55 protein-coding genes (1 of these 55 running past the window's edge) are annotated in these 57,671 nt (G+C 28.4%); 6 read left to right on the top strand and 49 right to left on the bottom strand.

Annotated features, from left to right (window positions below; genetic code table 11):
• The 14 genes from J2Z25_RS05415 to J2Z25_RS19015 form a co-directional block, all read right to left on the bottom strand.
• On the bottom strand, positions 1-2,178 hold the 5' portion of the coding sequence (locus J2Z25_RS05415; RefSeq protein WP_209738984.1) for a hypothetical protein. It extends 981 nt beyond the left edge of the window; only the first 2,178 of its 3,159 coding nucleotides appear in the window; it begins with the start codon at positions 2,176-2,178; the stop codon falls past the left edge of the window.
• Positions 2,179-2,210: 32 nt separating this feature from the next.
• Entirely contained in the window at positions 2,211-3,038 is an 828-nt protein-coding gene (locus J2Z25_RS05410) for a carbohydrate ABC transporter permease (RefSeq protein WP_008676760.1), read from the bottom strand.
• Positions 3,038-4,000 carry a carbohydrate ABC transporter permease gene (locus J2Z25_RS05405; protein ID WP_209738982.1) on the bottom strand — a complete coding sequence of 321 codons (963 nt, stop codon included), beginning with the start codon at positions 3,998-4,000 and terminating at the stop codon, positions 3,038-3,040. The genes J2Z25_RS05410 and J2Z25_RS05405 overlap by 1 nt, the downstream gene beginning before the upstream one ends.
• Positions 4,001-4,069: 69 nt before the next feature.
• Positions 4,070-5,422, bottom strand: a complete 1,353-nt coding sequence (locus J2Z25_RS05400; RefSeq protein WP_209738980.1) for an ABC transporter substrate-binding protein — start codon at positions 5,420-5,422, stop codon at positions 4,070-4,072.
• Between the two features lie 434 nt (positions 5,423-5,856).
• Complete coding sequence (locus J2Z25_RS05395) at positions 5,857-6,561, bottom strand: glycosyl hydrolase family 18 protein (RefSeq protein WP_342451341.1); 705 nt, start codon at positions 6,559-6,561, stop codon at positions 5,857-5,859.
• Entirely contained in the window at positions 6,545-7,297 is a 753-nt protein-coding gene (locus J2Z25_RS05390) for a glycosyl hydrolase family 18 protein (protein ID WP_245173110.1), read from the bottom strand. The genes J2Z25_RS05395 and J2Z25_RS05390 overlap by 17 nt, the downstream gene beginning before the upstream one ends.
• A 13-nt stretch (positions 7,298-7,310) precedes the next feature.
• On the bottom strand, positions 7,311-8,996 hold the full coding sequence (locus tag J2Z25_RS05385) for a polysaccharide deacetylase family protein (protein ID WP_209738975.1): 1,686 nt from the start codon (positions 8,994-8,996) through the stop codon (positions 7,311-7,313).
• Positions 8,986-10,869: a glycosyltransferase gene (locus J2Z25_RS05380; protein ID WP_242959544.1), complete on the bottom strand. Its 1,884-nt coding sequence runs from the start codon at positions 10,867-10,869 to the stop codon at positions 8,986-8,988. The genes J2Z25_RS05385 and J2Z25_RS05380 overlap by 11 nt, the downstream gene beginning before the upstream one ends.
• A 24-nt stretch (positions 10,870-10,893) precedes the next feature.
• The gene (locus tag J2Z25_RS05375; protein ID WP_209738973.1) at positions 10,894-13,488 is read right to left on the bottom strand and encodes a polysaccharide deacetylase family protein; all 2,595 of its coding nucleotides are present in this window, start codon (positions 13,486-13,488) and stop codon (positions 10,894-10,896) included.
• A 331-nt stretch (positions 13,489-13,819) separates the two neighbouring features.
• Positions 13,820-14,467 carry a YczE/YyaS/YitT family protein gene (locus J2Z25_RS05370; RefSeq protein ID WP_245173126.1) on the bottom strand — a complete coding sequence of 216 codons (648 nt, stop codon included), beginning with the start codon at positions 14,465-14,467 and terminating at the stop codon, positions 13,820-13,822.
• Positions 14,468-14,631: 164 nt separating this feature from the next.
• Entirely contained in the window at positions 14,632-16,416 is a 1,785-nt protein-coding gene (gene ade, locus J2Z25_RS05365) for an adenine deaminase (RefSeq protein ID WP_209738968.1), read from the bottom strand.
• Between the two features lie 10 nt (positions 16,417-16,426).
• Entirely contained in the window at positions 16,427-17,713 is a 1,287-nt protein-coding gene (locus J2Z25_RS05360; protein WP_008676750.1) for an NCS2 family permease, read from the bottom strand.
• Positions 17,714-17,984: 271 nt separating this feature from the next.
• On the bottom strand, positions 17,985-18,491 hold the full coding sequence (locus tag J2Z25_RS19020; protein ID WP_460267293.1) for a WYL domain-containing protein: 507 nt from the start codon (positions 18,489-18,491) through the stop codon (positions 17,985-17,987).
• 303 nt (positions 18,492-18,794) lie between these two features.
• A complete protein-coding gene (locus J2Z25_RS19015) occupies positions 18,795-18,902 on the bottom strand; it encodes an HTH domain-containing protein (RefSeq protein WP_456151845.1) in 108 nt (35 codons plus the stop codon).
• Positions 18,903-19,048: 146 nt separating this feature from the next.
• Here J2Z25_RS19015 and J2Z25_RS05350 point away from each other — a divergent pair, with 146 nt between their 5' ends.
• Positions 19,049-19,477, top strand: coding sequence for a pyridoxamine 5'-phosphate oxidase family protein (locus J2Z25_RS05350; RefSeq protein ID WP_099346010.1), 429 nt, complete (start codon positions 19,049-19,051; stop codon positions 19,475-19,477).
• Positions 19,478-19,584: 107 nt separating this feature from the next.
• Here J2Z25_RS05350 and J2Z25_RS05345 read toward each other — a convergent pair whose 3' ends face one another.
• The 8 genes from J2Z25_RS05345 to J2Z25_RS05310 all read right to left on the bottom strand — a co-directional run bounded on the left by J2Z25_RS05345 (position 19,585) and on the right by J2Z25_RS05310 (position 25,733).
• Positions 19,585-19,977 (bottom strand): iron chaperone, encoded by a 393-nt coding sequence (locus tag J2Z25_RS05345; RefSeq protein ID WP_142418590.1) that lies wholly within the window; start codon positions 19,975-19,977, stop codon positions 19,585-19,587.
• A gap of 149 nt (positions 19,978-20,126) precedes the next feature.
• Positions 20,127-20,594 (bottom strand): flavodoxin domain-containing protein, encoded by a 468-nt coding sequence (locus J2Z25_RS05340; RefSeq protein ID WP_008676747.1) that lies wholly within the window; start codon positions 20,592-20,594, stop codon positions 20,127-20,129.
• Between the two features lie 427 nt (positions 20,595-21,021).
• Positions 21,022-21,798: a class I SAM-dependent methyltransferase gene (locus J2Z25_RS05335; RefSeq protein WP_008676746.1), complete on the bottom strand. Its 777-nt coding sequence runs from the start codon at positions 21,796-21,798 to the stop codon at positions 21,022-21,024.
• Between the two features lie 308 nt (positions 21,799-22,106).
• A complete protein-coding gene (rlmD, locus tag J2Z25_RS05330) occupies positions 22,107-23,468 on the bottom strand; it encodes a 23S rRNA (uracil(1939)-C(5))-methyltransferase RlmD (RefSeq protein WP_008676744.1) in 1,362 nt (453 codons plus the stop codon).
• A gap of 19 nt (positions 23,469-23,487) precedes the next feature.
• The gene (locus J2Z25_RS05325; RefSeq protein ID WP_008676743.1) at positions 23,488-23,883 is read right to left on the bottom strand and encodes an RDD family protein; all 396 of its coding nucleotides are present in this window, start codon (positions 23,881-23,883) and stop codon (positions 23,488-23,490) included.
• A 36-nt stretch (positions 23,884-23,919) separates the two neighbouring features.
• Positions 23,920-24,591 carry a hypothetical protein gene (locus tag J2Z25_RS05320; protein WP_008676742.1) on the bottom strand — a complete coding sequence of 224 codons (672 nt, stop codon included), beginning with the start codon at positions 24,589-24,591 and terminating at the stop codon, positions 23,920-23,922.
• Between the two features lie 160 nt (positions 24,592-24,751).
• A complete protein-coding gene (locus J2Z25_RS05315; RefSeq protein WP_008676741.1) occupies positions 24,752-24,967 on the bottom strand; it encodes a DUF350 domain-containing protein in 216 nt (71 codons plus the stop codon).
• A 91-nt stretch (positions 24,968-25,058) separates the two neighbouring features.
• A complete protein-coding gene (locus J2Z25_RS05310; protein ID WP_097033926.1) occupies positions 25,059-25,733 on the bottom strand; it encodes a helix-hairpin-helix domain-containing protein in 675 nt (224 codons plus the stop codon).
• Positions 25,734-25,890: 157 nt separating this feature from the next.
• Here J2Z25_RS05310 and J2Z25_RS05305 point away from each other — a divergent pair, with 157 nt between their 5' ends.
• Entirely contained in the window at positions 25,891-27,159 is a 1,269-nt protein-coding gene (locus tag J2Z25_RS05305) for a D-alanyl-D-alanine carboxypeptidase family protein (protein WP_209738966.1), read from the top strand.
• Between the two features lie 195 nt (positions 27,160-27,354).
• Here J2Z25_RS05305 and J2Z25_RS05300 read toward each other — a convergent pair whose 3' ends face one another.
• The 26 genes from J2Z25_RS05300 to J2Z25_RS05175 all read right to left on the bottom strand — a co-directional run bounded on the left by J2Z25_RS05300 (position 27,355) and on the right by J2Z25_RS05175 (position 52,170).
• Positions 27,355-28,251, bottom strand: coding sequence for an RluA family pseudouridine synthase (locus J2Z25_RS05300; protein WP_209738959.1), 897 nt, complete (start codon positions 28,249-28,251; stop codon positions 27,355-27,357).
• A gap of 74 nt (positions 28,252-28,325) precedes the next feature.
• Positions 28,326-29,669, bottom strand: coding sequence for an LCP family protein (locus tag J2Z25_RS05295; protein WP_209738956.1), 1,344 nt, complete (start codon positions 29,667-29,669; stop codon positions 28,326-28,328).
• A gap of 48 nt (positions 29,670-29,717) precedes the next feature.
• Complete coding sequence (gene yqeK, locus J2Z25_RS05290; RefSeq protein WP_209738954.1) at positions 29,718-30,284, bottom strand: bis(5'-nucleosyl)-tetraphosphatase (symmetrical) YqeK; 567 nt, start codon at positions 30,282-30,284, stop codon at positions 29,718-29,720.
• Positions 30,285-30,316: 32 nt separating this feature from the next.
• Complete coding sequence (gene nadD, locus J2Z25_RS05285) at positions 30,317-30,934, bottom strand: nicotinate-nucleotide adenylyltransferase (protein ID WP_209738952.1); 618 nt, start codon at positions 30,932-30,934, stop codon at positions 30,317-30,319.
• Between the two features lie 9 nt (positions 30,935-30,943).
• On the bottom strand, positions 30,944-31,240 hold the full coding sequence (gene yhbY, locus J2Z25_RS05280) for a ribosome assembly RNA-binding protein YhbY (RefSeq protein WP_008676733.1): 297 nt from the start codon (positions 31,238-31,240) through the stop codon (positions 30,944-30,946).
• A gap of 11 nt (positions 31,241-31,251) precedes the next feature.
• Positions 31,252-32,541, bottom strand: a complete 1,290-nt coding sequence (obgE, locus tag J2Z25_RS05275) for a GTPase ObgE (protein WP_035284928.1) — start codon at positions 32,539-32,541, stop codon at positions 31,252-31,254.
• Between the two features lie 233 nt (positions 32,542-32,774).
• Positions 32,775-33,074 (bottom strand): 50S ribosomal protein L27, encoded by a 300-nt coding sequence (rpmA, locus tag J2Z25_RS05270; RefSeq protein ID WP_008676729.1) that lies wholly within the window; start codon positions 33,072-33,074, stop codon positions 32,775-32,777.
• Position 33,075: 1 nt separating this feature from the next.
• Positions 33,076-33,450 carry a ribosomal-processing cysteine protease Prp gene (locus J2Z25_RS05265; RefSeq protein ID WP_008676726.1) on the bottom strand — a complete coding sequence of 125 codons (375 nt, stop codon included), beginning with the start codon at positions 33,448-33,450 and terminating at the stop codon, positions 33,076-33,078.
• 5 nt (positions 33,451-33,455) lie between these two features.
• Entirely contained in the window at positions 33,456-33,767 is a 312-nt protein-coding gene (gene rplU, locus J2Z25_RS05260) for a 50S ribosomal protein L21 (protein WP_008676723.1), read from the bottom strand.
• 132 nt (positions 33,768-33,899) lie between these two features.
• Complete coding sequence (locus J2Z25_RS05255) at positions 33,900-35,348, bottom strand: ribonuclease E/G (RefSeq protein WP_097033604.1); 1,449 nt, start codon at positions 35,346-35,348, stop codon at positions 33,900-33,902.
• Positions 35,349-35,361: 13 nt separating this feature from the next.
• Positions 35,362-36,063 carry a TIGR03936 family radical SAM-associated protein gene (locus J2Z25_RS05250; RefSeq protein WP_035285581.1) on the bottom strand — a complete coding sequence of 234 codons (702 nt, stop codon included), beginning with the start codon at positions 36,061-36,063 and terminating at the stop codon, positions 35,362-35,364.
• The gene (locus tag J2Z25_RS05245; protein WP_008676717.1) at positions 36,047-37,900 is read right to left on the bottom strand and encodes a TIGR03960 family B12-binding radical SAM protein; all 1,854 of its coding nucleotides are present in this window, start codon (positions 37,898-37,900) and stop codon (positions 36,047-36,049) included. Before J2Z25_RS05245 ends, J2Z25_RS05250 begins: the two co-directional genes overlap by 17 nt.
• Positions 37,901-38,043: 143 nt before the next feature.
• Positions 38,044-38,904, bottom strand: a complete 861-nt coding sequence (locus J2Z25_RS05240) for a site-2 protease family protein (protein WP_209738950.1) — start codon at positions 38,902-38,904, stop codon at positions 38,044-38,046.
• 85 nt (positions 38,905-38,989) lie between these two features.
• A complete protein-coding gene (locus tag J2Z25_RS05235) occupies positions 38,990-39,595 on the bottom strand; it encodes a peptidase M23 (RefSeq protein WP_209738947.1) in 606 nt (201 codons plus the stop codon).
• Positions 39,596-39,729: 134 nt separating this feature from the next.
• Positions 39,730-40,857 (bottom strand): rod shape-determining protein RodA, encoded by a 1,128-nt coding sequence (gene rodA, locus J2Z25_RS05230; RefSeq protein ID WP_209738945.1) that lies wholly within the window; start codon positions 40,855-40,857, stop codon positions 39,730-39,732.
• Between the two features lie 149 nt (positions 40,858-41,006).
• Positions 41,007-41,267, bottom strand: coding sequence for a cell division topological specificity factor MinE (gene minE, locus J2Z25_RS05225; RefSeq protein WP_008676710.1), 261 nt, complete (start codon positions 41,265-41,267; stop codon positions 41,007-41,009).
• Positions 41,268-41,282: 15 nt separating this feature from the next.
• Positions 41,283-42,077: a septum site-determining protein MinD gene (gene minD / locus J2Z25_RS05220; RefSeq protein WP_008676707.1), complete on the bottom strand. Its 795-nt coding sequence runs from the start codon at positions 42,075-42,077 to the stop codon at positions 41,283-41,285.
• A gap of 18 nt (positions 42,078-42,095) precedes the next feature.
• Complete coding sequence (gene minC, locus J2Z25_RS05215) at positions 42,096-42,737, bottom strand: septum site-determining protein MinC (RefSeq protein ID WP_008676705.1); 642 nt, start codon at positions 42,735-42,737, stop codon at positions 42,096-42,098.
• 151 nt (positions 42,738-42,888) lie between these two features.
• Entirely contained in the window at positions 42,889-45,870 is a 2,982-nt protein-coding gene (locus J2Z25_RS05210; protein WP_209738943.1) for a penicillin-binding transpeptidase domain-containing protein, read from the bottom strand.
• Entirely contained in the window at positions 45,867-46,358 is a 492-nt protein-coding gene (mreD, locus tag J2Z25_RS05205; RefSeq protein ID WP_209738941.1) for a rod shape-determining protein MreD, read from the bottom strand. Before mreD ends, J2Z25_RS05210 begins: the two co-directional genes overlap by 4 nt.
• A 10-nt stretch (positions 46,359-46,368) precedes the next feature.
• Positions 46,369-47,220, bottom strand: a complete 852-nt coding sequence (mreC, locus tag J2Z25_RS05200) for a rod shape-determining protein MreC (protein WP_008676699.1) — start codon at positions 47,218-47,220, stop codon at positions 46,369-46,371.
• Entirely contained in the window at positions 47,220-48,239 is a 1,020-nt protein-coding gene (locus J2Z25_RS05195) for a rod shape-determining protein (RefSeq protein WP_008676697.1), read from the bottom strand. Before J2Z25_RS05195 ends, mreC begins: the two co-directional genes overlap by 1 nt.
• Positions 48,240-48,256: 17 nt before the next feature.
• Positions 48,257-48,946 (bottom strand): RadC family protein, encoded by a 690-nt coding sequence (gene radC / locus J2Z25_RS05190; protein WP_142691466.1) that lies wholly within the window; start codon positions 48,944-48,946, stop codon positions 48,257-48,259.
• 56 nt (positions 48,947-49,002) lie between these two features.
• A complete protein-coding gene (locus J2Z25_RS05185; RefSeq protein ID WP_142691465.1) occupies positions 49,003-49,569 on the bottom strand; it encodes a Maf-like protein in 567 nt (188 codons plus the stop codon).
• Positions 49,570-49,811: 242 nt separating this feature from the next.
• Positions 49,812-50,531 (bottom strand): SPOR domain-containing protein, encoded by a 720-nt coding sequence (locus tag J2Z25_RS05180; protein WP_209738939.1) that lies wholly within the window; start codon positions 50,529-50,531, stop codon positions 49,812-49,814.
• Positions 50,532-50,718: 187 nt separating this feature from the next.
• Positions 50,719-52,170 (bottom strand): aminoacyl-histidine dipeptidase, encoded by a 1,452-nt coding sequence (locus tag J2Z25_RS05175; protein ID WP_209738937.1) that lies wholly within the window; start codon positions 52,168-52,170, stop codon positions 50,719-50,721.
• A 154-nt stretch (positions 52,171-52,324) separates the two neighbouring features.
• Here J2Z25_RS05175 and pyk point away from each other — a divergent pair, with 154 nt between their 5' ends.
• Positions 52,325-53,743 (top strand): pyruvate kinase, encoded by a 1,419-nt coding sequence (pyk, locus tag J2Z25_RS05170; protein ID WP_209738935.1) that lies wholly within the window; start codon positions 52,325-52,327, stop codon positions 53,741-53,743.
• Between the two features lie 67 nt (positions 53,744-53,810).
• Here pyk and rpsA read toward each other — a convergent pair whose 3' ends face one another.
• Positions 53,811-54,959, bottom strand: coding sequence for a 30S ribosomal protein S1 (gene rpsA / locus J2Z25_RS05165; RefSeq protein WP_209738933.1), 1,149 nt, complete (start codon positions 54,957-54,959; stop codon positions 53,811-53,813).
• A gap of 482 nt (positions 54,960-55,441) precedes the next feature.
• On the opposite strand from rpsA, the gene J2Z25_RS05160 reads away from it, so the two are divergent.
• Genes J2Z25_RS05160 through J2Z25_RS05150 form a run of 3 tightly spaced genes read left to right on the top strand, consistent with a single transcriptional unit; the run spans position 55,442 to position 57,500 of the window.
• On the top strand, positions 55,442-56,173 hold the full coding sequence (locus J2Z25_RS05160; RefSeq protein WP_209738931.1) for a hypothetical protein: 732 nt from the start codon (positions 55,442-55,444) through the stop codon (positions 56,171-56,173).
• A gap of 17 nt (positions 56,174-56,190) precedes the next feature.
• Positions 56,191-56,844, top strand: a complete 654-nt coding sequence (locus J2Z25_RS05155) for a PspA/IM30 family protein (RefSeq protein WP_142691460.1) — start codon at positions 56,191-56,193, stop codon at positions 56,842-56,844.
• Between the two features lie 8 nt (positions 56,845-56,852).
• Entirely contained in the window at positions 56,853-57,500 is a 648-nt protein-coding gene (locus J2Z25_RS05150) for a DUF1292 domain-containing protein (protein ID WP_209738928.1), read from the top strand.
• The last annotated feature ends 171 nt before the right edge of the window (positions 57,501-57,671 follow it).

The following is a 57,671-nucleotide window of genomic DNA, read 5'->3' as shown; positions in this document are numbered from 1 at the left end:
TCTGTACTGTTCTCTGATATAAGAAACTTTGTCCCAATAATCTATTTGAGATAAAGAATTATTTAAATTATCAGTAAGTATATGACTTAACTCTTCAATAATATTATAAAATTCTACTGGAACCTTTAAACTTCCTTTTATTAAATCTATATTTTCTTTTATAAAACAGGCTAATCTTTTTAATTCTGCTGTTTCTGCAAAGCTTGATCCTATAATCCCTGGAAGTCCATTCATTGCATCATTCCATCCTGGCTTCCCAGCTTCCATTTCAATCCCGAATCCCATAGCATCTAAACTCATAAACTTAATAGTTGCTAGCATAAATAACTTTGTCATTAAATTTGTTTTATATAAGTTTCCCTCTTTATCACACACCCATTGTTCTAAAGAATCCTTTTTCTTTAGAGCTAGGTACTGTCTCACCTTTCCATTCTCTACAACATATTTTTCACTTCTAGGTAAAACATACTCTGGGGAATTAAAAAATTTATAATCTCTATCGTCTATTAATAACTCCTTTATTTTATCAGGATAAATATCTAAAAACTCTTCTATTAAATCTAGATTATATGTCCAATGATCTATCCAAAAACCTTCTCCAAAATCTATTTCAAATTTTTCTTCACAAAGATTTATTATATCATCTATTAAATATTTTAATTTGTCCTTTGATAGAGGCACTACAGTTAATAAAGATGAATATAATTCTCCTAATGTAAATTCACTATTTTCAATAGTTCTAAAAAATTCTTCATTTTCTATACTATATTTATTTAATATGCCTCTTACCAAATCCTTTTTGTTATTATCAATAAAAAACTTTTTCCCCTTGATTACTAATGGATTATATCCGTCAAGTTGTATTAAATTATTAAATAACTTAATATTCTCCTTATTAATAAATGGATGTATATATATATCCATTCTTCTATTTTGGTTTATATCCCTGAAATTTCCGTTTCCTTGAGAATAAAAATTAGGCTCTATATTAAAGAAATTATAGTCTCTTTCTAAATCACCGTGTTTTCTAGAATATACATAATATACTTTATTTTTTCCTACTTGCAGCGGATATCCACCTCTTAGTACATTATCTACATAGCACTGCTTAATATATTCATCAAATAAAGGATAGTTAGTTTGAGTATTAACATGCTTAGATATATCATCAATTAGATTATTACCTTCAGTATTTTTTTCATTGAAATATTTCTTATCAACTACTTTATTTAAATATTTATTAATTTCATCAATACTCTTCATATATCCAATGTAACTATAAATTTCTGTATTTTCATTTTTATTTAATCTTATTGATTTTCCTGAAAAAGCACAAGGGACTTTATTAAAGCAAATATTTTCTTCATTACTAATTATTTTATTAATATCATTACTAAATTCTATTGGCTTTGCTAGTGTCGTATCGTATCCAAAAATATTTTCTGGGTCTACTATAGGTCTTAGTATTTCTTCCTTTTCATCAAATGAAATATAGAAATAAGCATTATTAACCTTTTCAACTTTAGTCGTATCTCCTGTAGAAGATCTTAAATTATATATAGCTACATTATTTTCTTTAATTTCACCTTGCATCCAGCTTCTTAATGTATTCCCTGTTTCTTTGTAAGCTCCATTATTAGATCCATAAGGTAAAATTGCTGATAATCCATCTAAAACTTCTATACTTATTATTCTATTTGACTTATTAACTATATTCAATTTTCTTCCAAGTGCTGCAAAGTTCTCATTTGGTATTGTAATATAAGTTACTTCAATTTCTAAATTTAAATTTTCATTTATCTCTATAACCTTTAACTCATTATTTTTTATTTTTAATATTCTTTTTATATTTTCATTTTGATTAATTGAAAAAGGTTCTATAATTGTATTTGAACTCTCTTCTCTAAATTTTATAAAAGTTCTAAATCCATTTGTAGAGACCATTTTATACGCCTCATTTGCTGGAAAAAACTCCATTATACAATTGTTTTTATCTCCTATTCCAATGCTACTAATAACTTGTCCTCTATTTACATAAAATGACCACATCGGTGTACCTTCGATACCCGCAACTCCTGATAAAAAGCTTGCAAAAGGTGGCTTAGTATCATAATTTTCTATAACATAAAAGCCTAATTCATCTATATAATCAGCTTTAATTCTACTATCTATATTCATCTTATCCTACCTTCTTTCTTCATATAATTTGCTTATTCTTTTACACTACCAGCAGATATACTGCTTATAATGTGCTTTGAGAAAAACATAAATGCTATCATTATAGGTAGTACAGATACTGCAACTGTTAAATATGTTGCTCCCATATTTGAACTTATATCCTTAGAGGCTTTCATTGATGCCATCATTACTGGTAAAGTAAATTTATCTGGACTAAGCAATAAAACTAATGGAACTAAGTAATTATTCCATGATCCAATAAATGTAGTTATTGATATAGTTGCTATACCTGGCATCATTATAGGCACTCCAATTTTATGGAATGTTCTTAATTCACTTGCACCATCTATTCTTGATGCTTCAATGATTGTCTTTGGTAATACCGATTGCACATATTGTTTTAAAAAGAATACTACAAATGGGTTTGCTATTGCTGGGATAATAAGCGGTATATAACTATCCATTAATCCCATTGCATTTACTAAATCATAGAAACCTAATAATCCTAATTGAGATGGAACCATCATTAACACTAAAATCACTGTAAATATTATATTAGATCCTTTAAATTTATAAATTGCAAAACCATAAGCTGTAAGAGCTGAAAAATATGCTGTCAACAATGTTACACATACTGATACAAATAAGCTATTTCCTAACCCCTGAAATATATTGAAATATTGGCTCATAGTGTTCCAGTTATCTTTTAAAGAGCTACCTGGAATTAAAGTAAATCCAGACATTATTTCCTGATTACTACGAGTTGCATTTACTAACATCATTGCAAAGGGAGCTAGACATGCTATACTTACGATAATTAAAAAGATATATAATAATGATTTTTTAAACTTAGTAAACATTATCTTACCTCCTTATTTTTATTTGAGCCATACATTGATTTAAATGTAAATGCTGAGCATATTGCTATTATAAAGAATAATCCATAAGCAATAGCAGCTGCATATCCTACATTGTTATACTTAAATGCCGTATTATATAAGTACATAACTGAAGTATTTAATGCTCCTGAAGGTGAACCTATTCCATCTGTAATTAAGAATGGTATATCAAATATTTGAAGACCACCTATTAATGATGTTATTGCAACATATAGTAAAATAGGCTTCAATAGTGGTAATGTTATTTTGCCAAATATAGTCCATCTCCCAGCTCCATCTATAGTCGCTGCTTCATAGTAATCCTTAGATATACCTTGAACTCCTGCCATTAATACTAAAAATGAATTACCAAACCACATCCATGCTCCAATTACAGCAACTACAAGTACTGCTGTCCCTGGTTGACCTAGCCAATTTATTCTAGTACTTATTAAACCTGAGTCTAATAAAATCTGATTTAGTGATCCAAATTGCCAATCTAATAAAGCTCCAAATAAAAATGCTACTGAAGTTGCAGCAATTAAATTCGGCAAATAAAATAATGCCCTAAATATGCTTAATCCCTTCATTTTATATTTCATATCACTAAATATAATTGTCAATAGAAAAGCTAAGCCCAATTGTAGTACTACATTTATTCCCCATATCTTCACTGTATTTAATAGAGAGTTCCAAAACATAGTATCTTTAATTAATCTGGTGTAATTATCCAATCCTATAAATGTTATATCTCTATATCCACTAAACTTTGTGAAACTTAAATATAATGTTCTAAGTATCGGATAGATATTAAATATAAGGAATACAACTAAAAATGGAAGTATAAATAAATAACCGTATCTATTTACATTACTTAAACTCTTAGCAGAAGTTTTTTCTTTAAAATTTACTATCGTATCAGATTGAGTTTTTGCTAGTTTCATTTCTTCACCCCTAATTTATTAAATTTTATTAAAGAGGTGAAATTTTCTCTCACCTCTTATGATTTTATACTAATTAGATGGTACTTCTATTTCAGGATAAACTGTCTTTACATTGTTATAGAACTCTTTTAAAGCATCCTCTTTAGATTTTTCACCTTTTTGCACTGCTTCTATAGCTTGTCCATAGAACTTACCTATTTGATCATCATATTTTGTTACTAATGAGTAATCTACTTGTTCTGCTTGCTCAGCCCAGAATTCATAAGATTTTTGTCCACCTAAAGCTGGATTTTCAAAGTCTTTATTTGATTCTAATACTGATTTTAAAGCAACAACATCTCCATTTGATTTTTCTATCCACCATTGTGCTACATCTTCATCTAGAGTACAGAACTTTACAAAATCCCAAGCTGCTTTCTTATTTTTACTATAACTACTAATACCTATAAATGTACCACCTGCAAAGTAAGCATTTGGTCCTGTTGTAACTCCAAACTTACCTGCTGTATCTTTAGCATTGTCTCTAAGTATTAAAGTACCCCAAGTTGGTAATGCATATGAAAATACTTCGGTCTTTTCTAAATTAGCATTAGCTTCCATTTCCTTCAACTTGTCTTCTTCTGTCCATTCTGCATCTACAGGTATAGGACCATTCATTGATGCATACCAAGCTGCTGACCACTCTGGAGCAAATGCAGTTAATTTTTGTTGATATAAATCTACTGCTGCATCTAAGTAATCTAATCTATCTTTTGTAACCATTAATTTATTATCTTTAACCCAAGGTTCAGGATCGTTACCATATACAAACCATCTTAAATTTCCTGTATCTGAAAATACTCTGTATCCTTTTTCTTTAAGTTCCTTACCGGTTTCGATAATTGTTTTTACGTCTTTAAATTTTTCTGCAATAAATGCTGGATCATCATTACCCCAAACTGCCTTAGCAATATCTCTACGGTAAGTAATTCCACCTGGAGTAACTTGATAACTTAATGCTCTAACTACTCCATCAGCATCTTTACCAGCTTCATATACATAATCTACAATTTTATCTTTATATTCTTCTACATTATACGGTGCTTTAGTTAAATCTTCAAAAAAACCTGCTTCAAAAAAGTTTGGTAGCATTTGCGGCTCTCCAACTATTACATCAGGAACTTCAGCTTTTCCTCTCAATGCAGTTGTAACTTTAGTTGGATAATCTGCTGGTGCAATAACAGTAACTTCAACTTTTTTATCTGGATTTTTTTCTTGATAATATTCAGCGAAAGTCTTTAAATCCTCTGCCAAACTCCAAACAACTATCTTATCGCTTCCCTCTGATTTTTTCCCTTCTGATCCATTTGACTTACCACATGCTGCAAAAGATGCTGCCATTACCCCTACCAATACTAATGACATTATTTTTTTTACCCTCATAATAAATCCTCCTAATTTTTATTTTTATATTTACTTAGTTAGTGTAATATAAACCCCATTCCGAAACTGGTTTCGAAAATGTTAAAAAAATTTTTCTGGTTTTTAAACTATGTTTAAGCACCTTTCGAAACCAGTTTCGAAAATTTAGAAAAATAAATTTCTTTGAAATTTATATTCTATGTTACTTAATAAATATAAATTTCAAAAAGAAATTGTTTACATTTTCATTATATCATTATTTTTATATTTGTAAATATCTTTCAAATAATTTTTAATTTATTTTATTAAATATACTATTTTTATTTTTGTAATTTATTAAAAAATAGAAATCCATACACTAGAACTGGTAGATACAAAGGAGCATTATTTTATTTTTCTTAACTAAATTTATTTAAAAAGAGAGTTATAAAAATTTAACTCTCTTTTTCTATATCTTATTTGTTAAATAAATTTCCCCCTAATCTCCACAAGCTAACATCATACCCTTCTTCTATGATAACTTTTGATAAATATTCTAATGTAACTTGATCTGCATACCATACTTCATGTTTGATATTTTCTTTATCCGTATAATCAAAATATAAATATTGGCTTTTATCATCTCTCTTAGCTTCTATTTTATTTTCTATCAATATTTGTTTAGCTTCAGCTTCTGATACTGATTTTGTACTGCCATTATCTTTCCACTCAAATCCACCAGTTGGAATTGCAAAACTTTTTTCTCCAGGAACTTCTTTCATCTTATCCATTAATTCTTTAATAAAATATTGATTTGACTTCTCTCCTGCTTCACTAAAACTTCCATGCAAATTATAACACATCATTACATATGTGGGACCTTCAGTAAAATTAAGCTTATCTATAGGTGTATTTACCTCTAAAACTACTCTTAATTTCAAATTATTAGTTAAAGCTTCACTATATAATTCATTTATAAATAATATATAATTTTCCCATAAAGCTAAATCATCTTTAATTTGCTCATAATCAATTTCTATTCCATCAAATCCATATTCTTTAGCTAAATAAATTATGTCATTAATATGCTTTTCTCTAGATAACTCATCACTAAGTAATATATTTAATATTTCCTTATCCTTCAATAAGGATGTTCCGTCATCATTAACTATGTCGTTCACTATCGTTATATATATTTGACTTCTCTCCTGCTTCACTAAAACTTCCATGCAAATTATAACACATCATTACATATGTGGGACCTTCAGTAAAATTAAGCTTATCTATAGGTGTATTTACCTCTAAAACTACTCTTAATTTCAAATTATTAGTTAAAGCTTCACTATATAATTCATTTATAAATAATATATAATTTTCCCATAAAGCTAAATCATCTTTAATTTGCTCATAATCAATTTCTATTCCATCAAATCCATATTCTTTAGCTAAATAAATTATGTCATTAATATGCTTTTCTCTAGATAACTCATCACTAAGTAATATATTTAATATTTCCTTATCCTTCAATAAGGATGTTCCGTCATCATTAACTATGTCGTTCACTATCGTTATATATTTTTCATAATTATATGACTTTGTCTTATTGTAATACATTTCTAATTTCTCAGGAACAATTAAATCATTATTTTCATTAAAATTAACAGCAAAATATGAAATACTACTCAACTTCTTATTTAGCATATTTATTTCGCTATCTACATTTAAGTCCCAATAAACTATCCACGAAGTTAAATTATCTATATCAGAGAAAATATCATTATTTTTCTTCTGAGAAATTTTATTTGGAATCTCAATGCTACCGTCTTTCTTCAATACATTTTTTAATACTACTGATCCAATTAATAATATAATAATTCCTATTAAAATAAATTTTCTTTTATATTTTTTAATACTCATTTTTACCTCTTGTTTATAAATGTTTTATAAACCAATTTATAACCTTATTAAAGTATATAATTACATTGTATTTTATAAAATCCAATCCCTTTAAAGATGAATCATATAATATTGTATCATTTATTTCAGATATCTTAAACTTTTTAAATACTCCGTCATATACATCATCAGCTATATTTCTTTGACTATATCCATATTCTCCCCATGCTGATTCCAAATAAACACCACCTTCATTGGTATTTCTAACTTCTAATCCATCTACTATAAGCTTTCCATCTAAATTCAAGTTAAGCTTATTATTAGTTATATTTATATCTATCTTTTTACTATCTTTCTCTTTTATATCAATATTATCAATACTCTTATCATCATTTAAGTCTAACGAATATAATATTTCTTCATTTCCATTTAAGGTTTCTATAACCTCAATATTATTATTAACAAGCTTAACGCACAAACTATCTTTCAAATCATCACTTGTCCTAAAATATATAGCTTGAGAACCTATAACATTTCCATTTAACTCTGATGAAATTTTAATATCTTTATATTTATCACTATCTAATAATTTAATAAGGCCATTCTCTTTTGGCAATGATGTTAATATTATAGTATCATCAATAAATTCTGCTTTTCCTTTTATTTCTTGAAAAGCTTTTGCTTTTTCTTCATCTCCAACGATAAAATCTATATTTTCTTTAGTATCATCCCATATTCTCATTAATAAATGATTAGTTGCCCAATATGCTTGAGGCTGTATTCTTGTTAAATCATAAATTGAGTTATCCCTTTTATTTAAAGAATAGCCTTCTCTGTTGAAATTCATATTAAATAACTCTTTAATCCATTTACCATTTATTAAACTCACTTTATCATTTGTTCCAAATCGTCCTGTATTTGAATGCATAAGAGAATATAAATTTGGTACATTTCCAAGCTCTTTAGTATAAATTTTTGATAACTCTTCATAATCGTTATTAATACGTTCTTCCATTTCACTATAGGTTTCCATTGGAATATTATATTCATCTCTTATAAAGTCCATTAAATAATGGTTATAGTTTTTATTAATTGTATCTGAAAGCTTCGAAAAATCTAATGAAGTTAATTGTCCTAAATATTCATTTTCTTTATCAAAAACATTTATATACTCCAATCTATAACCATTTGTTCCTAACTCCCAATAAGAACTATCAACTAGTTTTAATAAATCTTTAGGCATTAAAAATTTAGGATCATTTTTTTCAAATTTATCGGCATAAGTAAACATAGTAGCCTTATAATTGTATTTTTCCATAATCTTTTGTGAGAAAATAGCAGTATCTCTTCTACCATCTTCAAATAATAAGAATAATGCTTTATCTGGTAGAGCCTTGCCCTCCATATAATAATCTAAAATATCTTGCTGTGTTACTGTGACATATCCATTATCTTTTAAAGCTTTTATTTGTTTTTCTAAAGCTTCAGTGCCTATTAACGTATCACTTCCTGTTCTATCTACTCCAAAATATGATACAGCAATAAATCCATTATCCTCAGCACTTGCTACTTCATTATAATCATAAGTCTTATATTCTGAGAATGTAAAAACCGCCTTTATAATTACTATTAATAATACAAATAATATTATTCCTTGAAATGTTCCTCTTAAAATCTTTATCTTATCTTTTTTCTCAGGAGAAAATCTTTTATTTTTCATTTTTAATTCCTCCCTTTTTATTAAACTTCTTTGCAGCTTTTTTTTGCTCCTTTTTCTTTTTAGCCTCTATATCACTTGGAGTCATTCTTGTTCCCCATGTTGACTTCCAAAATGTTACCCAAGCTATAGGCATTTGCCAAAGTAATACAACTTCATAGTATAAACAAAATAATAACCCAAATATCCAAGTAGTACTTTTTCTAAAGAACATTTGCGCAAAGCTCATCATTAAAGCCATCATTAATACACCAACAAGAAAAGTTGTTGGAAATATATTATGAACTACTGGAACATAAATAAGGTTATATACTACTACTATTGGAGCTGCTAAAGGAACAAGTAACCCAATATAAAAGAATAAAGACATAAAAGGCTCCTTCTTCCACATAAACTTACCACCAATAATAGATTCCCTAAGCCAAGACCTTTTCCACCTCATCTGCTGTTTTAAAAATACTTTATATTTATTAGGTACTATAGTAGAACAAATAGCTGTATCTTGATAACTAGTTCTATGTTTACTTAATACAAAATTAGTCATTGCTCTATCATCACCAAATGTAGCTCTTTGGCCTAAGAACTTTTGATTTCTCCAAGCTTCCATATTATCTATAATTATTTGTTTCTTGTAGCATGAAAGTGGTCCTGATAAACATGTAACTGCATCAAAGTAAGCTTCAGCTGCCTTCATTATTCTAAAAGCAATATAATATCTAACTGATTGCATTTTAGTTAATGTATTAGTATATGTATTAGCAACATCTGTTCTACCTGATACCCCTCCCATTTTAGGGTCTTTAAAGGGCTGTACTAAATTAATAATTGCAAATGGATCTAAAAAGCTGTCTGAATCAACGAATACTACTAAGTCATGCTTTGCATTTAATACTCCTGTGCATAGCGCTTCTCTTTTTCCCATATTCTTTTCTTGTACAATGTACTTTAATCTTTTTTCAACATCAAATCTTTTTTCCTTTTTTAACTCTTCTACTATCTCTTTTATCTTTTCTACTGATCTATCATGTGAATAATCATCTACCACTATTACTTCTAACTTATCAATAGGATAATCTTGATTAATACAACTTAAAATTGTTCTTTGTATCCATTCTTCTTCATTAAAACAAGGAATTATTATCGTTACTCCTGGAGTATAACTAGTATCTATAGGTACTGGTTTATATAAAGCACCAAATAAATATCTACTTAATAAAAATACAGCAGCTATTATACTATATAAATAAAGCCATTTATTAAATTTAAAATAAATTATACTTTCAGCCCTCATTAAAATTATAAAAAGACTTATAAAAAATAATATTAAACTTGATGTGAGTAAAAAATATTTGTCTTTTTTTCTATTAGAGTATTCTGATAGTGTTTCTAAAAACTCCATTCCACAAAGTATTTTTCCACTCTCATCAATTGTATTTCTAACTTTTTTAGCATCTATATTTACCTTCATTTCATACCCTTCTGGCATAGATCCAGGTAATATTTTAAACTGCAATTTTACTTTATCTGCTTCATTAATTATATCTAATTGTTTTTTATCTTGTAGCTCTATTAACATTCCTGTAGTAGAAATATCTATAGACCTTGTTATAAATGTTAAATTTCCTTTTGAACTTTTGCATCTGATCTTAATATCAGTTTGCATTAGATATCTTATTCCTGCTTTATTTCCATTAATAAATGCATTTGAATCACTTACAGATTCATCTAATATCTTTTGTCCTCTACGATCAATTCCCTTTCTGATCCTTTCCTTATCTGGAACATTAGATAGCAACCTTCTATCCTTACGTGGTCTTAAAAGAATATCATTTATAATACCTGTATCATTCTTATTTTCCTTATAACTAAACCTCACTATTAAACTCCTCTTCTAATACTTTTACTGTTCTAAATAATCGCTTAACTTAGCAATTTTATACTTCCTTCCATAAACTCCATTTTCATTATTAGTAAGAAATTTATCTAGAGCTTCTGCAGTATAATAGCTTTGATTATTCATATGCATTACAATTATGTTACCTCTTCCTTCTACTAATCCTGGTTCAATTGCATCTAAAATTTCTTGTGAAGAGGTACTTTCATAATCATGAGTAGAAATATTTCCACTAATCGTATATTTATATCCACTTTCAAATACTGCTGCCAAACCTTCCTTTTTTAGTAATAATGTTGGTGGCCTAAAATATTGTCTTAATGAATCCAAATCCCCTATTACATTAGACATAACATCATAAGACTTAATTAATGATTTTTCTAGTTCTGCTTTATTAGTATCTAAGAGTTCATGATTATAGTTATGACTTCCTATATCATGTCCATTTAAAGCAATAGTTCTTAGTAAATTAGGATTAATATTAGATATACCACTATTTATATCTACATATTTTGAAATAGTAAAAAATCCTGCTTTAACATTATGTTTATTTAAAACATTTAATATTTCATTTACTATTGGATCCCCGCCCCAATCATCAAATGTAAAAAATATTACACTTTCACCATTAGTATCTATAGTCCCAGTCTTATCAATATTTAGCTTTTCATCATCACTAAAATCCTCTAAATTAACATCTTCATTTCCTATATAGTTGGTTTTAATCATTTTTAAAGCTTCATCATAAGATTTCATTTCCATAGATTTTATATTAGTTAAAATATTATACCTTCCAAAATTAGATTGACTTTCAAAATTACTTTGTATATCTTTCAACGGAACTATTGAATAATTCAAAGGCTTTGTAGATAAGTAATATGTCTGTAGTTCATTATTATATTTATGAACATAACCATTTTTTACATAGTTCTCTGTTAATATTTCAATTAAATTTGAAATTACAGTATTATCTTTAAACAAATCAGAATCTAATCTAAAATATACTATCTCACCTTTACTTAATGAAACATATGAATTTACGTTAAAATAATCTTTTATAATTTGATCTGCATTCATATCTTTATATTTACTTATAATCGGTGCCTTTGTATAAGTAATCAATTCATAATTTTCCAGTCCCTTAATCTTCTTTATTGTAGATATAGCTTCCTGAACTTTAGAATTTGAATATCCATATCCAGACATATATGAGTTAGTGTATATACCTTTTTCTTTTAATAGCTTATCCACTTCATATATTTCTTTACATATTTCTTCATTGGTTTTATTTAATAAATCAGAGCTAACTGTTATTCCGCCATTTCCAATTTCATGTCCCGCTCCTACAATTTTTTCTATTCTATCAGGATAATTTATTATTTCATTTTTAGTAACAAAAAATGTTCCTTTTGCATTATATTTATCAAGACTTGCTAATACATTATCCAACACACTCTCATTACTTAGCCCTCTAAATGTATATGATAAAGCTTCTTGAGTTGTATAAAACCTTGAAACTATAGGAGAAAGCTTACCGTTATTTTTATCTATTAACTCTTTAAAATTAATCTTGTCTACATTATTTTTATTACCTTCATACTTGCCACTACTACTATCATTGCTATTATTCATATTTTCTATTATTGTGCCACTTAACTTATCATTATTTAATGGTCCATCATTATAAATCCCCATATTATTTAACTCATTATATTTTTTAATACTTGGGAATTCCTTTAACTTAACTGCTACTTTTTCTTGTTCCTTAATAGCTTTTAGTACCCATTCTACTATTTCAGTAATAGTTTTTTCATCTTCTTTATCTACTTTATTTTCTTTTATACCTGCTTGTTTATCTATTGCTGGCTTTTCTTCTACGATTTCTTTATTGTATTCAAAATCGTTAAGCACCCCATCTAATTTTATCGATACAATAGTTCCATTTGATAAATTCTTTATATACCCATAAGCTTGTTCGTAATTTTTAAAGCTCTGATAACTCAAATAATGATCTGTACTAACAACATATTTATTCCCTGATGCAAAGGCTGATGCTAATACATTTTCATTGTACATTGTTGAATTACACTTTAATAACTCTACTTCTTTATCAGTAATTGACTTTAAAATTTTATTAGTAGTAGAAAAATCTAAAATCAAGTCTTCCTTTAACAAGTTTTCCATATTATTGTTTCCTGAAAGTGTTCCATTTCCTATATCATGTCCACCTTCTTTAATCATTTTAACTATACTAGAATCTTCAGCTGCTTTTATTCCTGGAATAAAAAAAGTAGCCTTAATATTATATTTATCTAATAAATCCACTACCATCTCCATAGTGTCTTTATTTTTAATTCCTTCAAATGATAAAGAAACTATATTTGATTGAGTATCTATATTCGTTATAACTTCTGATTTTTTTGTAATATCAAAACTTCTAAGCGCTTCATTAACTTCTTTTGATGCATCATATTTATTTTTTTTAATAACATTTGTCATTCCCTTGCTATGATCTATTTTGTTATTTACATATGTATAAGCTCCTATGGAAATGCTGATTATTAATGCTCCAATAATGATACTAAGATACTTTTTCCTCATTATTTTCTCCTTAATTTATTAGTTTGCTAACAATAATTATACTTATTTTAGATGTAAATTATCATATTAAAATTATTGAATTTCACCCATAACCTACCTTTTTTTATAATTACTTTTCAAACCTTTTATATTATATATTCCCTTTAATCACCTATTATTCCTACAGTTAAACTCTACCATATTTTCCCAACTAATACAACTTTTTTAATTTTTCCTTCTTAATTATACTAAATAAATTTAATATTTATATAAAAAAACACCAAATTAGGTGCTTTAAATAAATATAGGATATCTTCAAATCATAATTGTCTTTTTGAAGATATCCATATTATTACTTATTAAAAATATTAACTACCTCTAAACTTTCCATTATTGCTTTATGCCTAATATTTACTACATCAAATTTACACATCTTAAATATCACCTGCATGCAATACCCCAGTCCAACAGCACTTATAAATGTTCCTAATCCAGCAGCTCCACCTAGTAAAAATCCTATTATTAATACAGATATTTCTATACTGCCTCTAACTATCTTAATTTGTTTATTTAGCTTTTGACTTAATCCTATCATTAAGCCATCTCTTGGTCCGCAGCCTATTTCACATCCTATATATAAATAGCATCCATACCCCATAACAAACATACCTATTATCATCATTACAATTCCAGAAAACAAACTATTTGCTACGGGTATTATGTTGCTTTCATTAATAATATCTATGAACTTTCCTACAAATAATATGTTAAGTAGTGTTCCTATCCCAATCTTCTGCTTTAACATTATTCCTATTAAGACAACCAATACACTAGTTAATATACTTGCTTCTCCTATTGTAATTCCTGTGACATTTGATATTCCTTGGTGGAAAACATCCCATGGAGATAATCCTAAATTAGAATTTAACATAAAAACTGTTGAACTTGCACATAATAAAAATCCTAATATAAGTCTTATTGATTTTTTCAATATAATCATCAAAAATTTCACCCCTATCTAATATTTTTCATAAGATTAAGCCTTAAATGATTCTATCATCATGATAATATTTAAACAATAAACTCTTATCAACTTTCATATATAAAATAAATATAGGATATCTTCAAATCATAATTGTCTTTTTGAAGATATCCATATTCTTATTACTTATTAAAGATATTCACTATCTCTTTTTTATTTACATTTATTAAACCTAAATCTGACATCTTGCCTTCCGGTATTACTGGAAGTGCTAATGTAACAATTCTTAAAAGTGGATTCTTTATTTGTGTTAATCCCATATCTCTAAGTACTTCTTTCATTCTTTCTGCAACTATAGCTATTTCAGAAGCACTTTTATTTGTCATAAGTCCTGCTACTTCTAATTGAATATGCTCTTTTATCTCCCCATCTACTGCACAACTTATTCCACCACCAATAGATATTAAATCCTCTGCAATTTTAAATGCTTCATTTATATCACTATAAACTATAGTTAGGTTATGACTATCATGAGAAATAGTACTTCCTATAGCCCCTTTATTTATCCCAAATCCTCTAACTAATCCAATAGATTTCGTATCTAACTTTCCATGTCTATTAATAACTATAACAAATTTTAGGTCATCATTATCATCAAGTACTACGGTTCCATTTTTAATATTAACCACTTCTTCTATGATTTCTGTAGCTGAAGATAATTGACTATTATATTTTATTACATTCACTTTAGCTTTTCCATTTTCTATTGGAGCTTTTAACTCAAAATCATCTAAAGATAAATTACTTATATGAACAGAATTCTCTGTTTCTAAATCAAACTTCTTATCATTTATTTCAGTAATTAGTTTCCCATTTTTAGCAACTAGTTTCCCCTCAAATATTACTGCTTTCACCTTCATATCATGTAAACTATCTAGTACTACTAAATCAGCTACATATCCAGGCGCTATCCCCCCCAAATTAGTAACACCTATTTCTCTTGCTGAATTTAAAGTTGCACATCTTATTGCATCTATAGGATCAAGCCCTGAATCTATTGCTGTTTTAACAACATCATTCATATGCCCATTCTTAATTATTTCATCTGCTTCTCTATCATCTGTACATAATGTTAAATTATCTAAATATCTAAAACCACTTACCCCTTTAACTATTGCATCAACATTTTTAGATATAGAACTTTCTCTTGCATCTACATACATTCCATTTCTAATTTTATCCCTTGCCTCCTGAGATGTCCTACTTTCATGATCTGTAGTTGCTCCTCCACATAAATAAGATGATAGCACTCTTCCACTTAAAAATGGTGCATGTCCTTGTATAAAGCCACCTCTTTTTTCGGCTTCATTTAATATAGAAACCATCCTATCACTATTTTCAATAACTCCTACAAAATCCATAACTTCACCTAAACCTATAACTCTGTCTAGCTTTAGGAGTTCTTCAATCTCTTCACTAAAAAACTCTGCTCCCGAATTCTCAAGTCCTAAAACAGCTGGAACACATGATGGTGCTAAAACATACTGCCTCATAGGTAATCCTTCACTGCTATCATGCATATATTTAACGCCTCTTATTCCATAAACATTTGCTATTTCATGAGGATCTGTCACTACAGTTGTTGTTCCATATGGTATGACCTCTCTTGCAAAATTTTTAGGAGTCATAAGTGTACTTTCAATATGTATATGACTATCTATAAGTCCTGGAATTACAATATCTCCTTCAGCATCATAATACTTTTTAGCCTTTATACTTTCCGTATTTTTATTATCAATGCTTGTACTTATATGTGCTATAAATCCATCATATATACCTATATCTCCAATATATATCTCTCCAGTAAACACATTAACTATATTTGCATTTTTTATAACTAAATCACAAAGTCTCTTTCCGATTGCTGCTTCAATTAGTCCTTTTTTATCACTAGGTAAAATTTTCATCTTACATCTCCTAAATTATGAAATATGCTATTAGTGGAATTGATAATATATAGATTCCCCAATTTAAATCTTTAAACCTTCCTGCCATAACTTTTGTTACCATATAAGAAATAATTCCTATACTTATACCATTTGAAATACTTGAAGTAAATGCTGTAAATACTATTGTAGCAAAAGCAGGAAACGCTTCTGTGAAATCATTAAACTCAATATTTTTAACACCTGTAATCATTAATAGCCCTATTAATATTAAAGCTGGTGCTGTTGCTTCACTTGGTATCATTCCTGCAATTGGAGTAATAAACATTGTTAATGCAAAACAAATTCCTGCTACAACTGCTGTAAATCCAGTTCTTCCACCTTCTTCTACGCCTGCTGCTGACTCAATATAAGTTGTAACAACTGTAGATCCAAATAATGCTCCCACTACTGTTGCAATTGCATCAACTAAAAATGGTTTGTTTATATTTGGTAAATTACCTTCTTCATCTAAAAGATTTGCTTTTGCAGAAACTCCTAGTAATGTACCTAAAGTAGAAAAGAAATCTCCAACAAAGAATGTAAACATCAGTGGGAAAAAGCTCCACTTTAATGCTGCCATTATATCAAGCTTAAATGCTATTGGTTCTATTGATGGTGGCATTGTAACTAAGCTTTCTGGTACATTTGTAATTCCCATTGGAATACCAATTATAGTTGTTAATATAATTGCAACTAAAACTCCACCTTTTACTTTTCTAGCTTGTAAAAATACTACTATTACTAAACCTATTATAGTAAGTAAAACCCCTGGGGATTTAACATCTCCCATAGCAATACTTCCACCTTCAAGGCTCATTAAGCCTCCATTTTTAAATCCTAATAAAACTATATAAAATCCAACTGCAACACCAATTGCATATTTAATATTCTTAGGTATTAAATTAACTATAACTTCCCTAAGACCAAGTACAGTTAAAAGGATAAATACTACTCCTGAAATAAATACCATACCCAATCCAGTTTCCCAATTAACTATTCCACCTGCAACTAAAGTATATGCAAAAAATGCATTACTCCCCATAGCTGGTGCTAAGGCAAATGGTAAATTCGTATATATACCCATAAATATACTAAATATCGCTGATAATATAGCAGTAACAACTGTAACTGCTCCTACATCCATTCCTGCTGCTCCCATAAACATAGGTTGTAAAACTAAAATATATGCCATTGTCATAAATGTAGTTATACCTGCAGTTATTTCTATTCTTGCATTAGTATTACGTTCTTGAAATTTAAATATTTTCTCTAACATTAGCAATTCCTCCACTTTATCCTTTGTTCGCCACTTCATACATAAATGCGAATTATATTTTATATATTACATATAATATTCGTATAAGTCAATTATTTTCTCTAATTTTTTTACAAAATAATAGCAATTATTCATTGCATTTTTTCATTTTATATATTTATACGTACTATATACAATTATATGACTAGTAATAATCGTCATTAGTTATTTGTATATAATATTTTCATAATAACTTAAATTAAAATAAAAAAGCGCCTAAGCGGCGCTTAAACTAACTATATTTGTCTAGCATACTTTTTATTCTTCTAATAAATTCATTTCGTATATTAATAGGTTCCAAGCATTCACATTTATCACCATAACTCAGTAAAATATTATATCCAAACTCATCATTAATGAATGGAAAATCTATAAACAATTTATTATTTTTATATCTCTTAATATTTTCCTCACCACAATATTCAATCATTTTTTCTCCTAGAGATTCATCAACTAAAAGTTTTATCATAATAATATTTTTTTCTATATAGTCCCAATATCCTACTGATTTTAAATTAAACTCTCTTGTAATAAAGCTTTCTTCAATAACCTTAATATCTGAAATACGAGATAGCTTAAATATACGAAAATCTTGTTTCGAAATGCAATATCCTTGTAAATACCAATTTGATTCCTTTAATACCAACTGATAAGGCTCAACTTTTCTATTACTCTTTTTACCTTTACTATCAAAATAGTTAAATCTTAAAATCTTTTTATCATTCATAGCCTTTTTAATTTGTTCAAGATTAGATTTTAAATCCTTATTTCCTATCCACGGAGTAAGATCAATAGAAATTTACTCTATCTCTTTTATATGCTCCTCTGGAAACAATCCTTTTATCTTTGCTAAAGTACATTTAATTTCCTCCTTTGAAAAAGCGGACGACATACTGCTAAGACCTATTAAAAGTGTTTCTACGTCTGATTTAGTAAAAATCCTTTTATCTATCTTATACTAATCCATAATTCCAATTCCACCATTAACGCCAGGATATGTAACTATAGGAACCCCAGCTAAACTTATCGCTTCTATATCTCTCTATATAGTTCTTGGTGTTACTTCAAACATTTCTGCAAGCTCTGATGCACTTATCTTTTTACGTTCTAGTAATATCATTATAATTGATACAAGTCTATCTATCTTCAATCTAAATCACCTCTTATTTATCATCACATATTTAATTTTATTTTATCATAGAACCATGACATAACGACGTCATGGTTCTATGATAAAATAAATCTATGCTGAACAAAATACTAATAATAAAAATAGTTTACAAAAAGAGAATTAAAATGGACTTAATACAAGAGTTTAATAGAGTAATGAATGAAACAAATAGAATTTCCTTAGCCACTACTGTAGATAATATACCCAATGTTAGAGTCGTAAATTTTTATAATAATCCTCAAAACAAAAAAATTGTCTATTTTGCATCATTTAGAGGTTCTTCAAAGACATTAGACCTTTTACAAAATAATATAGTAGCATTTACAACAATACCTGTTTCTAATGAAAGTAGTGAACATGTCCGAGTGAAAAATGCTATAGTTAAAAAAAGTGATTTAACAATATATGATTTAAAGAATGGATTCATAAAAAAGCTACCAAGTTATAAAGAGATAATAGAGAAAGCTGGCTATATATTAGATGTTTATGAGATTAGCTTTAATGAAGCTGATGTAATTTTAGATCTCGGCAAAGGCGGCAAGGTAACTTTCTAAGAACTCTCTTATAATTTTATTCAAATAATTATAACTAAAATAAGGAGGAAAAACTTGCTTTTATATACATATTCCCCTCCTTTACCTTTATGTAACACTGTCCATTTTCAATTTCTAATATTATGTTTTTTATTTTCTGCTCTCTTTATATTTTCATGAACTCTAAATTCTACTATCCTACTTATTAATCCATAAGGTAATGGCTCTCCTATTGGAAATTGAACTGACCCTTTTGCACCCTTATACTTAGATAACTCTTCTTTAAAAGCTTCTATCCCACTAGGATCTGGATAAAATCCTATATGACTCTTAAAAGCTGCAAAGTGAACAAGATTTCCATGAAGATAAAATGTAGGCATTTGATAGCTTATCTTTTCTACCGCATTAGGAGCTGACTCCTTAATAACTCTTCTTATTTTTTCTAATATTTGTTGAATTTCACTAGGAAACTGTAATATATATTCATCAATTGATTTAAATGTGGATTTCTTCCCTTCCATACTTTTACCTCTCATTTTATATATTTTAATTTGCACTCTGTATCAAAAATAGATTCAGATTTAATTCTTTTGTGCTTCAACTATATTTCTGTATGTAAAAATTAAAAACTATCCATTATTCAATAGCTTTAAAATTTTATATAATAAAACTAAAATATATCAATTATTTTCCTAATAAACACTTCTGCTTTTTTAAAGTCCTTATCATTCGGATGTCCCTCTGCCAGTTTTCCCATAATATCGAAAACCTTACTATTAGAAAATTCCTTTGCTATAAAGCTACCTTTACATGCGAAACTCCCTTTGTTTATTGCTCCTTTTGAAGTTAATGCCTTAATTAACTTATTATTATAAAACTTCATTCCAATGCCACTAGTTGAAAATACAAAGACATTTTTTCTTGTTAAATTTAGCCTTTCAATTAATTTAAACAACTTAGGTGATAAGTTCTCCATGTAAACTCCAGAACCAAATCCAATTAAATCGTAGTTTTCTAAATTAATATCTATAGCATCTTTTACATTTATTAAATCGCAATCAATTTCTTCATTAAATTTACTCGCAACTTTCTGTGTATTATTTTTATAGTCAGAACAATAAATAATCAAGGTTCTCATAAATTCTATTCCCTTCCTTAATTTCTTTTTTAAATATTTACCAAAGTATCTACTAGCAATAATTATATATCCAATATATTGTTTATTATTTCATATTATGTGCATATATTGCTACAAAATAAAGAACATTTTATTACTTCTAGATCTTTTTATCATGTAAATTTTTTAATATTATTCTTCTATAAATTACAATAACAATTTAAACTATTTTATACCTATGACTTAAATACTTATGTTCACTTAGATTACATATATTTGTCTAGGTATATTTCAAATAATGCTTATATAGTTTTATATATAAATCTTTTCATTATAAAAATATTCATAAAACATTCCATGAAACAAATATCAAAAACTTACTTAGTAATCCAGTAAATATATTACTTACTATAAGTGATGCTATAAATATTAATATATAATGTTTAAATCAATTTTTGTTCAAAATATCTAATGTATGAGCCCCGGCCCCTACTAACTCTTGTCTTTCACATGTAGACAAATGATAATCAATAAAAGTTTTAAAGGTTTCTTCATCCATAGCATTTAAAGTTGCTCTCATATAATTAGCTGGTCCATCTGCTGAAATTATTTTTATTCTTTTTACTCCAGCTGATTCATTTATTTTATTAATATCTTCAATCCTTACATAATCATATAGGTCTTCCGGATTTGATCTAACGTGAAAGTTTTTATCAAGCTTTTCATTTTCAATGCATTCTTTTATATTATTTTCTTTAAATCCATATGTTATTACACTATATTCATTCATGCAATAGGCAACTAATATATTTCCTCCAACTTTAGTAACTCTCTTTGCTTCTTCTAAAGCCCTTACCTTATCCTCAAATGTATATAGATGGTACATTGGTCCAAAAACCAATGTCATATCAAATGTATTATCTTCAAATCTAGATAAATTTAAGGCTGTTCCTTGAAATGCTTTTACTGTACTTCCCTTTGATTTTAAAACTCCTAAATTATGTTTCACAAGTTCAACTGCTGTAACATCATATCCTTCATTAGCTAAAGCTACTGAATATCTTCCTGTGCCTGCACCAACATCTAATATTTTCAAGTTTTTATTTCCTTTTAAATATTCATGTATATATTTCATAGAAGTTATGTATTCAACTTGTCCATGTCTTCTTGTTAATCTTTTATCTTCACAAAATTTATTATAATGTTTTTCTAATTCCACTGTCATTTTTTTCTCACCCTTAGTATAATTTATTCTTAATCCGTAAAGTAAATAAACTCTTCTCTAATATTTATATAAAATGTTACTTTTTTGCTAGAAAAGAACCTTGATTTCTCAAGGTTCTTTTAATATAGTCACTAAATAATAAACTATTTATAATCACACTAAAATATGACTCTATAAATCTCTATAATTTAAACCTTCTTAATAAACTCATAGTTTTATTTTGATTTTACTAAGAAATATATTATTTTGTTGTACTACATTTAGATAGACTTCATATTAAGTTTATACATTCCTTCGTTAAGTGTTCACTACCTATCCTTCAATACAAGTTTAACAACCACTTCCGCATGAGGCGTATTTGGGAACATATCCTTAACTGTACTTTGAACAACTTTGTATCCAGCTCCTATTAAATCCCTTAGGTTTTCTACTAAAGTTTTAGGGTTGCATGATACATAAATTATTTCCTTTGCATTGAATTTAATTACGTATTCTAATGCTTTGGGATGCACTCCACTTCTTGGTGGGTCTAGAATTATAATATCTGGTTTATCTTTAACAGTTTTTATTATTTCTGCAACATCACCTGCTAGGAATTCACAGTTATTTAAATTATTTAATTTTGCATTTTCTTTTGCTGCTTCTACAGCTTCTTCTATAAGTTCTATTCCAACCACCTTTTTAGCATTTGATGCTGCAATTTGACCTATAGTTCCTGTACCACAGTAAAGGTCAAATACAACCTTATCATTTGATTCTCCCATAAAATCTCTAACTATACTATAAAGGCTTTCAGCTCCCTTAGTATTAGTTTGGAAGAATGAAAATGGTGATATTTTAAATTGTAAACCTAATAAATTTTCTGTTATATAATCTTTGCCAAATAATAAATTCACCTTTTCTGGTATTACAGCATCTGAAAAAGAATTATTTTCAGTATGTAATATAGATACTAATTTTCCTTTATAAGTTTGTGATTTTAATAAATCTACATACTCTGATAAATCAAAATTTATTTGTGTTGTAGTAACTATATTAACCATTAATTCACCAGTATTTATTGCTTTTCTTATAACTAAGTGTCTTAAGTAGCCTTCTCTTTTCATAACTCTATAATAAGGTAATTCCTTATCCTTAAAATAATTAACAGTTTCTCTTATTACAGTTTTAAAATCTTCATCAACTATTAAACATTTATCAACAGTTATAATCCCAAAAGATTTTCCCTTCATATGCATGCCTAAAGTTAATTCTCCACCTTTTTCAAAATCTCCAAAGGTAAATTCCATTTTATTTCTGTACTCCCATTGTTCTTTGCTACCTACAACGCCTAAATACTCTCCCATAGGTATATCAGCCTCTTTAAACAATGCCTTAACCTCTTCACTCAGTAAATCTAATTGCTTATCATAAGTTAAGTTTTGTGATGTACAACCACCACAAACTCCAAAGTATTCACAAGGTGCTTCTATTTCATAATCTGCTCTTTCATCTACTGATAAAAGCTTTAACTCTGCAAATCCTTCTCTCTTCTTCTTTACTCTACCACTTACCACTTGATCTGGAAAGGCACCTTTTACATATATCTTTTTTCCTTCTAAAGTGCCAACTCCAACTGATGGAAATTCTGTTTTATCTATTTTAACTTGTACTGTACTTCCTTTTCTCATGCTATCTCCTAATTAATGTTTATTTTAACATTGTCTTTTTTCCTATAGTTCTTCCAAGCTTTGTTGATTCACAAATTGTACTATATAGAATATTAGTTATCACATATATTACTAAGAACATCGGTTGTCTTTGTGCAATATAAAAGCCTACAAATTTTAATAAAAAGTCAAAAATTAATAATAAAAGTAAAGCAAATGCTATAGCTACTATTTGATCTATAGTTGCAGCTAAAAGTCTCTTTATAAACTTAACTGCCTTTCCATCTTCTTTTACTTCTCCATTAATAGCATTATCTTCCTCTGTAACTTCAATATCTTTATTTAATTCTTCATTGTTTACTTCATCATTATTAATTACTTCATTATTAACCACTTCTTCTCCATTATCCATTCCTGCGTCTTCTCTATCTACCAATTTTATATCCTCCTAAATTAAAAATTAAAGTATGTACTATTTTTTAAAATCATAGTTTTTTGAATCTAATTTGTATAATAAGAAATCGTCTTTTATTGTTATTGTTTCTACTAATCCATTAACATTTGTTTCTATAGTTCCATTGCTATTTTGATTTATGACTATATCTTCTATTTTACTATTTAAATCTGAGTAATCTCTTTCTGGATTATTTGTCATAGCTTCTGAAAACTTTGCTATAGATGTTTCTTCAATATTAAACTTCTCTTCAGTTTTTATTTGTTCTAGATCTAACTTAAATCCTATCTTTAAATTTAAGCTTCCACTAGACATATCTGCACCATACATCTTAAATCCATAATACATGCTTTCCATTCTGTTTGGTTCAGGATTTAAATTGTCTATATATATATGGTTATCGTTTATAGTTTCTCCATTTTCTTCTGTAACTTTTTCTTCTTTAGAATATTCTAAATCATAAAAAGTAGCTGATTCTTCTATTCTTGCACTTATTTCATCATTTAAAATAGTTACTTGATCTTTTGTATAGTCTTCTGCCCATACGCCTTCGCCTATAAACTTCTTTTCTTCAACTTTAGGTGGCTCTTGAGCTGTTTTTGCTTCCTTATCATTTGAATTTCCACTACAAGCTACTAGTGATGTAACCATTATTCCGCTAATTAACATCATTAAAAATTTTCTTATCATAATAATCCCCCCTAGGATTTTTCTAATCTTCTGTATTTATAGTTTCCTAAATTCAATTTATTATAACATTAAAGATTCCAATTTAAAAGACTCTGTCACATAACTGTCATAATAACAAATGGGCAAAGAGTTGATACTCCTCACCCATCTATACACTAACCTATTTTACAACTTGCGATACTATTATTGCTATTCCAATTAAAGCTCCAGCTAAAAATATGGCCACTGCTATGTTCCCCTTTTCTAACTCTTTATTAAAATCAGCTGGTATTATAGCGTCAAATATTTTATATCCAATGACTAACACCAATATCCCAACTGCCCCAAATAACAAGCTTAATCCTAAGTTCATAAATGTGTTTAAAACTAAATCCATATCCCATTCCCCCCTTTAAATCAGATAGTATATGATTCATTTTATCATAAATACTATATCTATAATATAATAGATTTCAAAATTTTTGATATCATATTGTTATTTGGTCTTTCATCTTTTCAAAAGTTTTATCACCTATTCCTTCTATATTTTTCATTTCATCTATCGATTTAAATCCTCCATTTTTTTCTCTGTAATTAATTATACTTTTTGCTTTAACTTCTCCTACTCCATTTATTTTTTGAAGTTCTTCTAGACTTGCAGTGTTAATATTAATGATTCCATCTTCTGCGGTATTCCCTTCTTTGCTAACATTTATATTAGTATTTGCATTTGATAATTCATTCTTATTTGGTATAACTATAAGTTGATTATCTCTTAATTTATCTGCTCTATTTATTTTATCTATATTAGCTTCATTGGTTAATCCTCCTGCTTTAGTTATTAAATCTCTAATTATACTTCCTTCACTTATTTCATAAACATCTGGATTAGCAACTTCTCCTTTTATCTCAACAACTATCATTTTAGTGCCTTTTGTTAGTTGATTTTCTCCTTTTACCTCTTTAATAGGCTCTGCATTAACTTCCACACTATTATCATCAGGAGCTTCTTCCTCTACAAATATATTTTTCATATACTCATCCTTAAACACCTTTGATTTATTCTTTCCGTATAAGATAAATGATGTTATTACACATAAGAAAACTAACATAATCAATACTATATTTCGTTTAGTCATAAATTTTTCTATTCTTTTATCCATAAATCACCTCTAATTGATAAATCTTATTTTAATTATTAACTTTTTATTAAAAATTTAACTAATTTTATTTAAATATTTATAAAATATAGAATGATATCCTTATTTCTGATAAAATATTTTTGTCTATATGTAAAAAGTTTATTGTGGGAGAATTAATATGAAAAAATTTATGAGAAGAATCTTCCTATTTACTGCTTTTATATGCAGTGTTTTTACTATCAACGTAAAAGCTACTGAATTACCTACGGTATATTCTGAAAGTGCAGTACTAATGGATGGAAGAACAGGTAAAGTTATTTATTCCAAAAATGAGCATACTCAATATGAGCCTGCCTCAACAACAAAGGTAATGACTGCATTGGTTGTTCTAGAAAATACAAAGTTAACTGACAAAGTTACTATTAATGAAAAACCAACTTTAGTAGATGGCTCTGCAATTGGTATAGCTAAGGGGGAAGTTTATACTGTTGAAGAACTTATGCTTGGTCTTTTATTAGAATCTGGTAATGATTGTGCTGAAGCATTAGCTGAACATGTTTCTGGATCTAATGAAGAATTTGCAAAGCTTATGAATGCTAAAGCCAAGGAACTAGGTGCATTAGATACAACCTTTAAAAATCCTAGTGGTTTACATGAAGATGGTCACGTTACTACAGCTTACGATTTAGCTCTTATAATGAGAGCTGCTTATCAAAATGAAGACCTTGTGAGAATTGCACAAACCGAATCTCACAAATATGTAAATCATCCATTTTCAGATGGTAGTGAAAAATGGGCTACAAATAGAAATCAACTATTTAATGAATATACTCCTTACTATTACCAATATGCCTATATTGGTAAAAATGGATATACTCCGGAAGCAAATCACACATATACTGCTACCGCTATGAAAGATGAGCAATTTTTAGTAGTAGCTTTACTAAATGCTACTGATAAGGACAACTTCTATACAAATATAGGTCCATTGTTCGATTATGGCTTTGATAATTTTGAAACTATAAAACTTATAAATAAAAATGATGTGCTTGATACATATAAAATTAATGATGATATCTCAATTCCTTTACTTGCTAAAGATGACTTATACTATACTAAGTCTAAAACGGAAGGAATACCATCATATACTGTGGATTATCAAAAGAAAGATATAAGTAAAAAAAATATAAATAAAGGTGATGTTCTCTTTAAAGCTAAGATAAATGCTAATAAAGAAACTATATCAGCCTTAGATTTAGTTAGTGGAGCTAACAGAGAGTATAATAGTCAAATTAAGATAAAAGAAAAGTTTTCAACTCTAGTAACTACACCTAAATTTATTGTTATAGCTGTGGTTGTAATAATTATCTTAGTAATTCTTATTAAATACTTAATTTTATCTATGAGAAGAAAAAATATTAGGAGAAGAAGGCCTAGATTTAAATAATCTAAAATTTATAGTAATAAAAAGTGTGTTGTAAAATGATTTTATAAATCATTTTACAACACACTTTTCTTTTCATATTAAATAAAATATAGTTACTTTTATATAAAAATAAATAACTACATTTTTATAATTAATATAACTTCAAAAGTAAATTGTAGTTACTTTAATTTTTCAAAAAGTAACTACATTTATATACTACTTTAAATATTCTACAAGCTTTGCTATATCATCAGGCACTCTTGCTCTAAGGCTTAATTCCTTTTTAGTTCTTGGAGATTTAAAATCTAATCCATAGGCATGAAGGGCTTGCCTACTTATAATTTCCCCATCTTCTTCATAACCATATAAAGTATCCCCCCAAATAGGATGTCCTAATGAGCTTAAATGAACTCTTATTTGATGTGTTCTTCCTGTTTCTAATAAGCATTCAACTAAATCTGAATCCTTAAATCTCTCTATAATCTTATAATGAGTTATACTTCTTTGTCCTCTTTCATCTACAACTCTTCTTATAGTGCCTTCTTCTTCTGGTCTATATATTGGTAAATCTATAGTTCCTTCATCATTTTCCATATGTCCATGTACAACTGCAAGATATCTTTTTTCAACATTATTTAAAGTCATTTCTTTAGATAATTCCATATGTGCATATTGATTTTTAGCTATAATAATAAGCCCAGATGTATCCATATCTAACCTACTTACTAGCCTAACAATGCACTTTTGGTTACTTTCCTTAAAATAGTACATTAAAGCATTAGCTAATGTACCACTTTGATATCTTTTAGTTGGATGAACTACCATATTAGGTCCTTTATTGACAACTATTATATCTTCATCTTCATATACAATATCTATTGGTATATTTTCAGGATCTATATTTTGAGTTTCTTCTTTTACTAAGTCAATTAGTACCTCTTCACTGCTTTTTAGCACATAATTCATTTTTACAGCTTTATTATCTACAAAAATTCTTTTATCTATTGAAGCACTTCTAATTAACCTAGAAGATAATCCTAGTTCCTCTTTTAAAAATTCTCTAATTTTTCTTCCTTCGTGTTCTTTTGAAACAATTCTTTTTATAGTGCTCATTTTTCCTCCTAGTAAAAAGGAGCTGTCGCACAATTCTACAATTTACATTAAACTGCTTTCTGCGACAGCCCCTTTTAGTTTCCAAATAAGTTATAATCTTTACCTAATAATATTACAACATCATATTGCTTATATTCTGATTTGCCTATTTTTTCAAACTTTTGTATACCCGTATCATTTTTAAGCAAATCTTTTAATTCCTTATTATCTGATTGAATTACGCTTTTCTCTACATTATCAGTATTTCCAACTTCTATATTTGCATACCCAAGTGAAAGTAAACTATCTCTTGCACTTGATGCTAATCCATCAATTTTAGTTCCGTTTAATACTAACACATTTAGCTCTTCTTTATTTATTGAAGTTATAACCGGCGCTAATGAAGGGTTTTCTGTATTTAATGCATTTATTAAATCCCTATTAATTTCTTTATCAGCAATTAAAAAGTCTTCTCCATAAAGATATTCTGGTTCTCCTTTAAGAGTTGTCATAATTATATCTTCTGACTTTAACCTAATAATCTTCATACCAAGAGAAATTAAATTTTTAGCTGGAATATTGGTTTCAACATTTTCACTTATAGCTTTTAATATTTTTGGTGCCTTAAAAACTATACTTGGACTTAAAGCTTTATCAATAACCTTACTAATGAATTGTTGTTGATTATTAATTCTACCTAAATCCCCTTCTTCTCCTCCACTACCATCATTATTTTTCCTCCATCTAAAGAACTCTTCTGCTTTTTTACCATCTAGCTGAACAGTTTCCCCAGCTTTAAAATTTATATGAAGGTTTTGTTCATCATCATCATAGAACATATCTTGTTGTATGTTCATTTCTATTCCACCTAATGCATCTATTATGCTTCTAAATGCATTGTAATCTACTTCTACTATATAATTTAAATTTATACCTAATAAACTTTCTACATGTGTCTTTACTTCCTCTTCTCCGCCTAAAACATATGCAGTATTTATTTTCCAATATCTTCTGTATTCGCCATTATCTAAATAAGCATCTACTTCAATAAGAGTATCTCTTGGTATAGAAACTATATGAACTTTTTTAGTATTAGGATTATAATTTAAAACCATTATAGTATCGCTTCTTCTACCAGCTTTATTTTGATTTTCTGCATCTCCTATATCCATACCTAAAATCAAAATGTTCACAGGATCCTTAGATGATATCGGTGCCACTCCAGTGCCTAAGTTGTTTGTTTTTAAACCTGATAAAAAGTTATATATATAAAGGGCACTTCCAAGTATTATTACTAATAGAATAGTTACTATAGATGTTGTTATTCTCTTTCTTTTTAACTTCTTCTTTCTAGCTTCAATTCTTTTTCTTTTAATTTGTTCATCTTTAGAAGATCTTCTTCTTTCTCTGTTTTCCAGATTTTCTCTCCTACTCCCCATCCTTTTAATTCCTCTCTGATTTTTTTCATAGTTAAATAAATTTAGTTTTTATTTATTAAGTAATAAATAATTTCTAGCTTTTATACTATTTATATCAATAGGAAACCCTTTATCTAATAAATATTTAATAGTATGAGTTACTCCTTGAAGAAGGCCTTTATCTAAATCAGCAAAGCTTTCTTTCCTAATTAAATCTACTCCAGGAAAACTTCTACCAGGCTCTATCATATCAGCCATATAAATTATCTTATCTAGTTTACTCATATTTTCTTTTCCTGTAGTATGCCATCTCATAGCACTTAATATTTCTTCATCTTCTATTTTAAAAATTTCTCTCCCCAATATCGGCGAAACAATACTATGCCATAACTCAAGAGTATTTTCTTCATCATACGATAAATTAATATTATGTTTATCAATAATATCCTTTAACTCATAGATGGTCATATTTTTAGCTATATCATGAGCTAATGCTGCTATTTCAGCTTTATCTTTATCTACCTTATTTATTTCAGCTAATCTTATTGCAGTTTCAACCACACCTAAAGTATGGTTATATCTACTTTCTGTTAAATGTTCTTTAAGGTAGCTTTTCATTTCTTCTTTACTAAGCATATATCTTCTCCTTAAATATCATTATACTCTCATCAATCTTTAATATTTTCACAATAATTATATATATTATTTTTTCTAATAAAATCTAGAACCTCTTTTGGAATGAAAAAATCAATTTTCTTTCCTTCCTTAATTCTATCTCTTATCATTGTTGATGAAATTTCTAAGTCCATTATATCTAAAAAGTTGATACTTGTGTTATACTTTTTCTCAATTTCATTCTTTTGTAATTTTAATGACTCTTTATCATATCCCGGTCTATTAAATACCACTAATTTAGAGGTCTTAAATATTCTATCTGGACTTTTCCACTTTTCTATATTTATAAGACAATCAGCTCCAGTAATAAAATACAATATATTATCATCAGATTTAAAGTTTTCTAAGGTTTCATAGGTATAACTAAAACCTTCTTTTTCTATTTCATAGTTACTTATTTCAAAATCCTCATATTTTTTTATAGCTTCGAGAACCATTTTATACCTTAAAGGAGCCTCTAATATATCCTCATTTTTTTTATGAGGTGGGCTCCCTGCAGGCATAAAAATCACTTTATCTAAATTCAATTGACATTTAGCTTCATATGCAATATATAGATGTGCTAAATGAATAGGATTAAATGTTCCTCCTATTATACCAATCTTTTCCATAAAAATTCTCTATTTATTAGGTATTTCTATTTTAGGTTTTTTTGAGGATTTTTTATATAAAACTATTTTACTTCCTATAGCTTGAATTCCTTCACAACCAATTTTTTCACAAATATAATTTGATACTTCTCTAGCTCCTAAACCACTATTTTCAAGTACCTTTATTTTAATAAGCTCTCTTGCTTCTAAAGCTTCAGTTAATTGTGTTAAAAAAGCTTCTTCTACTCCATTTTTCCCAACTTGGAATATTGGATCTAAGTTGTTTGCAAGCCCTCTTAAATATGCTCTTTGCTTTCCTGTTATCATTCTTTATCCTCCTATAAAATATACTCAAATTCAAAATCGTTAAGTCTTACCATATCTCCATCTTCTATTCCCATTTCTCTTAATTTATCAAAGACACCTTTGTTTCTTAATACCTTATGGAAATATCTTAATGAATCAGCATCATGAATATTTACTGAATTTAATAATCTATCTACAAATGATCCATAAACTACATATACTCTGTTGTTATCTTCTCCATCTTCAATAGATACATCATATGTAAATCTCTTTTCTTCTTGTACGAATCTTTCTTCATCACTTATTTCTAAGTCCTTAATTGGAATTTCAGAAAGCATTCTACCTGCTTCTTTAATTATATCTTCAACACCTGATTTTGTTGCTGCAGACATCTTATATACCTTATCAAAGCCTAATTCATTTACTTTCTTCTTAAAGTCTTCAAAAATTTCTTCATCATAAAGCATATCTGTTTTATTTGCTACAACTATTTGAGGTCTATCCCATAGCTTAACTGAATATTTCTTAAGTTCTTCATTTATCTTAACGAAGTCCTCAAAAGCATCTCTACCTTCTATTCCTGATATATCTACTACATGTATTAATAATCTAGTTCTTTCAATATGTCTTAAGAAATCTAAACCTAAGCCTACTCCTTCAGCTGCACCTTCAATTATTCCTGGTATATCAGCCATTACAAAGGCATTCATACCTTCAGCTTTTACAACTCCAAGGTTTGGCTTTAATGTTGTAAAATGATAGTTTGCTATCTTTGGTTTTGCCGCAGTTACTGTTGAAAGGAAAGTTGATTTTCCTACATTAGGGAATCCTACTAATCCAACATCAGCAAGTAATTTAAGCTCTAATGTAATCCATCTATCCTCACCTGGCATACCTGGTTCTGCAAAATGTGGAGCTTGCCTTGTAGGTGTACAGAATTTACAATTTCCTTTACCACCTTTTCCTCCTTTTGCAATTACAAAAGTATCATCTTTATGTGAAAGGTCTGCTATAATCTTATTAGTTTCAAAATCTCTGATTATTGTTCCCATAGGTACTTTAACATGAAGATCATCTCCATCTTTACCATAACATTTTGAACCTTCACCTTTTCCACCAGCTTCAGCTACAAATTTCTTTTTATATTTAAAATCTAAAAGTGTAGTTAAACCTGGATCTACTTCAAATATTACACTTCCACCTTTTCCACCGTCTCCTCCATCTGGACCTCCAAGAGGAACGTATTTTTCTCTTCTAAAAGACACACATCCATTTCCACCATCACCGGATTTAACGAATATCTTGGCCTTATCTATAAACATAAAATCACCCATCTTTCTTGAAATTGTTTATAATAATATAAACACATACTTACTTTATATTATCTCATTATTTTTAATGTTTATTATATCACACGAAAATTAATTTCTAATCCATTAAATTAATGGACAATTGACAGTGTACAATGGGCAAGTTTTATTCATTGTCAATTGCCCATTTCTATTCTTACAAAATAAAACACCCTAAAACAGGGTGCTTTTTAGAAAAAATAATATTATTCTGCTATTTCTTCAACATTCACTGGGTAAATGCTAACTTTCTTTTTGTCTCTACCCATTCTTTCAAATCTAACGATTCCGTCTTCTTTAGCAAAAAGAGTATCATCTCCACCTTTACCAACATTAGTTCCTGGGTGAATCTTTGTTCCTCTTTGTCTAACTAAAATGTTACCAGCTAAAACGAACTCCCCGTCAGCAGCTTTAACTCCTAATCTTTTTGATTCAGAATCTCTACCGTTCTTTGAGCTACCTACCCCTTTTTTGTGGGCAAATAATTGAAGGTTCATTATTAACATACTATTGCACCTCCTCTTTCAACATTCTTATATATTCACTGTCTTTTTTATTTCCAAAACTTAATTTAAGAGATTGTATCAAGCTTTCTATACTTTTTTCAAAAGTCAAAAGTAATACTTGGCACTTCTCTATATCCTCGTTATTAAGATTAGATAAGTTTATATGTAAAAAACCATCATCTATATCATACTTAACTTTAAGCTTTAATACTTCTTCAATACCTATTAAGGCACTTTGAGATAGTACTGAAACCGAATTGCAAATCATATCATAAGCATCTCCGACCTTCTCTATTTCAGCTCTTGATAAAGCATGACCTTTTATCTTAAATCCAAGGCATAAATCATCTTTTTTAAAAATCTTTACTTTAATCATAATAATTAAGCTTCGATTTTTTCGATTACTAACTTAGTGTATGGTTGTCTGTGTCCAGTTTTCTTTCTGTAGTCCTTCTTTGGCTTATACTTGAATACTGTAACCTTCTTAGCTTTGCCTTGAGCAACAACTTTAGCAACAACCTTAGCACCTTCTACAACTGGTGTACCAACTTTTAAAGCATCACCATTTGAAACTGCTAATACTTCTGTTAATTCAACTGTTGAGTCAACTTCAGCGTTAAGTTTTTCAACGAATATTACGTCTCCTTCTTGAACTCTGTATTGTTTTCCTCCTGTAGATAATACTGCGTACATTAAAAACACCTCCTCTTATTACGGTCTCGCCAACCGAGGTACAAAGTTCTAAACTTTGTTTAGATAAAAACCTCTTATGTGCGGTTTAACATCTGATATTGTATCATAATATTATGTTGCTTGTAAAGAAGTTTATTCATATTTTTCATAACCACTTACTCTTAATTTTTTTATATTTTCTTTTTGGCTATTAAATATAAGCGGCTCTATTTTATATCCTTCAATTCCATTAGTAAAATTCAAATAAATTTCTTTATCTAATGAATTTATATTGCTTAAAAATGAAAAAATATCTCCTTTTACCATTTCTTCATAATTGCTATCTAATTCTATATAAAATGAATTAATAGAATTTTCTTCTTCACATTTTATTATCTCATTTCTTATCAACTTTTCTATATATGATAGCTTTAAAACATATCCTTCTTTGTTGCACCTTCTACAGCCCTCTTCTAAATACTCATATATTGATTTTCCTCTTCTTTTTCTAGCTATTTGAACAAGATCTAGCTCTGTAAAAGGGAAAATCTTCATATTTCCTTTATCTTCTTTTAAAGATTCCTTTAAAGCATCCATAACTAAGGCTTTTTGTGAAAAGTCTCTCATATCAATAAAGTCTATAACTATTATTCCAGCAAGATTTCTAAGTCTAATTTGTCTTCCTATTTCTTTAGCAGCTTCTATATTTGTTTCTAATATAGTTTTATCAAAATTTCTACCTTTAATATTTTTAGATGAGTTAACATCTATAACATACATGGCTTCTGTTTTATCTATCACTATATTTCCACCACAATTTAAAGCTACTTTTTTATGTCTTAATTTTAAGATTTCCTTTTCTATTCCATAGTAATCAAATAAACTTCTAGTATTATTAAACTTCTCTATATTAACTTTATCATTGTCTTCTAACAATGATTTTACCTCATTTAAATCTTCTTCATGATTTAAAATTATCTTGCATTCATTTCCTAGGTTTTCTCTTATTACTTTATTTAAAATAATATTTTCTCCATAGACTTTTCCTAGTTTTAAACTATATCTTAGTTTTTTAATAATTACTTCTAATTCTGATAAAAGACTTATTTTTTCTGCTAATAAATCTTCATCGCTTGCATGAACTGCTTCTGTTCTTATTGTTATACCATATCCATCTATATTATTAATAGCATTTAATATTCTTTCTTTTTCTTCTGTGCTACTAATTCTCTTTGAAAAGCTAATTCCGCTTCCCCCTAAAGTTAAAACCATGAATCTGCCTGGTATGCTTATATTTTTACTTACTTTAGCACCCTTATTATTTATTGGCTCTTTTATTACTTCTACTAATATTTCATCGCCTTTTTTTATTCCTTCACTTTTAATTTCATTACTAAAGTACATATATGCTTCTTTTTCTAAACCAATATCTACAAAAATAGAGTTAATAGCAGTCACTATATTTTTTACTCTTCCTTTATAAATTTCACCCATTTTAGGTCCTGAAGAGTGCTCCTCTACGAAGCACTCACTTAAAACATTATTATCCTTTATAGCAACTCTTAAAAGCGGCTCATCTCTTTCAATGAAAATTTCCCTCATAAGATACACTTCCCTAAATACATTTATATATCGGTATGTACTTATTATCTTTCAATACATACATTTCTTCTCTCTTTATATCTACAAAAGCATCTTCCACTATTTCTGGAATATTACTCTTTATATATTGTGCCACTAAATCTGGTGATAAGTGTTCTCTACTCCCTGATGATATTAATACATTTAAAATTAACTCATCATTATTTATCCAATGCTTCATTTCTTTTATCATCGTCTTTAGATTTACTTCTTTTTCACCTTTTTTGCTTTTCTTTATAGTATTCCATTCTGGATTGCTAATAAGCTCTTTAATTTTACTTTCAACTAAATTTGAGTCGAAGCAAAGCATCTTTATAGTGAATCTAGCTGCATCTACTAAAGCCATAGTTTGAGGTAATTTTTTTTCACCCTCTTTAGTTATAACTTTTCTAGCATTTAAAAACTTAATTCCAGATGCTGTCTTAGCATTTAATCTATCTATTATTTCTTTTTCTTCTAATTCTTCAACTAAAACTATATCCATATATTCAGCATCAGAATAAACTCCAACAGATAAAGGTTGTGCTATGGATAATGCCATATGTGGATTAAATCCCTTTGAATACTCCATTGGAAGATCAGCCCTTCTTATTACTCTTTGTATTGTTCTCATCAAATCTAAATGGGATATAAATTTAACACTAGATTCTTTAGTAAACTTAATTACATAACGCACCTTCAAAACACTTCCCTTCTTTAAAGTTTACATTTACTCCACAACCTGTACATCCTTTTCTACAGTTTTGTGTAAGTTCTGCTTTTTTTGCTTTTTCATTTTCAACTTCTAGATACTTTCTGTTTACTCCAATATCTATAAAGTCCCATGGAAGTATTTCATCATAACTTCTATCTCTATATACGTAGAAATCTTCATCTATATTGCATTCCTTCATTGCTTCCATCCATATATCATAATTAAAGTACTCTGACCATCCATCAAATTTAGCTCCCTTTTCAAAAGCCTTAACTAAAAGATCACAAGTTCTTCTATCTCCTCTTGCAAAAACAGCTTCCATAAATGAAGTTTTTTGTTCGTGGTAGTTATAATTTATAGCTCTTGATTTTATTGCACCTTTTACTGCATCAATCTTTTGCCAAACTTCATCTGGTCTAGCCATAGGAGCCCATTGGAATGGAGTAAATGGTTTTGGTACAAGTATTGATGTACTTACAGTAATCTTTAATCCCTTTGCTCTTTTTTCCTTTGGAATTCCATAGTAAACAGCAGCCATCTTTTCTGCAAGTTCACCTATTCCAGCTGCATCCTCTATTTCTTCATAAGGAAGTCCTACTATAAAGTAAAGCTTAATAGTACTCCAACCTGATTCAAAAGCATTTTTAGTTGCTTCTAATATTCTCTCTTCTGTAAGTCCTTTATTTATAATATCTCTCATTCTTTGAGATCCAGCCTCTGGTGCAAAAGTTAAACCTGTCTTTCTAACCTTTTGTATTTCTTTTATTAAATCAACAGAAAAAGCATCTACTCTTATAGATGGAAGAGCTACCCCTACATTTTTATCACCATGCTCTAAAATTAAGCTACTTACAAGATTTTGTATATCTGAATAATCACAAATACTTAATGATGCTAAAGAAACTTCTTGATATCCACTTGCATCTATCATTTTTCTTGCTTGATCTAATAATGTATTAGTAGTTTTTTCTCTAACAGGTCTATAGATCATACCCGCTTGACAGAATCTACATCCATTTGTACATCCTCTTGAAGTTTCTAAAACTACTCTATCATGTACTATTTCTGAATATGGAACTATCATATCTAATGGAAAATCTACTTTATCAAAATTATTAACTATTCTCTTTTTAACTCTAGCTGGGACATCATCGAACTTCGGCTTAAATTCTTTTATAGTTCCATCTTCCTTGTATGTAACATCATATAAAGAAGGAACATAAACACCTTGAATTTTTGATATTTCTCTTAAAAATTCTTTCTTTTGTCCTTTACCCTTGTACTTACTATACACATCAAGAACTTCATTCATAATCTCTTCGCCTTCACCAATTTCAAAGAAGTCTACTATGTCATATAAAGGTTCTGGATTGTATGCACAAGGTCCCCCTGCCATGATTATTGGTTCATCTTCTCCTCTTTGTGAAGCTCTAATTGTGATACCAGCCATATCTAGCATATTTAGTATATTTGTATAACTCATTTCGTATTGAAGTGTAAATCCTAATATATCAAATTCAGTAAGAGCATCTTTTGTTTCTAATGTCATTAGTGGTATTTCATTTTTTCTAAGCTCAGCTTCCATATCTGGCCATGGTGCAAATACTCTTTCACAATATGTATCTTTTCTTTCATTTATTGTATGATAGAGTATTCTTGTTCCTAAATGAGACATCCCTACTTCATATACATCTGGGAAACAAAACGCAAATCTTATATCAACATCTTTTGGGTTCTTAACTACTTGATTCAACTCACCGCCAACATATCTTGATGGTTTTTCAACCTTATGTAAAATATGATCTGTAATTTTCTTCATAATCTTTCCTCCTAAAGTGAGAATAATCCATTAAAAAAGAAGTATATCTCTATACTTCCTTTATATCTTTTCTATTCTAGCATATATACCTCTAAAAAGTAAATCTATTACTCACTATATACAGATTATAAATTTATCACATTTTAAGATATAATTAATTTCTGTTTTATATACTCCTCCAAAGTCATATTTCCATAAACTTTTAATGCATCAATTAGCTCATCTTCATTTAATATATAAATAAGCTTCATATCATCATCTAAAATATAAAATGTATTAAATTTGTTTCTATCAACTAAAGCTAATACATTAACAAGTCCCTGCTTGTAATATACTGATATGGATTTATTTTCTATATACTTATTTTTTAAAAGTTTATTTCTTTTTTTAACTACGTTACTCATAGTTATATACATTGTAGTATGCTCTTCCATTCTAGTAATATATATTATTATTATTGCACCTATAATCATACTTAAATTTAGACTATGTAGAAATATATAAATAATAGCTGATATTATAATAAATAAGGCTGCTATTGAAAAACTAACTATACTAATTATCTTTTGAGCTTTTTTAAATAACATTTTCTTTGATAAAATAACTTCTAATATTCTTGATCCATCCAATGGATATGCAGGTAATAAATTAAATACAGCTAATCCTATGTTTAAATTCATACTAGTTTCTATAAAACTAGAATTATATTTAATATTTATAATATAGAAAAATATCGCAAGAACTATATTTAATAAAGCTCCCGATAGATAAACTATAATTTTTTGATTTTCCTTTAAACTATCTATATCTATAAGTTCTGCCTTCATTCCAAATATATGAAACTCTATATTATAAAACTTACAACCAAATTTTAATGCAACTAATATATGCGTTATCTCATGTAAAAATACCCATATTAACGCAAATATAAACATTTTATTATAGCTACAAACTAAAACTATTAATATTATTTCTGCCAATATTTTTTTTGTCTCTCTCTTCATTTATATCTCCCTAAAAATTGCTACATCTCTATATAAATCACCTTCTACTTCTAACGTCTTAATAATTTAAAATCATACTTGATATTTATAAATCGTTTGTTTTGGTATCTTCAGTTGACTTACTTTGTTCTTCATTTATACTATATTTATCTTGTACGTCAGACAATCCCTCATCCTTTGATGACTCATTGCTATTTATCGATTCATCTACATTTGTTTTTATCCCTTCTTCTTTAAAACTCGGAATACCATTATCTAATTTTTTTATTTCTCCCATTACATCAGTATATTTTTCTTCTATAACATTAAGTACACTTTTATAATCAATTCCCATCTTATCCATGCCTAATAATACATTTTCATAATTAAAATTAGCACCTACTGTGGTCTTGCATATATTATAGAGCTTTTTCGCATCACTGTTTGGTATTGTTTTTAATGTAAAAGCCCCTAAAAATAATAAAAAAGTACATATTAATCTAAGGATAAACTTATCTATATATCCCATACTTTTTTTAGGTACTCTAGCTCCATAACTCCCCCTTTGATAACTAAAGTTATGGACATTTCTTATATTAGGATATATATCATCCCTTGTATTAATCACTTTTTCTTTCTTATCAGTTTTTGCTTTTACTTTTTTTCTTATTTTATCGTAATATTCCTTATACTCCTCTCTATACCTCTCCATACACCTCACTCCTATCTCTTAATATTGTATTTATATTTTTAATTATAATGATTTATGCTACCTACAATATATTTTGAATCCCTAAATAAAAAAAGCTATAGAAGATTTATAACCTTCTATAGCTTTCAGTATTATTAAAAGTATATTTTTTTCCTTCTCATTCCTACATTTAAGACCAATCCTATTGACATTACAGTTGTAAGTAATGAAGTTCCTCCATAACTAAGCAAAGGCAATGTTATACCTGTAATAGGCATAAGTCCTATAGTCATACCTATATTCTGTAGTAATGCAAATAAGAAATATGCAACAAGCCCTACACAAATTATTGAACCAAAAGTATCTTTAGCCGTTCTTCCTATTGCTATCATTTTTGAAATGAGCAATCCATATAACAGCAGTAAAAATGCTGCGCCTGCTAGTCCCCATTGTTCACCTATACTCGCAAATATGAAGTCAGTTTGAACCTCTGGCACATATTGAGCTGCATATCCTACAGTTTTATCTTTCGTAGCTGAGCCTTTTAATCCAAAAGCTCCCCCATTACCTATACTAATAAGCGATTGTCTAAGCTGATAGCCCGATTCAGATGTATCTGATTCCGGATTCATAAATGAAGTTATTCTTTTCTTTTGATAAGGCTGTATTACTCCTGAATTCCAAACTATTATAACAACTAAGAGTAATGATAAAAGCCCCCCACCAATAATTTTCAAATCAAGTCCACCAATAAAAAATATTCCTACAACTATAAAGAATAAAACCATAGTCATTCCCATATCTGGCTGTATAACTATAAATACCGCTGGAACTATCGCATAAAAAGCCATTGTTAAAAAGTTTTTCCACTCATTTATTGTTCCATTCATTTCCTCTAATGTCTTACCTAGCATCATTATAGTAGCCATTTTAGCTAATTCTGATGGTTGAAAGGATAATGGTCCAAGTCTTATCCATCCTCTTGCTCCATTAATATCAGTTCCTATAAATATAGTAACTATAAGCAAAAGTATAGATCCCCAATAAAAAAGGGGCGTATATGACTTTAATAATGTATAGTCAATTGCTACAACAAAATATAAAGCTACTAAACAAACAATAAACCATAATGATTGCCTTTTTAAGAATAATGTCCCATATTCAGCTGAACTAGCTAAATATATATTAATTATTCCAAATATCATTAAAGCTATCATTGAAAATAACATCACTTTATCTATTTCTTTTAACTTTTTAAGGTCTATTTTAAATTTCGATAACATATTTCACCTCCATCTTTCAACCTAAGAATTATTATATCCAAAAACTAATACTTTCTCCATATTAATTGAAATAATAATTAAAATTTAAGAAAATATTAATTAAATTTAATTAAAAAAGAGAAAAAGTATATCCACTTTTCCTCTCATGGTTATTTTATGTTCTTTATTGGAATATTAGCTACTAAAGCAGGATTATTTCCTTCAACATTTTCAGTTTTGCTTACAGCTATTTCTACATCTTCAGAATCTATTTCTATATACTTAGATAGTACTTCTAATATTTCCATTCTTATTTTTTCAAGGGTTTCATGAGGTAAATCCCCTCTATCATGTATTAATATTAGTTTTAGTCTATCTTTTGCCACCTCTTTAGGTGTTGGTCTACTTGAAAGTTTTCTTAAAAATTCCACCTCTCATTCCCCCTACTAACGCTTAAATAATCTTTTTATTGATGCAAAGAAGCCTTCTCCCCCTGTTTTTAAATCTAAAAGAGGTACTTCTTCTCCAGTTATTCTTCTAGCTATATTTTTAAAAGCTTGTCCAGATATTGATTTATCGTCAAGAACTATAGGCTCACCTTTATTAGTTGAAACAGTTATGTTTTTATCATCAGGAACTACACCCAATAGTTCTATTGATAAAGTTTCAATTATATCTGAAACATCTAACATATCTCCTCTTTGAGTCATTTCATAATTTAATCTGTTGATTATTACTGCATGATCATCCAGTCCTTTAGCATCCAATTTACCAATAACCCTATCAGCATCCCTTACTGAAGTTATTTCTGGATTAACTACAACTACAGCTCTATCAGCTCCAACAACTGAATTTTCAAAGCCTTGTTCTATTCCTGCTGGACAATCAATTAATACATAGTCAAAATCTTCTTTCAATTCATTAATTAATTTTAACATATCCTGTGGTCTTATATCATCTTTGTCTTTAGTTTGAGCTGTTGGTAATAAACATAAATTTTGATATCTTTTATCCTTAATTAAAGCTTGCTTAAGTCTACATCTATTTTCTATAACATCTGTTATTGTATAAACTATCCTATTTTCAAGCCCCATTAAAACATCTAAATTTCTAAGACCAGTGTCACCATCCACAACTACAACTCTCTTATTTAATGCAGCTAAAGCAGTACCAATATTAGCTGTTGTTGTTGTTTTTCCAACTCCACCCTTACCTGATGTAATAACTATAGAAACTCCCATTTTTTTCTCCCTCCAACGCTATATATATTTCTTTGGTAAATATGGCTCTACCACGATAATATCGTCTTTAATCTTTGCTAGTTCCGGATATGATGGCTTTATACCATCTTCTGGCGCTATAGTAACTATCTCCGCTATTTGGAGTATTTCTGGTTGAAGGCTAAAAGCAGAAATTATAGCTTTTTTATTACCACCTACTCCAGCATGCACTTGTCCTTTAATCGTTCCTAAAACAATTATATTTCCCCCTGCATAAACCTCAGCTCCATTATTTATATCACCTATTATAACAATATTCCCATGATACCTTACTAATTGTCCGCCTCTTATTGTTTTCTTTATAAATTTAGTTTTTCCTTCATATACGCCACTAAAAATTTTACTTTCTTTTTGCTCTTCTCGTTTAACTTCTTCAAAAAAACATTCTTTGATTTGTATTTTTTCAAACAAAACATCTTTTAGTCTTAAAATATCATTTTCATTTACATTCTTTAAATTAGCTGCAATTTTAAGAGATGCTCCTTTGTAAAATCCTTTCCCTGCTGTTAGCTTATCTATTAACACTTCTAACATTTCATCAAAGTCACTAAATCTCTCCATATCAATAGTTGCATTGATACCTTCTTTTGTACCTTTTATTTGAATTCTATCGTCATTCATTGGTCACCCTCCACCAATAATTAAAGCTTCAGTAATTATAAATCCTATTACATATCTATAATTATACAATTATATTATATCACTTAACAATAATAATTTACATAATTTATAATAAAATAAAAAAACCATGCAAAAACATGGTTTTTATTGGTTATTGATTATTTGTACTAGTACTATTATTAGTAGTATTTGTTGAGCTATTATCTAGCTTTATACTATCATTTTTATTATCCTTAAGAGGTGATTCTAAAACGTACTTTCTAAATGATTCTGACTTAGAAGCATATGAAGGATCAAGTTTCAATAATTCCTCCTTAAAGAAAGCTTCGTATATAGCTTTATGAATACTAGCACCAGAACTTCCTTTATTTCCATCATAAATAGTAGAAAAAATAGCTATTTGTGGATTATCTAAAGGCGCCATACTAATATAATTACCATATGGTTTCCTTCCTATTTCCTTATATCGTTCATCAGTATTGAAGTCTGCTGTACCAGTTTTACCTCCAACTTTTATAGGAAAATTAGAAAAGCTTTGATATGCAACACCATTTGCTGGATTATTATTAACTCTATACATACCATCCTTTACAGTTTGTAAATATTCATCTGGAATATCTAGTTGATCCACTATTTCAGGCTTAAATTCTTTAATTATTTCACCTGTTGGAGAAGTTATTTTATCTACCATTGTAACTTTATATCTTGTTCCTCCACTTCCAAGTGTAGCTACATAATTAGCCATCTGTATCGGAGTAAATAAATTCATCCCCTGCCCAATAGCACTTGATATTATTTGTCCCGGAGTAGTAATTTGTATAGCTGCGTTATTTATCGTATAATATGCAATTGCATCTGCTATTACAGCTGCTTGATCATTAACATCTATATTTCCTCCACTAGATTTCCTTGATTTAATTTCATTTTGATACTGTGGTGATAAATCCATTATCTTTTTCACATTGTCTACTATGCTTTCAGCAAATTTCGTATTATCTGATATCTCTTCATCTGTTCCTACTTTAGATAATGTATCACTTATCTTGGACTTTAAATCTTCTTTTGCTGCTTTTAACTCATCTGTATCATCATCACTCTTACTTATATTTAATGGAATAAAAGTATAATTATAATATTTCCCTACAGCTAACGCTTCTACTAATTCATATAAAGGTGCATTCACTATACTCTCTTTTCTGTAATTAAAATTATATATTTGACCAAAATTTTCTTCAATCTCTATTCCTGTTTTAGGATTTTTAGCCTGAGGTGATAATGGATCTATTCCCAGCCCAAACTTATATCCATATTTAGCCAATGAATCTAAAGCTTCTATATCAGCTCCATTATTTTTCCATAATCTATATCCAAGCTCATAAAAGTATAAGTTTGATGATACTTCTAAGGCTTTTCTTGCATCTGTTGGTCCATTTGCAGATCCTTGGAAATTTTGAAGTGTAAATCCTTTCAAATCATCCTTAGTCCAAACTCCACCATAGTCATCCATTGACTCTGTTGGGCTAACTACTCCATCCATCAAACCAGCGATAACTGTTAACGGCTTAAAGGTAGATCCTGGTGGTAATAACCCTTGAGTTGCATAATTAAAGAAACTCTTTGGATATGCATCTATATCATCAGTTCTTTTTCCTGTATTCTCATCTATAGGAAATAGCTCATCTATATTTCCCGTTGCTCCAGTTCTTTGTATATATTCCTTAGCAAAACTATCTATATCCGGATTAAAATATTGCTTTGATAAATCTTCCGTTAAGCGTCCTGGTATAGAAAAAATATTAGGATCATAATCTGGATAACTAACCATTGCAATTACTCTTCCTGTATTGACTTCAATAGCAACTACTGCTCCCCTTGTTGCATTAGGCTGACCTTCTTGAGTCCTTATTCTTTCTAACGTATCTTTCATAGCTTGCTCTGCAGCATATTGAACATCCTTATTTATTGTTAAATGAACATTATTTCCAGGATATGAATCTAATTTAAATAACTCTTCTGTCACTCTTCCTTTTGAATTAACTTTAACAGTTGTTCCTCCTTTAGTTCCCTTTAACTGACCTTCAAAAGCAGCTTCTATTCCTGCTACACCAATTAAATCAGAAGATGCATCATATCCTCTTAATTCATAATTTGTTTCCTTAGACGAATCTATTGAAGATAAATATCCTAATGCACCAGAAGCTAAATTACTATATGGATAATATCTTACAGGTTCTATACTTACATCTATACCTGCTAAATCATTTAACTTTTGATATATTATAAATGCAGTTTCTTGCTTTATATTTGAAGCAATAGTAACTGCTCTATAACCCTTAAAACTTTGCATTTTTACAGCATCTTTTATTACTATATAATTTCTTATATCGTTAATTGAATATGTTGCTAAAAGCTCGTCTAATATTTCCTTACCAGACATATCATCATAAGCTTCCATCTTATTATCATACGCCTCAACTCTTGCTTCATAAGCCTTGTCACTTTCTCCGTCTTCTTTAACAGGTGATGGATTTGTAAGCTCTTGCATATTATAAACCTTAACTAATTCATAAAAAGTTTCCTCTGGTGATAACTTTAAGAGTTCACTATCTACCTTAGCAATTTCTTCATCTGTATAATCAGATTCCTTATCTTTAAAAAGCTTTTTCTCTATAGCTTCATTTAATCCTCTATCTCTTTTAAATCTAACTTCTACTATTTTTTTTGTATCTGCATCATCAGTCTTAAAATCAAAATAGAATTTTCCACTACTATCTATCTTAAGCATTAAATCATCTTGAAATTTCTCCCCATTTTCAGATAATATTTTAAATACTTTATCCATAGTTTCATAGAAATTTTCTTTTTCATCATTTGGTTTAGTATATGTTAATGTATATGTTTGAATATTAGTTGCTAAAACATTTCCTTCACTATCATATATCTTTCCTCTTGGCGCTTTTTCTGATATAAATCTTGTAGAACTTATATCTGCCTTTTCTTTATAATCTTCATGTTTATAAACTTGAATATATAAGAGTTTTGCCATTATCATAGTAAAAAGTGCTAGCATTATAATATTTAGAACAGTATATCTTGAAATCTTCTTTTTCTTTTTCGGTTTATTTACTATCATTTAAACCTCCATGACCTTTTCTTATATTCAATATTATAAATCCTTAAAACAAAATCATACCCTAAAAACATTACTACTGAACTATATAAAGCAGTAAACATTCCAACTTGTATATCTATAGATCTTCCCATAAGCTTAAATATTGTAAACACTGCTAATATCTTTAATAAATATAATAATATAACCGATATTACTGGTATAAGCTTCTTTTCCCTATAAATATTTTCACCTATAATTGCAGCTATTAAACATATAAGCATATTTATTAATGCATTGATACCAAAGCCATTATAGAAAAATATATCTTGCATTAGTCCAGATATAACCCCAATAACAACAGCTTCTGACCTTCCATTTATTATAGAATACGCTATTGCAAAAACAAAAAGTAAACTTGGATAAGCACCTTTTATAGCCAAAAAAGGTATAAGAGAATTATCTAGTATTAAAAGTACTAATGATATTAAAATTAAAACCCACTTTTTCATATATTAACCTCTAATTATCATATTTTACTTCTCTTGTTTCCTTAGGAATAACTACAAAAAGTTCTTCTAGTTTATTAAAATCAACAAAAGGCTTAACTATAGCTGTTTTCATTACCTTAACTTCATCTGTTTCTACAGATACAACTTCACCAATTCTAACTTCCTTAGGATAAATTTGTCCAAGGCCTGATGTAACTATTACATCACCTTCTTTTATCGCTGAATCTATTGGTAAATTAGTAACTTTAGTTAAATTTTGATTACTATGAGTTACATATCCTTTTAATATTCCAGTTGTTTCTCTTGTACTATTTACCATTACTGAAACTGCAATGTTTTCATTTATCAAACTTTGTACTATTGCCCAATTAGATCCAGTACTGGTGACCTGTCCCACGAGACCTTTGTTTGAAATTACAATCATGTCTTTTTTTAAGCCATCATTTTCACCTTTATCAATCACATATCCACTTGAAAAACTTTCTCCACTATACCCGATTATTTCACAACCTAAGTAATCATAATTATTCTTTGAATTTTTAAAATTTAAAACTTCTCTAAGTCTATCATTTTCTTCTTTTAACTTGTCGTATTCTAATAACTTATTTTCTAAATCTATATTTTCTTTAGTTAATTCTTCGTTTTCTTCTTTTATCTTTGAAAAATTCAAGAAAAAATCTAATGTTCCTTTTATTTTATCATTTATTGAGTAAACTACCTTCTGAAGAGGATTAACAGCACTACCTACACCACTCGAAACAATACCTTTTTGTTCATTATTCATTGTATAAATAATTATGCCTAAAAAGGCAACTGACAGCACTATTATAGTAACTGCCAGTTTATTTTTTAGAAGCTTCATTATTGACCTCTTTGACTCTTACTTAATTCATCAAAGTTATCTAATGCCTTACCTGCTCCTAAAACAACACAATCAAGTGGTGATTCTGCTATGTGAACAGGCATATTTGTTTCGTGGTTAATTAATTCATCTAACCCTCTTAGTAGAGCTCCTCCACCAGCTAACATTATTCCTTTTTCCATTATATCTGCTGCTAATTCAGGTGGTGTCTTTTCTAAAGTTGTCTTTATTGACTCTATGATAGCATATACAGGTTCTTTTAATGCATCTCTAATTTGAGTATCTGTAACTGTAACTGTTTTTGGCAATCCAGTAATCATATCTCTACCCTTGATTTCCATACTCATTTCTTCATCTTCAGTCTTATATGCTGAACCAAGTTCCATCTTAACTTGCTCTGCTGTTCTTTCCCCTATCATTAAGTTAAATTCTTTCTTAATATATGCCATTATTGCTTGGTCTAATTCATCCCCAGCAACTCTTAATGACTTACTTGTTACTATTCCTCCTAATGAAATTATAGCAACTTCTGTTGTACCGCCTCCGATATCAACTATCATACTTCCTGTTGGCTCTCCAACTGGAAGACCTGCTCCAATAGCAGCTGCCATAGGTTCTTCCATTAATACAACATCTCTTGCTCCAGCAAACTTAGCTGCTTCTTCTATAGCTCTTCTTTCAACTTCTGTTACACCTGAAGGGTAACAAACTATAATTCTTGGGCTAGTAAATGCACTTTTACTAGTTACTTTTTCTATTAATTTTTTCAACATTGTTTGTGCTACATCAAAATCTGCTATAACACCATCTTTTAATGGTCTGATAGCTACTATATTTCCAGGTGTTCTTCCTATCATAAGTTTAGCTTCAGCACCTACAGCCAAAGGTTTTCTTGTTGTACTATTAATAGCTACAACTGAAGGTTCACTTAAAACTATACCTTTACCTTTAACAAAAACAAGCGTATTTGCTGTTCCTAAATCTATTCCCATATCCTTATTACTACTGAAAAATCCCATATGAATTCCCCTTTCGCTTAAATTATTCCTTTTTCTTTTAAACTTACAAACTTATCTTTTCCAATTATTAAGTGATCCAATAAATCTATCCCTATTATTTTACTACATTCCTTCAATCTTAATGTAATATTTATATCCTCTTTACTTGGTGTAGGATCTCCTGACGGATGATTATGACAAATAATTATACTTGAGCTGCTTTTTTTAAGAGCTTCTTTAAATATTTCTCTTGGATGCACTATAGATGTATTAAGGCTTCCCTTGAAAACATCCTTGATACCTATAATATTATTCTTTGTATCTAACATTATTAACTTCAATATTTCTTGCTTTAAACTCATCATCTCATTTATTAAAAGCTTTGCTATATCTCTTGGAGAAGATATACTATTACCTTCTCTTATTAGATTTAATGAATTAAATCGTCTAAAGAGCTCTCCTATAGCTAATATTTGACTTGCTTTTATATTTTTTATTCCTTTTATACTAGTAATTTCACTAATACCTATATCCAATAAACCATTAAGTCCATCAAACTCTGAAAGTATTCTTGTGCTTAAAGAAATTACATTTTCCCCTCTTGTTCCTGTTCTTAAAATCACAGCAAGAAGCTCTGCATTACTTAGTATTTCAGGTCCGTTTATAAGCAATTTTTCTATAGGTCTTTCTTCCTTTGGTATATCTATAACTTTTATACTATTATTCATATAAATACTCCTTAAAATAATAATAGTTTTATTAATAAATATACCCTAAATCCCTATTATTTAACCTTTCTAAGCATTTTATTCAAAAGATTTAACGGTAATCCTACTACATTGTAATAGCACCCATTAATACCTTCTATAAACACTCCACCATACCCTTGTATTCCATAGGCCCCTGCTTTATCAAGCGGTTCTCCAGTCTTTATGTAACTTTCTATCTCCTCTTCGGTTAAATTAGAAAATTTAACTTCAGTATAAAGAGATTCTTGCTCAATTTTATTATTGTACATGTTTATTACTACTAATCCAGAATAAACTCTATGAGTTCTTCCACTAAGTTGTTTTAACATGTTGTATGCATCTTCTTCATTATTAGGTTTTCCTAAGATTTTATCATCTAAAACTACTACTGTGTCTCCTGCAATTATTATAGCTTCTTCTTTTAGACTCTCTTTAACGCTAAGAGCCTTTCCCTTAGCTAAATCAACTACATATTCATCTACATTTCCTTTAAATAAAATCTTATCTTCATCGAAGTCACTTACTATTATGTTAAATTCATCTACTATTCTATGTAATAGTTCCTGTCGTCTTTCTGAGCCTGACGCTAAAACATAATTCAACCCTATCACATCCTATTTTTATACATATTTTATAGTATTGACAAAACGGTATGGTTTAATCATTTAAGTTTTAAAATACTTAAATTAGCAATGCAAAGATATAAAGACAAAGCCATTTATCCCTATCTTATGTCTTATATAGTGTATCATTATATAAGCCTTCAAACAAGTGGCTTTGTCTTTCTTTATTTAATTTTTATTTATTTGTAATAGTTTTGTTATTTTTATCCATATAGCATTTTTTATTTTTGCCATTTTACTAAAATAGAATAGATATACTCTAATTCTGATACTATATTTTCCTTGTTAATTGTTTCTGGTAATGTCTCTATATGTGTCTTATATTCCTTAAGAATATCTACTCCATCACCCTCTTTAACTTCACTTAATTCTTTTGTCCATTTTTTAAAATCGCTAGTATTTATTTCTTTCACTTCATCTTCACTTGCAGTATTTATTATTTGTAGATATCCTTCTGTTATAGCTCCTATTTGCCCTTGAACTTCATCATTTTTATTTAATGATACACCTATTTTTGCATTTTCAATTGACTTTACTTTCAATTTTTCTATTATTTCTGAACTATCTTCTTCTTTTGCTATACCAGCTAGGACTTTAAATTTTCCTGTTTCATCTTTAATCATAAAAGAGTTAAATTCGTTTTCTATTTTTGCTAATACCTGTTTAGCATTATCCTCTTTTGAAAAATAACCACATTGTATAAATGCAAATTTTTGTTCTTGAACCTGTTGTCCATTATTTTCAGTATTACTATTATTATTTACATTTACTACTGGTTCTTGTGTTATCCCATTTCCTTTATTGATATCAGGAATAATCTTAAGTAATACCCAAGCTCCAATTAACCCTATAATTACAGCTGCAAGTGTTGTCATAACTAAGGAAGTCAAAAACTTAGCCCCCTCATTTTTCTTTTTGTAATGATATTTTGTGTACTTCATTTTATCATCCCCCTCTTTTTATATTAAATATATATTCAAGTAGATTTAATAATATTCATTATGTAACTTATTTTTTAATGAAAAAATTAAGGTAAAAATCCTTAAGTATTTTTAATAAAAAATAGTTAGACCGTAAAATAACGGCCTAACTATTTATATTTACATATTTATTTAATTATTCATAAATTTATTTTAATGCTTTTAATACTTCTAATAGGTAATCCCAAACATTTTTTACTGATGTTATACTCATATGTTCTTGCGGTGTATGAACATCATAAAGATCTGGTCCAAAACTAATCATATCTAGTTTCCCTAATTTTTCATTAAATAATCCACATTCTACTCCAGCATGTATCGCAACTATTTTTGCATCTTTTCCATACATTCTCTTATAGACATCTTGACATATTCCTCTAACCTTAGATTCATTATCATATTGCCATTCTGGATATCCTGCAGTTGTTTCAAAGTCTGCTCCAATAAGTTCTGCTATAGTTTTACTTCTTAAAACTATTTCATCTTTTAATGATGCAACTGAACTTCTTATAGCACTATCAAATTCCACTTTATTACCTTCAGTAGTAACGACTCCTAAGTTAGTTGAACTTTCTACTAAATTCTTTATTTCTACGCTATTTGAGTTTATTCCATTAGGTATTAAGTATAATAAATTCACAGTTTTTTCAGTAGATTCTTTTGTAAATACTTTTTCTACATTTTCTGTATTTTCTAAAATACTAATATTAACGCCAGGGTCTTGTGTCTTTAATTCATTTAATAAAATTGGATTCCAATTATTTATTAATTCCTTAGCTTTTGCTACATCTTCTGATTTTAATGCTATTATTGCATCAGCTTCTCTTGGTATAGCATTATTTTTAGATCCACCATTTACTGAAACTAATTTATAGTCTAAAGATAATAAAGATTTTAAAATCCTACCCATTATTTTATTAGAATTTCCTCTTTCTTTATTTATTTCCATTCCAGAGTGACCACCCTTTAATCCTCTTACAGCAATATGTAAGAAATTATTGTAATCACCAGCATCTTCTAAAGTAACATTTAGTGTATGTTTACTTCTTATTCCACCTGCACAACTTACTAATAAATGGCCTTCTTCCTCATTATCTAAGTTTAATAATATTTTCCCATTTATATGCTCTTTTGAAATTGCCATAGCACCTGACATACCAGTTTCTTCATCTGTTGTTATTAAAACTTCTATTGGAGGATGTGGTATATCTGTAGATTCAAGAATTGCTAAAGCATATGCAACTGCAATACCATTATCAGCTCCTAAAGTAGTATCAGTTGCATAAACCATATCATCTACTACTCTTAATTTTAATGGGTCCTTTTGAAAATCATGATCTGTTCCTTTATTTTTTTCACAAACCATATCCATATGACCTTGAAGAATCACTGTTTCAGAATTTTCATATCCCTCTGTTCCTGGTTTCTTTATAATAACATTTAATGCTTTATCTTGTATTACTTCTAAATTTAATTTTTTTGCTACACTAACTAAATAATCACTTATAGACTTCTCATTTCCTGATCCTCTAGGTATTTGTGATATTTCTTCGAAGTATTTAAAAACGCTCTTTGGTTCTAAATTTTGTAAAATATTCATGTTTTTTTCTCCCTTCTTAGTAAATTATGTTAGAATTATTATATAGTTTTAAGTATATCATAGTATATATGATACTTAAATTCTATTTTTTTATTATAATTATTCGAAATATTCTTAATATTTTATTTGCTAATTAAAATGTGAGGTGATTTTTATGCAAAAAACAAAAATGATTTTTACCATTGGACCTGCAAGTGATAACGAAGAAACTTTAAGAAAATTTATCGAAATAGGAATGAGTGCTGCCAGATTAAATTTTTCTCATGGCACTCATGAGACACATAGGGAAAAAATGAATCTTATAAAAAAAGTAAGAGAAGACTTAAATGCCCCTACTGCTATTATCCTAGATATTAAAGGGCCTAAAATTAGAACACATAATTTTATAAATGACGGAGTTGACCTTAAAGAAGGTCAAGATTTTACTTTCATTTGTGGTGATGAAATACTTGGTGATACTGAAAAATGCTCTATATCTTATACCGATTTATATAAAGATGTTAAGATTGGTGGAGAAATATTAGTTGATGATGGTTTATTAAGATTTATTATAGAAGATGTTGTAGGAAATAAAATTAAATGTAAAGTAACGGTAGGCGGAACTATTAAAAACCATAAAGGTGTTAATGTTCCAAATGTAAAAATAAATTTACCATCAATAACTGAAAAAGATAAAGAAGACTTAATTTTTGGATGTGAAAATAAGGTTGATTTTGTCGCAGCTTCATTTATTAGAAAAGCTTCTGATATTGAAGATGTAAGAAATGTATTGAAAACTCATGGTGGTGACTATATACAAATTATTGCTAAAATAGAAAATCAAGAAGGTGTTGATAACATAGACTCCATTATAGAAGCTGCAGATGCAATAATGGTTGCTAGGGGTGATATGGGAGTTGAAATTCCTATTGAAAAAGTCCCTATTATTCAAAAAAACATAATTAGAAAATGTAACGAGGCTGGAAAAATAGTTATAACTGCTACTCAAATGTTAGACTCAATGATTAGAAATTCTCTTCCTACTAGAGCTGAAGCTTGTGATATATGTAATGCAATCTTCGATGGAACTGATGCAATAATGTTAAGCGGTGAAAGTGCAAGTGGAAATTATCCTATAGAAGCTGCTGAAACAATGTCAAGAATTGCAATCGAAACAGAAGATAACTTAGATTACAACTACTTAAATAAAAGGCTAAAAGAACCTTCACTAACCTCATTTTCAGAAGCAATTAGTTATTCTGCTTGTAGAAGTTCAAATCTTTTACACGCAAAGGCAGTTGTTGCTGCAACGAATAGTGGTGCAACAGCTAAGCTTATATCAAAATACAGGCCTAAATGCCCAATTATAGCTATAACTCCTTATGATGAAGTTAGAAGAGGATTAAATCTTAATTTTGGTATTTTCCCTACTAAATGTGATGTATTTACTACTACTGATGAAATATTAAGTGAAGCAAAAAAAGTGGCTACTAATTTATCTATTGCTGAAAAAGGTGATGATATAATCGTTGCAGCAGGAATGCCTAGTGCTACTACAGGTGGAACAAATATGCTTAAAATAGAAAAAATATAAATAATTTGATTCATGAATATAAAGGTGTTTTGCAAGCAAAACACCTTTTATTTCATTAATTCATTTTTTAATTTTTAAATAGGTCCTTAAATAAATCTCCTAATGATACTCCTTCATCTGAATCATTATATTGTAAATATTCTTTTGATTTTTCTTCTGCATCTTTTATAGTTAATGATATTCTCTTATTTGTCTTATCAACATCTAAAACTTTAACTTTTACATTTTGTCCTAGTTTTAACACATCTGATGGTTTAGCTATGTTTTCATCTGTTATTTCATTTATATGAACTAAACCTTCTACCCCAGGGAATATCTCTACAAATGCTCCAAAGTTAAGGAACTTAACTACCTTACCATCTAAAATACCACCAATTTTTAGGTTTGATACGTTTGTTTCCCATGGATCTTGATCTATATCTTTTAATATTAATGATACTCTTTCATTCTTAACATCTACTTCTCCAATAAATACTTCAACCTTATCTCCTATATTAACCACATCTTCTGCTCTGTGTATTCTGCTCCAAGATAAGTCATTTAGGTGTATTAAACCAGTTATTCCTCCAATATCAACTATTGCTCCAGCCTTAATTATCTTTTTAACTACACCATTTCTTTTTTCTCCTGACTTAACTGATTTCCATAATTCTTTTTTCTTATTTTCATATATAACATCTTCTAAAACTCTTCTCGATGCAACTATCTTTCTTGATTTAAAATCTAATTCTATAATTCTAACTTCTATTTCTTTTCCTACTAATGTACTTAATTCTATTCTTTCTCTTGAAGCTAGTGATGCAGGTATAAATACTCTTACATTTCCATAATAAGCAACTAATCCGCCTTTAACTTCTTCCTTAATACATACAATTATATTTTCTTCATTTTTAAATGCTTTTTCAATTTCTTCTTTTTCAGTTATTTCTAAAGCTTTTGTTCTTGAAAGCTTAACATATCCTTCTCCGTCGTTAGGTGATAAAACATATACTTTTATTTTATCTCCTTTATTTACAACTTCTCTAGGATCCTTATCTGTATTAGTTAAATCTTCTTTTGAAATCATCCCATCAAATGCATAATTGATATTTACCATAACTTCTTTATCATTTACATCAATTATTTCTCCATCTAATATATCACCTGTTCTTATTCTTTTAACATCGAAGTCTTTTAATAAATCTCCCATAGTTTCTTCTAAATTTTGATTTGTCATGTATTTCACTCCTTAAAAATGTTGTATCATAAATTAATTTTAGAATAATATGATATTGATTACAAGACTTTAAGTTTATTATTATCTCTGTAATCTCAAATATATTTATTTAAATTAGTAATATGATAGATAACATTATATTTAGATATAAATATTCATACAAAAAATATTGTATCACTAACCTACTTATTAATTTTAATCTACATTAAATGAATCTATAATTCCTGTGCAAACTTATATAAATTATTTAAATATGTTATAATTAAATATATTATAAACTAATTCTCAAATTGCTATTAAGGGTTATTTTAAACCTTTTAATATAATATATTTTAATATTAAATATAAGTATTATTACGATATATTGCGAGGTATTTAGATTTTTAATGTTTTTCTTCATTTTTGCTACTATTTACCTTTAAATGAGTTTTGAGAAATTATATTATTTACTATAATATATAAATACAATCTTTTTCTTGGAGGTGAAATTTATAAAAAAGAATAATCGAAAACTAATATTCACGCTACTTTTAACTTTTATTTTTCTTACTTCTAGTTTTCTTATTGATACTATATCTGTATTTGATAATATTACTCATGGAGAAATAACTGTTTCTGCTAAACCTAGAAGTTCTGGAGGATTTAAATCTAGTTCTAGCTTTAAATCTAGTACTAAATCTAGCTCTAGTAGCTTTAAATCCAGTGGTGGTAAATCAAACGTTTCTAAATCAACTAGTGGTTTTAAAAGCAGCTCTTTTAGTAATAGCTCTAAGAGTTCCAATAGTTCTAAATCTAGTAATAGTAGCAGTAATAGTAAATCAAGTACATCAAGTTCCAACTCGAAATCCACCTCAACTTCATCTAGTGGATATAAAAGTGGTTCCTTTAGCAATGTAGATAAAGGTAAATCTGGAAGTTCTAAAAACTTCTCATCTGGATCATTTAGTACAACTTCAGATGATGAAAAGAAAAATTCAAGTAGCTCTACGAACGATAAAAAAAGCACCCAAGATAAAGATAATACGAATACAACAACTAGTTATGATAAAGGCTTTTCTTTTGGCGAAATAGCTTATGGACTTTCTGCTATGAGAAACTTTGGTTTTAGCAGAGGGGGAAGCGCAATCTCCTTTGGCTCTATATTCAAGCTAGCTATTATCTTAATAATTATAGTTATTGTAATACGAATTTATTTAAAGAATAGAAAATATTAATTTCAGGAGGACAAATCATGGGAATTTTTACAAGAATGTCAAATATGTTGAAATCAAAGGTAAATTCAACTTTAGATGAAATGGAAAATCCAATAGAATTATTAGATCAAAAAATTAGAGATATGGAAAAACAACTTAACACGGCTAAATTAAACTCTGCACAAATTATAGGAAATGCACATGAAATTAAAAAGAAAATGGAAGCTGCTGAGCTAGAAGTTAAGGATTTTGAGGATAAGGTTAAATTAGCTTTATCTAAAAACAATGAAGATTTAGCTAAAAGAGCTTTAGCTAAAAAGCTTGAATCTGAAAAGAAATATACAAGTTTAAAATCTAGTTATGAAACTGCAAGAGCACAAGCAGATACTATTAAAAAGAATCTCGCTGCGTTAGAATCAGAAATTGAAAAAACAAGAAATTATAGAGATGAAGCTGCTGCAAGATATAGTAATGCTCAAGCTACTCAAAAAGTTAATGAAGTTCTTGCTAATGTGCAAACAAAATCAAATTCAATTGAAATTGATAGCATAGAAAGAAAAATCCAAAAACATGAATCACTAGCTAATGGTTTAGGTGAGCTTAGAGATGTTGATACATTTGATAGTGAATTTGAAGCTTTAGATACTGTTGATCTTGATTTAGAGCTTGAAAAATATAAAAATGCAAATTAGGTGATTGAATGTCAAGCACTATTGATTTTATAAATGAAGAAAAGGCTACTATTGGTAAAGTATATACCGATATAACTTATGCTATAAGTGAAGTTATCCCTTTCCTTGATGAAAATATTTTAAAAAAGAGAAAGTATTACTCTAAACTTCCTATATTGAAAGAATATATGGATATGTTAAATGATGCAGAATACTCTAATAAAAATAAAAAATTTAGTTTTTTCAAGAAAGATAATAGTAAAATAAAACTAACTGATTATAAACAAAATAACTTAGCAGTGTTTAATCAATTTGAAAATTGCTCTAAATGCTCATGCTTAAACTGTATAAAGGAATGTCAATTTCAAAGTTGCAGTGGTTGTAGAGCTAATTCATATATAAAAACCTGTGATAAATCTAAATTAAATGTTCGCTTTAATAATAACTTTATTTTGGATTTAACTAATAACAATACAGGTAAAGCTAGTAGATATAAGGTTCTTGCTACTATAGAAAATTGTGAATATGATAGATTGTATATAGCATTAGAAAACCTTAGTGATTCTAACGATAAATTTATTCTTTATTATTATCCTGGAATTTCATCTGATGAGTTTGGTGAAATAACTGATGAAGAAGAATTTAATTTGGTTGTTGAAACCTATGAACAAGCTTAAATTTTATTAGTGATTCTTAGAGAAGAAAAAATTTTGTGTAATCAACTTTTTTCTCAATATATAACTAAGGGGGGCGCGAAATGGTCTGCCCCCTAAAAAGTAGACATTGTTAAAAAGGATATATCATTGTGAATTACAAAAATGGCTTCGATATTTAATTGGAGCCATATT

The sequence above is a fragment of the Clostridium tertium genome, from assembly GCF_017873245.1.
GTDB lineage: Bacteria > Bacillota > Clostridia > Clostridiales > Clostridiaceae > Clostridium > Clostridium tertium.
Note: the sequence above shows the minus strand (reverse complement) of the source record. Positions and strands in the feature narration are given on the sequence as shown.

Coding starts and splice junctions, on each gene's coding strand:
- J2Z25_RS05410 (WP_008676760.1), bottom strand. CDS start 3,038: ATGTTTACTAAGTTTAAAAAATCATTATTATATATCTTTTTAATTATC.
- J2Z25_RS05405 (WP_209738982.1), bottom strand. CDS start 4,000: ATGAAACTAGCAAAAACTCAATCTGATACGATAGTAAATTTTAAAGAA.
- J2Z25_RS05400 (WP_209738980.1), bottom strand. CDS start 5,422: ATGAGGGTAAAAAAAATAATGTCATTAGTATTGGTAGGGGTAATGGCA.
- J2Z25_RS05390 (WP_245173110.1), bottom strand. CDS start 7,297: ATGAGTATTAAAAAATATAAAAGAAAATTTATTTTAATAGGAATTATT.
- J2Z25_RS05385 (WP_209738975.1), bottom strand. CDS start 8,996: ATGAAAAATAAAAGATTTTCTCCTGAGAAAAAAGATAAGATAAAGATT.
- J2Z25_RS05375 (WP_209738973.1), bottom strand. CDS start 13,488: ATGAGGAAAAAGTATCTTAGTATCATTATTGGAGCATTAATAATCAGC.
- J2Z25_RS05370 (WP_245173126.1), bottom strand. CDS start 14,467: ATGATTATATTGAAAAAATCAATAAGACTTATATTAGGATTTTTATTA.
- ade (WP_209738968.1), bottom strand. CDS start 16,416: ATGAAAATTTTACCTAGTGATAAAAAAGGACTAATTGAAGCAGCAATC.
- J2Z25_RS05360 (WP_008676750.1), bottom strand. CDS start 17,713: ATGTTAGAGAAAATATTTAAATTTCAAGAACGTAATACTAATGCAAGA.
- J2Z25_RS05350 (WP_099346010.1), top strand. CDS start 19,049: ATGGACTTAATACAAGAGTTTAATAGAGTAATGAATGAAACAAATAGA.
- J2Z25_RS05345 (WP_142418590.1), bottom strand. CDS start 19,977: ATGGAAGGGAAGAAATCCACATTTAAATCAATTGATGAATATATATTA.
- J2Z25_RS05340 (WP_008676747.1), bottom strand. CDS start 20,594: ATGAGAACCTTGATTATTTATTGTTCTGACTATAAAAATAATACACAG.
- J2Z25_RS05335 (WP_008676746.1), bottom strand. CDS start 21,798: ATGACAGTGGAATTAGAAAAACATTATAATAAATTTTGTGAAGATAAA.
- rlmD (WP_008676744.1), bottom strand. CDS start 23,468: ATGAGAAAAGGAAGTACAGTACAAGTTAAAATAGATAAAACAGAATTT.
- J2Z25_RS05320 (WP_008676742.1), bottom strand. CDS start 24,591: ATGATAAGAAAATTTTTAATGATGTTAATTAGCGGAATAATGGTTACA.
- J2Z25_RS05315 (WP_008676741.1), bottom strand. CDS start 24,967: ATGGATTTAGTTTTAAACACATTTATGAACTTAGGATTAAGCTTGTTA.
- J2Z25_RS05310 (WP_097033926.1), bottom strand. CDS start 25,733: ATGGATAAAAGAATAGAAAAATTTATGACTAAACGAAATATAGTATTG.
- J2Z25_RS05305 (WP_209738966.1), top strand. CDS start 25,891: ATGAAAAAATTTATGAGAAGAATCTTCCTATTTACTGCTTTTATATGC.
- J2Z25_RS05300 (WP_209738959.1), bottom strand. CDS start 28,251: ATGAGCACTATAAAAAGAATTGTTTCAAAAGAACACGAAGGAAGAAAA.
- J2Z25_RS05295 (WP_209738956.1), bottom strand. CDS start 29,669: ATGGGGAGTAGGAGAGAAAATCTGGAAAACAGAGAAAGAAGAAGATCT.
- yqeK (WP_209738954.1), bottom strand. CDS start 30,284: ATGCTTAGTAAAGAAGAAATGAAAAGCTACCTTAAAGAACATTTAACA.
- nadD (WP_209738952.1), bottom strand. CDS start 30,934: ATGGAAAAGATTGGTATAATAGGAGGAACATTTAATCCTATTCATTTA.
- yhbY (WP_008676733.1), bottom strand. CDS start 31,240: ATGATAACAGGAAAGCAAAGAGCATATTTAAGAGGGCTTGCAAACAAC.
- obgE (WP_035284928.1), bottom strand. CDS start 32,541: ATGTTTATAGATAAGGCCAAGATATTCGTTAAATCCGGTGATGGTGGA.
- rpmA (WP_008676729.1), bottom strand. CDS start 33,074: ATGTTAATAATGAACCTTCAATTATTTGCCCACAAAAAAGGGGTAGGT.
- J2Z25_RS05265 (WP_008676726.1), bottom strand. CDS start 33,450: ATGATTAAAGTAAAGATTTTTAAAAAAGATGATTTATGCCTTGGATTT.
- rplU (WP_008676723.1), bottom strand. CDS start 33,767: ATGTACGCAGTATTATCTACAGGAGGAAAACAATACAGAGTTCAAGAA.
- J2Z25_RS05255 (WP_097033604.1), bottom strand. CDS start 35,348: ATGAGGGAAATTTTCATTGAAAGAGATGAGCCGCTTTTAAGAGTTGCT.
- J2Z25_RS05245 (WP_008676717.1), bottom strand. CDS start 37,900: ATGAAGAAAATTACAGATCATATTTTACATAAGGTTGAAAAACCATCA.
- J2Z25_RS05240 (WP_209738950.1), bottom strand. CDS start 38,904: ATGAAGAGAGAGACAAAAAAAATATTGGCAGAAATAATATTAATAGTT.
- J2Z25_RS05235 (WP_209738947.1), bottom strand. CDS start 39,595: ATGGAGAGGTATAGAGAGGAGTATAAGGAATATTACGATAAAATAAGA.
- rodA (WP_209738945.1), bottom strand. CDS start 40,857: ATGTTATCGAAATTTAAAATAGACCTTAAAAAGTTAAAAGAAATAGAT.
- minD (WP_008676707.1), bottom strand. CDS start 42,077: ATGGGAGTTTCTATAGTTATTACATCAGGTAAGGGTGGAGTTGGAAAA.
- minC (WP_008676705.1), bottom strand. CDS start 42,737: ATGAATGACGATAGAATTCAAATAAAAGGTACAAAAGAAGGTATCAAT.
- J2Z25_RS05210 (WP_209738943.1), bottom strand. CDS start 45,870: ATGATAGTAAATAAACCGAAAAAGAAAAAGAAGATTTCAAGATATACT.
- mreD (WP_209738941.1), bottom strand. CDS start 46,358: ATGAAAAAGTGGGTTTTAATTTTAATATCATTAGTACTTTTAATACTA.
- mreC (WP_008676699.1), bottom strand. CDS start 47,220: ATGAAGCTTCTAAAAAATAAACTGGCAGTTACTATAATAGTGCTGTCA.
- J2Z25_RS05195 (WP_008676697.1), bottom strand. CDS start 48,239: ATGGGATTTTTCAGTAGTAATAAGGATATGGGAATAGATTTAGGAACA.
- radC (WP_142691466.1), bottom strand. CDS start 48,946: ATGAATAATAGTATAAAAGTTATAGATATACCAAAGGAAGAAAGACCT.
- J2Z25_RS05180 (WP_209738939.1), bottom strand. CDS start 50,531: ATGAAGTACACAAAATATCATTACAAAAAGAAAAATGAGGGGGCTAAG.
- J2Z25_RS05175 (WP_209738937.1), bottom strand. CDS start 52,170: ATGAATATTTTACAAAATTTAGAACCAAAGAGCGTTTTTAAATACTTC.
- pyk (WP_209738935.1), top strand. CDS start 52,325: ATGCAAAAAACAAAAATGATTTTTACCATTGGACCTGCAAGTGATAAC.
- rpsA (WP_209738933.1), bottom strand. CDS start 54,959: ATGACAAATCAAAATTTAGAAGAAACTATGGGAGATTTATTAAAAGAC.
- J2Z25_RS05155 (WP_142691460.1), top strand. CDS start 56,191: ATGGGAATTTTTACAAGAATGTCAAATATGTTGAAATCAAAGGTAAAT.
- J2Z25_RS05150 (WP_209738928.1), top strand. CDS start 56,853: ATGTCAAGCACTATTGATTTTATAAATGAAGAAAAGGCTACTATTGGT.